The 40,848-nt window shown below is 71.3% G+C and carries 36 protein-coding genes (1 of these 36 cut by a window edge); 21 read left to right on the top strand and 15 right to left on the bottom strand.

Translation table 11 applies throughout. The features are described from left to right. From G569_RS51470 to G569_RS0125450, 4 genes are all read right to left on the bottom strand, one after another. The coding region (locus tag G569_RS51470; RefSeq protein WP_037499075.1) for an ABC transporter substrate-binding protein at positions 1 to 598 on the bottom strand (598 nt) is incomplete at its 3' end. Then, the gene (locus tag G569_RS51465) at positions 591 to 2,690 is read right to left on the bottom strand and encodes a beta-galactosidase (RefSeq protein ID WP_211233073.1); all 2,100 of its coding nucleotides are present in this window, start codon (positions 2,688 to 2,690) and stop codon (positions 591 to 593) included. The genes G569_RS51470 and G569_RS51465, both read right to left, overlap by 8 nt. Positions 2,691 to 2,776: 86 nt before the next feature. Further along, on the bottom strand, positions 2,777 to 3,727 hold the full coding sequence (locus G569_RS0125455; RefSeq protein WP_028065527.1) for a diguanylate cyclase: 951 nt from the start codon (positions 3,725 to 3,727) through the stop codon (positions 2,777 to 2,779). Continuing rightward, on the bottom strand, positions 3,724 to 4,692 hold the full coding sequence (locus tag G569_RS0125450) for a hypothetical protein (RefSeq protein ID WP_028065526.1): 969 nt from the start codon (positions 4,690 to 4,692) through the stop codon (positions 3,724 to 3,726). The genes G569_RS0125455 and G569_RS0125450 overlap by 4 nt, the downstream gene beginning before the upstream one ends. Positions 4,693 to 4,921: 229 nt before the next feature. Here G569_RS0125450 and G569_RS58910 point away from each other — a divergent pair, with 229 nt between their 5' ends. Then, entirely contained in the window at positions 4,922 to 5,701 is a 780-nt protein-coding gene (locus tag G569_RS58910; RefSeq protein ID WP_169542238.1) for a winged helix-turn-helix transcriptional regulator, read from the top strand. A gap of 5 nt (positions 5,702 to 5,706) precedes the next feature. Further along, on the top strand, positions 5,707 to 6,165 hold the full coding sequence (locus tag G569_RS0125440; RefSeq protein WP_037499014.1) for an SAM-dependent methyltransferase: 459 nt from the start codon (positions 5,707 to 5,709) through the stop codon (positions 6,163 to 6,165). Here the strand turns inward: G569_RS0125440 and G569_RS51455 are convergent. The 3 genes from G569_RS51455 to G569_RS0125425 are packed head-to-tail and all read right to left on the bottom strand — an operon-like array spanning position 6,146 to position 9,507. Further along, positions 6,146 to 8,263 (bottom strand): Rv1355c family protein, encoded by a 2,118-nt coding sequence (locus G569_RS51455; protein WP_053226963.1) that lies wholly within the window; start codon positions 8,261 to 8,263, stop codon positions 6,146 to 6,148. The two genes, G569_RS0125440 and G569_RS51455, sit on opposite strands and share 20 nt — an antisense overlap. Beyond that, complete coding sequence (locus G569_RS0125430; RefSeq protein ID WP_028065524.1) at positions 8,263 to 9,192, bottom strand: GNAT family N-acetyltransferase; 930 nt, start codon at positions 9,190 to 9,192, stop codon at positions 8,263 to 8,265. Before G569_RS0125430 ends, G569_RS51455 begins: the two co-directional genes overlap by 1 nt. Before the next feature lie 36 nt (positions 9,193 to 9,228). After that, the gene (locus tag G569_RS0125425) at positions 9,229 to 9,507 is read right to left on the bottom strand and encodes a hypothetical protein (protein ID WP_028065523.1); all 279 of its coding nucleotides are present in this window, start codon (positions 9,505 to 9,507) and stop codon (positions 9,229 to 9,231) included. 57 nt (positions 9,508 to 9,564) lie between these two features. On the opposite strand from G569_RS0125425, the gene G569_RS51450 reads away from it, so the two are divergent. Further along, a complete protein-coding gene (locus tag G569_RS51450; protein WP_053226962.1) occupies positions 9,565 to 10,947 on the top strand; it encodes an HD-GYP domain-containing protein in 1,383 nt (460 codons plus the stop codon). Between the two features lie 17 nt (positions 10,948 to 10,964). Next, positions 10,965 to 11,984 carry a hypothetical protein gene (locus G569_RS0125415; RefSeq protein WP_028065522.1) on the top strand — a complete coding sequence of 340 codons (1,020 nt, stop codon included), beginning with the start codon at positions 10,965 to 10,967 and terminating at the stop codon, positions 11,982 to 11,984. Here G569_RS0125415 and G569_RS0125410 read toward each other — a convergent pair. After that, entirely contained in the window at positions 11,981 to 12,778 is a 798-nt protein-coding gene (locus G569_RS0125410) for a DUF427 domain-containing protein (protein WP_028065521.1), read from the bottom strand. The genes G569_RS0125415 and G569_RS0125410 overlap by 4 nt on opposite strands. A 36-nt stretch (positions 12,779 to 12,814) precedes the next feature. On the opposite strand from G569_RS0125410, the gene G569_RS0125405 reads away from it, so the two are divergent. After that, positions 12,815 to 13,678 (top strand): hypothetical protein, encoded by an 864-nt coding sequence (locus tag G569_RS0125405; RefSeq protein ID WP_028065520.1) that lies wholly within the window; start codon positions 12,815 to 12,817, stop codon positions 13,676 to 13,678. A 1-nt stretch (position 13,679) separates the two neighbouring features. Here the strand turns inward: G569_RS0125405 and G569_RS62970 are convergent, their stop codons facing one another. Continuing rightward, positions 13,680 to 13,853, bottom strand: a complete 174-nt coding sequence (locus tag G569_RS62970) for a hypothetical protein (protein ID WP_157592305.1) — start codon at positions 13,851 to 13,853, stop codon at positions 13,680 to 13,682. A gap of 93 nt (positions 13,854 to 13,946) precedes the next feature. Between G569_RS62970 and G569_RS0125395 the strand changes: the two genes are divergently transcribed. The 3 genes from G569_RS0125395 to G569_RS0125385 all read left to right on the top strand — a co-directional run bounded on the left by G569_RS0125395 (position 13,947) and on the right by G569_RS0125385 (position 19,460). Then, positions 13,947 to 15,176 carry a hypothetical protein gene (locus G569_RS0125395; RefSeq protein ID WP_028065519.1) on the top strand — a complete coding sequence of 410 codons (1,230 nt, stop codon included), beginning with the start codon at positions 13,947 to 13,949 and terminating at the stop codon, positions 15,174 to 15,176. 135 nt (positions 15,177 to 15,311) lie between these two features. Beyond that, positions 15,312 to 17,474, top strand: a complete 2,163-nt coding sequence (locus G569_RS0125390) for a winged helix-turn-helix domain-containing protein (protein ID WP_157592304.1) — start codon at positions 15,312 to 15,314, stop codon at positions 17,472 to 17,474. A gap of 840 nt (positions 17,475 to 18,314) precedes the next feature. Then, the gene (locus G569_RS0125385) at positions 18,315 to 19,460 is read left to right on the top strand and encodes a PKD domain-containing protein (RefSeq protein ID WP_028065517.1); all 1,146 of its coding nucleotides are present in this window, start codon (positions 18,315 to 18,317) and stop codon (positions 19,458 to 19,460) included. Here the strand turns inward: G569_RS0125385 and G569_RS0125380 are convergent. Further along, complete coding sequence (locus G569_RS0125380) at positions 19,450 to 20,523, bottom strand: AI-2E family transporter (protein WP_169542237.1); 1,074 nt, start codon at positions 20,521 to 20,523, stop codon at positions 19,450 to 19,452. The two genes, G569_RS0125385 and G569_RS0125380, sit on opposite strands and share 11 nt — an antisense overlap. A gap of 147 nt (positions 20,524 to 20,670) precedes the next feature. Here G569_RS0125380 and G569_RS0125375 point away from each other — a divergent pair, with 147 nt between their 5' ends. From G569_RS0125375 to G569_RS0125350, 6 genes are read left to right on the top strand one after another with little or no spacing between them, the layout of a single operon-like run. Next, positions 20,671 to 21,414, top strand: a complete 744-nt coding sequence (locus G569_RS0125375) for a phosphodiester glycosidase family protein (protein WP_028065515.1) — start codon at positions 20,671 to 20,673, stop codon at positions 21,412 to 21,414. Positions 21,415 to 21,417: 3 nt separating this feature from the next. Next, positions 21,418 to 23,466 carry a phosphoinositide-specific phospholipase C-related protein gene (locus G569_RS0125370; RefSeq protein WP_028065514.1) on the top strand — a complete coding sequence of 683 codons (2,049 nt, stop codon included), beginning with the start codon at positions 21,418 to 21,420 and terminating at the stop codon, positions 23,464 to 23,466. A 40-nt stretch (positions 23,467 to 23,506) separates the two neighbouring features. Next, positions 23,507 to 24,124, top strand: a complete 618-nt coding sequence (locus tag G569_RS51445) for a TMEM175 family protein (RefSeq protein WP_053226960.1) — start codon at positions 23,507 to 23,509, stop codon at positions 24,122 to 24,124. A 57-nt stretch (positions 24,125 to 24,181) separates the two neighbouring features. Next, positions 24,182 to 24,394 carry a DUF8691 family protein gene (locus G569_RS0125360; protein WP_037499009.1) on the top strand — a complete coding sequence of 71 codons (213 nt, stop codon included), beginning with the start codon at positions 24,182 to 24,184 and terminating at the stop codon, positions 24,392 to 24,394. Further along, complete coding sequence (locus G569_RS0125355) at positions 24,391 to 24,588, top strand: DUF8691 family protein (protein ID WP_028065512.1); 198 nt, start codon at positions 24,391 to 24,393, stop codon at positions 24,586 to 24,588. Before G569_RS0125360 ends, G569_RS0125355 begins: the two co-directional genes overlap by 4 nt. Positions 24,589 to 24,607: 19 nt before the next feature. Beyond that, positions 24,608 to 27,265 carry a winged helix-turn-helix domain-containing protein gene (locus G569_RS0125350; RefSeq protein WP_157592302.1) on the top strand — a complete coding sequence of 886 codons (2,658 nt, stop codon included), beginning with the start codon at positions 24,608 to 24,610 and terminating at the stop codon, positions 27,263 to 27,265. Here the strand turns inward: G569_RS0125350 and G569_RS51440 are convergent. Next, positions 27,248 to 28,387: a lysylphosphatidylglycerol synthase transmembrane domain-containing protein gene (locus G569_RS51440; RefSeq protein ID WP_053226966.1), complete on the bottom strand. Its 1,140-nt coding sequence runs from the start codon at positions 28,385 to 28,387 to the stop codon at positions 27,248 to 27,250. The genes G569_RS0125350 and G569_RS51440 overlap by 18 nt on opposite strands. Before the next feature lie 13 nt (positions 28,388 to 28,400). Continuing rightward, positions 28,401 to 33,875 carry a ThuA domain-containing protein gene (locus G569_RS64720; protein ID WP_053226959.1) on the bottom strand — a complete coding sequence of 1,825 codons (5,475 nt, stop codon included), beginning with the start codon at positions 33,873 to 33,875 and terminating at the stop codon, positions 28,401 to 28,403. A gap of 385 nt (positions 33,876 to 34,260) precedes the next feature. On the opposite strand from G569_RS64720, the gene G569_RS0125335 reads away from it, so the two are divergent. The 5 genes from G569_RS0125335 (at position 34,261) to G569_RS0125310 (ending at position 37,497) form a co-directional block, all read left to right on the top strand. After that, on the top strand, positions 34,261 to 34,464 hold the full coding sequence (locus tag G569_RS0125335) for a hypothetical protein (RefSeq protein ID WP_028065510.1): 204 nt from the start codon (positions 34,261 to 34,263) through the stop codon (positions 34,462 to 34,464). Between the two features lie 11 nt (positions 34,465 to 34,475). Then, a complete protein-coding gene (locus tag G569_RS0125330; RefSeq protein ID WP_028065509.1) occupies positions 34,476 to 35,207 on the top strand; it encodes a helix-turn-helix domain-containing protein in 732 nt (243 codons plus the stop codon). A gap of 143 nt (positions 35,208 to 35,350) precedes the next feature. After that, on the top strand, positions 35,351 to 36,067 hold the full coding sequence (locus tag G569_RS51430) for a GAF domain-containing protein (RefSeq protein ID WP_053226958.1): 717 nt from the start codon (positions 35,351 to 35,353) through the stop codon (positions 36,065 to 36,067). Continuing rightward, positions 36,064 to 36,813: a SigB/SigF/SigG family RNA polymerase sigma factor gene (locus G569_RS0125320; RefSeq protein ID WP_028065508.1), complete on the top strand. Its 750-nt coding sequence runs from the start codon at positions 36,064 to 36,066 to the stop codon at positions 36,811 to 36,813. The genes G569_RS51430 and G569_RS0125320 overlap by 4 nt, the downstream gene beginning before the upstream one ends. 417 nt (positions 36,814 to 37,230) lie before the next feature. Continuing rightward, positions 37,231 to 37,497: a DeoR family transcriptional regulator gene (locus G569_RS0125310; RefSeq protein ID WP_037499002.1), complete on the top strand. Its 267-nt coding sequence runs from the start codon at positions 37,231 to 37,233 to the stop codon at positions 37,495 to 37,497. On the opposite strand, the gene G569_RS0125305 is transcribed toward G569_RS0125310, so the two are convergent. Next, complete coding sequence (locus G569_RS0125305; RefSeq protein WP_028065505.1) at positions 37,478 to 38,404, bottom strand: quinone oxidoreductase family protein; 927 nt, start codon at positions 38,402 to 38,404, stop codon at positions 37,478 to 37,480. The genes G569_RS0125310 and G569_RS0125305 overlap by 20 nt on opposite strands. Before the next feature lie 83 nt (positions 38,405 to 38,487). Here G569_RS0125305 and G569_RS0125300 point away from each other — a divergent pair, with 83 nt between their 5' ends. Further along, positions 38,488 to 38,922 (top strand): MarR family winged helix-turn-helix transcriptional regulator, encoded by a 435-nt coding sequence (locus G569_RS0125300; RefSeq protein ID WP_028065504.1) that lies wholly within the window; start codon positions 38,488 to 38,490, stop codon positions 38,920 to 38,922. On the opposite strand, the gene G569_RS51425 is transcribed toward G569_RS0125300, so the two are convergent. Together G569_RS51425 and G569_RS0125290 are read right to left on the bottom strand one after the other, a co-directional pair. Further along, the gene (locus tag G569_RS51425; RefSeq protein WP_084285539.1) at positions 38,893 to 39,465 is read right to left on the bottom strand and encodes a DUF4396 domain-containing protein; all 573 of its coding nucleotides are present in this window, start codon (positions 39,463 to 39,465) and stop codon (positions 38,893 to 38,895) included. The genes G569_RS0125300 and G569_RS51425 overlap by 30 nt on opposite strands. Before the next feature lie 143 nt (positions 39,466 to 39,608). Then, positions 39,609 to 40,439: a hypothetical protein gene (locus tag G569_RS0125290; protein ID WP_028065503.1), complete on the bottom strand. Its 831-nt coding sequence runs from the start codon at positions 40,437 to 40,439 to the stop codon at positions 39,609 to 39,611. 274 nt (positions 40,440 to 40,713) lie between these two features. On the opposite strand from G569_RS0125290, the gene G569_RS62965 reads away from it, so the two are divergent. Next, positions 40,714 to 40,848 carry the 5' end (the start) of a hypothetical protein gene (locus G569_RS62965; RefSeq protein WP_157592301.1) on the top strand. 342 nt of this gene lie beyond the right edge of the window, so only the first 135 of its 477 coding nucleotides appear in the window; it begins with the start codon at positions 40,714 to 40,716; its stop codon lies beyond the right edge, outside the window.

The raw sequence follows: 40,848 nt of genomic DNA, 5'->3' as shown, positions 1-40,848 counted from the left end.
ACTCGTCCCACGTGTTGATCGGCGTCTTGATGCCGGCCTGCTTGAGCAGGTCCTTGCGATAGATGAAGCCGAGCGGGCCCGTGTCCCACGGGACGCCGTAGATGCCGTTGTCGACGTTGATCTGCTTCTGCACCCACTCCGGGTAGCCGGAGAGGAAGTTGTCCGGCAGGTACGGCGTCATGTCGAGCAGGCTCTTGGTGAGCGTGAAGCTCGGGATGTACTGGAACTCCATGTGGACGACGTCCGGGAGGCCCTTGCCCGACTTCAGCACGGTGCGCAGCTTGCGGTAATGCGGTGGGCCCTGGCCCACGTTCTGGAGCTTGACCTTGATGTTCGGGTGCGCGGCCTCGAACATCGCGACGGCCTTGTCGGTGCCGGGCGTCCACGCCCACACCGTGATCGTGGCCGGCTTCTTGAGCTCGGCCGCCATATCGACCTTCTTCGCGGCAGTGCCTCCACCACCACCGCTCGTCCCACCGCTGCCTCCGCCGTTGTCGTCACTGCTGCCGCACGCCGCCACGATGGCGGCGATGCCGAGGCACATGGCGACCAGCAGAGCGCGCCAGCGGGCGCTGTCATGCCGATCCGGGTTACGCAAGAGGTCTCCCCTCCTCGTCGTCCTTCTCCGGGGGCCTCTCCAAGAGCACCCGGACGTCCCATGGTCCCAGATGCAGCGTCTCGCCGAAAGCGAGGTGCGCACCTGAGAGCACGTCTGTCGCCGTCACCGGCATTGCCAGTGCCGTCTGCTCCCACGACCAATTCGACACGAACCGCACAAGTTCCCCCTCCGAACCGCGGCTGCTCGTGACCGTAACCGTTTTCGGCCGGTCCGCCCAGACGTCCGGATTCGGACGAAGCCAGCGCGCGAGCGCGACCGCCAGTTCGCGGTCCGGCAGGGTGCCGACGTAGGTCACGCGGCCCTTTCCGTGCTCGTTGGTCGTGATCGCCGGCCAACGTCCGAGATGCGGATGCTCGTAGTGCGCGAGCGCCTCGGCGGTGGTGGGTCGCAGTGCATCCGCCCAGGCGGTCGCGGCGCCACTGAAGTCGCCGCTCACGCGCACCGGGGCGGTGAGGTTCGTGTACTCGTCGTAGGTCGCGCCGACCGCGTCGGTCAGCCGCGCCGGCTGCGCGACCGTACGCGGGCGCGCCTCCTCGTCGGCGTAGGCGCCGCGGAACGTCAGCACGAGGTGCCCGCCGCCCGCCGCGTAGGCGAGCAGCCGGTCCAGCAGCGCGTCGTCGGCCACGTAGAGCGCGGGCGCGATCAGCACCGGCTGCTCGGTGGTGTCGAAGTCCTGCGCATAGATGATCTCGGCCTCCACACCCGCCGCGAAAACGCCTTCGTAGACGCGCGTGAAGATGCGCTCGTAGCTGCCACGGTCGGCCGCGCCGGTCTCGGTGGCCAGCGGCGGGTGGAACTCCAGCGCCCACTTGCTCTCGCGGCTGTACAGGAGCGCGACGTCGGCGTGCGGGGTCAGCCCGACGACCGCGTCGCCGGCGCGGGCGAAGTCGCTCGCGATCCGCTTGACCTCCTCGTAGCAGCGGCCCGGCTCGCCGTCGTGGTTGAGCACGCCGAGCCAGTACTGCTCGTGGCCGTAGTGGATCGAGTGCCAGTGCCAGTACTCGACCATCCGCGCGCCGCGGGCGACGAGCGCCCACGCGGCCTGGCGCCACTGCCCGTCGAACGCCGGGAAGTTCTGGTGCGAGCCGCCGATCGAGAGCGCGTTGGTCTCGGTGACGAGGAACGGCGCCCGCAGCGCGGCGTACGTGAGGTCGCCCTGGAAGTGGATCGCCCAGGCCCCGGAGTGGCGCGTCCAGCCGAGCTTGGGCGCGTCGGCCGGCGCCTCGGGCATCGTCAGCGCGTCCTGCAGCGGGTAGTACGGGTTGACCGCCGCGACGTCGAGGCTCGGCTTGTTGAGCTCACGCGGGTCGAACGCGGGGCGGCTGAGCGCCATGCACGTGGTCACGAACTGGTCGGGGCGGGCGAGCTCGCGGACGATCTCGGCCTGCGCGGCAATGAAGTCCGTCGTGATCTGCGACTGGTAGCGGCGCCAGGCGAGGTCGTAGGACGGCACGGTGTTGCCGTCGGGCGTCCACAGCTCGTCCCAGCGCGCGATCCGGTGCGACCAGTAGACGAGGCCCCACTCGCGGTTGAGCGTCGCGGGGTCGCCGTACTTCGCCCGCAGCGCGTCGATGAAGCCCTGGAACGCCGCCCGGTTGTGGAAGAGCTCCATGCCGGGCTCGTTGTCGACCTGGTAGCCGATCACGGCGGGATGCTGCGCGTAGCGCCCGACGACCTCGCGGGCGACACGGTCGGCGTGCCAGCGGAACGCGGCGTGTGAATAGTCACCGTCCTGGCGGTGCCCGTACGGGATACGGGCGCCGGTCGCGCGCTCGGCCGTGACCTCCGGGTACTTGCGCACCAGCCACGGAGGCATCGCGTACGTCGGGGTCCCGAGGATGACCCTGATCGCACGCGCGTGCGCGCCGTCGAGCACCGGGGCGAGCCACTCGAGCTCGAACCGCCCGTCCTCCGGCTCCCACGTCGACCAGACGGACTCGCCGACGCGGATCACCGTCAGCCCGGCTTCGGCCATCAGGTCGAGGTCGCGCTCCAGCCGGTCGTACGGCTGGTACTCCGCGTAATACGCGACGCCGTACAACACCTGCTCCGGCAGGCGGGAAAGGCGCACGTCTCCCTCGTGTTCCCGGTTTGCCACCCAACTCCTCCGTCTCGCGCGGCGAACGGGTTTGTACCAAGGATTCGGTCGGACGTGTACTAATTCATCACGTCTAACGCCCGCTCAATGGGGGCTTTACGCGCCATCGCGCATTCATGAGACGTGAAATCGTTTGCCATCGCCGCCCGGAACGCACCCACGACGATCGGGTCGAACTGGCTGCCGGCGCAGCGCTCGAGCTCGCTCAGCGCCTCCTGCGGTGAGCGGCCGCGGCGGTAGGCGCGATCGGTGACCATCGCGTCGTAGGCGTCGCAGACGGCGACGATGCGGGCGCCGAGGGGGATCGCCTCGCCCGCGAGACGGTCCGGGTAGCCGGCGCCGTCCCACCGTTCGTGGCTCGATCGAACGATCTTGCCGACGCCGCGCAGCTCCGGCGCCGCGGCGATGATCCGCTCGCCGATGATCGTGTGCTGGCGCATGTATTCCCACTCGTCCTCGGTGAGCGCGCGCGGGGCGTGCAGGATCGCGTCGGGGATCGCCACCTTGCCGATGTCGTGCAGAGCCGCCGCGCGACGGACCTCCACCTCTTCCTCGCGCGAGAGCCCGAGTCCCCGCCCGACGCTCGCGACCATGTCGGCGACGTCATTGACGTGTTCGGAGAGGTCGCCGTCGTGCTCGGCGGCGACGCGCAGCAGCACCTGGTGGACGGCTTCGTCCGCCGATCGGCGGCCGGAGCGCTTGTCGACGTACATGCGCTGGTCGGCGAGGCGCAGCGCGTCGGCGGGATCGCCGCCGGTCAGGTGGGCGGTGCCATACGAGCTGCGGATCTCGAACTGCTCGCCGCGCTCGCTCAACGCGTCGATGACATGCGGGGCGAGCGGCATGGCGCTGAGCACGCAGAACTCGTCCCCGCCGATCCGGTACGCCGTGCCGGTGCCGGCGAGCGCCGCGGCGAGGTTGGTGCCGAGCCGGTGCAGGAGCGCGTCGCCCGCGGGGTGGCCGAAGCTGTCGTTGTAGGCCTTGAAGCCGTCGAGGTCGAAGAGCGTCAACCCGACGGGTCGTTCGGGGGTCGCGCCCGCGGCGAGCGGTCGAGGTCGGCGAGCAGCGCGCGCCGGTTCCCGAGCCCGGTCAGCGCGTCGGTCGCGGCCTCGATCTCACTGGCGCCGAGCGTGCGCAGGTTCTCCCGGAAGGTCAGCGCGAAGCGCAGTACCGCGGCCACGATTGCGGCGGTCGCCAGCCACACGGCGACCTCGTTCGCGCGTGCATAGTGGTCGTAGACGAGCAGGCCGAGGGCGACGAGGGTGAACGTCGCGGGAAGGAAGAGCATGCCGCCGCGCAGGCGGCGTGTGTCGAGGCGCTCGGCGGGGCGGCAGGCGGCGAACGCGACGAGGACGTACGCGGCGGGCCAACTCGTGTCGAGCACGGTGAACTCGCGATAGGTGCCGACCGCCACCTGGTAGAGATAGGTCGTGTCAGCGACCGCCCACAGTGTCAGCGCGATCGCGAGCACGCGCCAGGTCGAGCCGGCGGCGCGGCCGGTGACGACCAGCACCGCGACGACGAACGCGAGCATCGTCAGGTCGCCGAGCGGATAGGCGAGGTTCGTCGCCACCGCGGCGAAGGTGCCTTCGGTGCTCGCGACGACACCGAGGACGAGTGCCGCGCCGATCGCTGCGCTGGCGAACGCGCACACGAGGCCGTCGAGCCAGAGCGCGGAGCCGAGCCGCGGCGCGCGGGCGCGCAGCAGGAGCACGAGGCCGATGTACGCGGCGGGGTAGATGCTCAGGTAGCCCGCGTCGGCGGGGGACGGGTACGGCGGGATGCGGTCGCCCATCAGCGCGATCGAGTAGTAGAGATCACCCGCGGCGAAACCGAACAGACCGAGCGTGAGCATGCCCCACGCAGCGCGCTCGGTCCCGCTGCTGCGCAGCGCGCGCAGGCCGCAGATCGCGATCGCCAGGTACTCGGCGCCGTTGTACGCCTTGTCCCAGACGCGCGGCAGGACGGGTGTCACGACACCGAGGTTGCGGAGCAGGCAAGCGGCCAGACAAACGCATGCCGCTGTGAGCAGCCAACGCTCGACGGACCACTTCCGTGCAACCATGCATCACCGCAATCGGCAGGCGCGGGCACAACTTGATTTCGTGGCATCGAAACCCGCGGTGCAGGTTCATGGCCGCCGGGGTAGAAAACCCGCCTCGAAGCTTTCGTGGCGAATCCTTAAGAGGGAGAGGTACGCGGTCGTGACAGTGCTCGAAGATCTACGGGTGGTGGAGGAGCGCATCGCCACACGGCTGGCGGAGTTGGAGCCGCTGGTCCAGGAGTACAACGAGCTCCAGGAGATCGCTGCGCGGCTCAACATCGACCGCGCGCGTGCCGAGGCGGCTGCAGCCAAGGCCAAGGCGAAGCCGAAGGCCAAGGCCAAGGCCAAGCCGAAGGCAGCGCCCAAGCCGAAGGCGAAGGCGAAGGCCAAGCCGAAGGCAGCGCCCAAGGCCAAGGCGGCAGCGCCGAAGGCCAAGGCGCCCGTCAAGAAGGCGGCGGCGAAGCCGAAGGCGCCTGCGGCGAAGGTCGCCGCGCCGAAGGCGGCTGCGACGAAGCCCGTTGCCGCGAAGCCCGCGCCTGCACCCACACCCGAGCCGACGCCCGCCGCCAAACCGGCCGCGGCGCCGAAGGCTGCGGCCAAGCCCAAGGCAGCCGCCAAGAAGGCGGCGGCGAAGCCGAAGGCGGCGGCGAAGAAGGCGGCCGCGAAGCCCAAGGCCACCGCCAAGAAGCGCGCCGCGGCGAAGGGCGCGGCCGTCCGGCGTCAGCCGGGTGGCACGCAGAAGGCCGGAGCCGAACGCCGCGAGCGCATGCTCGCCCTGATCCGCGAGCGTCCGGGCATCACCGTGCCCGAGCTGAGCGATGCGCTCGGCGTCGACGCTCCGTCGCTGTACCGCGTCGTCCGCAAGCTGCAGTCCGACGGCACGGTCTCCAAGGACGGCAAGAACCTCCGCATCATCTCCGAGGCCTCCGCCGCCAACTGAGCCGGGTGCTCTCGGTCCTCGCGATCGGCCACGTCGTCGGCGGGCGCACAACGCCCGTCGACGACGACTGGGACGCCGTCACCGCGACGATCCGCCTTGATGCCACACGCTTCACGCCCGCCGCACTGCGCGGGCTGGAGGCGTTCTCGCACCTCGAGGTCCTTTACCACTTCCACCGCGTCGCCGGGGACGCCGTCCACACCGGCGCCCGCCGCCCGCGCGGCAACCCGGATTGGCCCGAGGTCGGCATCTTCGCCCAGCGCGGCAAGGACCGGCCGAACCGCCTCGGTGTGTCCGTGTGCCGGATCGAGGCCGTCGACGGCCTCGAGGTCCACGTGCGCGGGCTCGATGCCATCGACGGCACCCCGGTGCTCGACCTCAAGCCGGTGCTGCGCGAGTTCCTCCCGCGCGGCGAGCTGCGCCAGCCCGCATGGGCGAGCGAGCTCATGACCGGCTATTGGTGAACGTCAGCACCTCCTCGAGCGGGCGGCGCTGGGAACGCACGGTCGGCGGTCCGGCCTGCGACACGCGCAGGACGAGCAGGATCGGGTGGGCGGCATCGAGCACGAACCCCGCCGCGGCCCGCGTCAGCGCCGCGTGCTCCCACGGTTCGAGCGAGTCGGGCCGCTCGCACAGGCGCTGGAACAGGAACGGCGAGCCCCACGGGTGGATCGCGAGGCCGTCGCGGGTCGCCTGCAGCCACAGCCGCATCAGGCCGCGGCCCGCGTCGACGAGGGCGTCCGGGTCGGTGCTCGTGGGACGCAGGACGAGCGCGCCACCGGCCGCGGAGAACGCGTCGCGGGCGCTCTCGACCAGGCCCCACCCGCGGTCGTGGTCAGCGAGGAACGCCATGCCGGAGCCGGTGCGCAGGACATCGATCGCGGCGCGGTCGGTGGCGTCGAGCTCGAGCGAGGCGACGTCGATGCCATCGCGCTTGTCCTCGCCGGCGAAGCGCAGCTCGCCGAGCATGTCCTCGCGCAGGCGGGTGGAGAGGAACCGCACGCGGTCCAGCGCGCCGAGCGCGCCTCCGAGCCGTGGCAGCGCCTCGGCGTCGAAGACGTCGGCGAGCAGCGGCGCCCCGGCGGCGGCGAGCCGGGCGAGCGTGCCGGGCGCGAGTGGCGGCGACGCGTCGGTGCGGCGGTTGCACGAGCGCTGCCACAACAGCTCGACCGCGGCGCTGTCGCACTGCCCGACGTCACCCTCCAGGGTCAACTCCCACACACATCCGTTGGGGGGAGCCACGACCGGGTCGAGGCCGAGGGCGCGGGCGCCGATCACCGCCGCCTCCAGCGCGGCGCCGAGTGCGAGCAGCGACGCGCGGCCGTCGAAGTCCAGCAGCGATGAGCGCGACGGGTCGGCGTACGCGCGCAGCACGCGGCCGGAGGCCTCGAAGCGCCACGGCTGGATGTTGCCGCCCGACGGAGCGGACGTGGCACACGCCGCGACGAAGCGCAGCAGCTCGTGCTCGTCGCGAGGCCACCGCGGCAGCGAGCGCTCCGCGACGGTGGCGTCGGCCGGTGGCAGCGCGGGCAGCTCGACCTCGCGTCCGTCCGCCAACGCGGCGTCCAGGTCCGCGTAGAAGCGACCCGACACGGTCGTGGCGCCGAGCGCGATCCGCCGCACCGCGGAGGCGACCATCGCGCCGCCCAGTGCGACGTCCGACGCCAGCTGCGGCCAGGTCGACACGGACTGCTTGACCTCGACGAGCGAGGCGGCGGCGCGGTCGGTGAGGCTCGCCGGGTCGAGGATGCGGACGACGTAGGGGACCTTCTGCTTGGTCGTCAGACCGCGTAGCTCGGCGGACGTGGCATCGCCGAGCAGACCGTGGAACGCTGGACGGTCCGGCTCGCGGTCGAAGCGCTCGACGTCGAGAATCCCGCGATGGCTGGTCGCCATCACCACGGGGATGCCCGCCGCGCGCGCCCGCTCGCGCAGCGCGACCTTGATCTCGAGCCCGTCGCACTCGTCGACGACCACATCGGCCCCGCCGACGAACGCGTCGATGTTGTCCTCGTCGACGCCGTCGGGGAACGCGATGACGTGGATGTACGGGTCGAGCTCGGCGACCTCGCGCGCGGCCAGCACGACCTTGTTGACGCCCACGTCGGCGAGCCCGCCGCTCACGCGGTTGAGGTTGGAGAGGTCGAGCACGTCGAAGTCGGCGAGCCGCAGCTCGCCACCGATCCCCTCGTGCGCGAGCGTCGTCACGACGGCGCGACCCACGGAGAGCCCGGCGACGGCGATCGTCAGCGCGCCGAGCTGCGCCTGCTCGTCCTCGGTGATCGCGTACCGGTTGCGGTCGAGCCGCAACTCGCGGTGCAACGTCTCCGGGAGCACGTGCACGACGGTATGGCGCCACGGATAGAAGACCCACGCGCCGAACGCGGCCGGGTCGCTGCTCCCCAGCAGCGCCTCGACCGCGTCCGGCGCGGGCTCCTCGCCGGCCACGCGACCACGCGCCAACTGCTCGAGTTGGGCCTCGAGCTCGTCGACGACGATCGCGTCGCGCACCTCCCCGGGTGCGACGAACCGCGGCCGGTAGGTCGTGACATCGCGCCGCATCACGCCGCCGCCGCGAAGTCGACGGCGGAGGCCATGGCGGCGAGCGTCGGCGTGTCGTCTGCCAGCCGCTCGGCGTCGAGCACCAGCAGGTGCGAGCGAAAGCGCCAGCCCGGCTTGGGTTCGACGATCCGCTCCTCGAGCCGCGTGAAGCCCATCTCGGTGTACATCGCCACGAGTTCGTCCTCGCAGGCGCCGAGCACGTACCGGTGGCCGGACTGCACCGCGACCCGCACGGCGTGCGCCATCAGCGGCACGAACAGCCCCGCGCGCTGGAAGTCCGGATCCATCGCGCCCGCCCCCGCCTCGACGAAGCCCGCGTCCCACAGCCACTGCGGCACCTCGTGCCCGCCCCAGCTCACGTACTGGCTGCGCTCAGGCGACCCGTCGACGAAGATCACCCGCACGTAGCCGACGATCCGCCCGCCGAAGCGACACGTCAGGTGCCGCGAGTGGGCGTCGAACGGGGAGCGCAGGTCGGCGATCGACGCCGCCTCGAGATGTCCCCGCGCCCGGTGCGCGCGCAGGCGCAGCGCGAGGATCTCCTCCAGGTCCGCCGGCGTCGTCGCGTAGTCGTAGCTGACGGCCTGCTCGACGCTCGAGACCGCGAGCCCCGCGGCCCGCAGCAGCGCGGGCGTGAGCGTGGCGTCCGTCGCGAGCAGGTAGTCCGCCAGCACGCGGTGCACCACGCATGGCGGGTCGACGAACGCGACCGCGATGTGCGGCCGCCGCACCGCCGTCACCCGCACCCGCACCCGCTCGACGGCGCCGAACACGAGGTGCAGCGCGAGCTCGAGCTCCATCCCGTCGAGCAGCGCGACGTGCGGGCGCACCGCGCGCAATGTCATCCCCTCCGCGCCCGCGCGGGCGATCCGGAAGTGCAGGCGCTCGCGATAGAACCACGGGCACGTCGCGGTCGCGAACGCGGGCAAGGCCTCCGGGCAGGGGAACTGCGTGCCCGGAGCTCTTCAAGTGTCGGGGACGAGCGCGAGGCCGAGCAACGGCAGCCCGCGCACCCGGCCGACGTGGCGGACGACCGCCGCCCGCTGGGCCTCGGACGCGGTGTGGCGGACGATGACCCCGTCGCCCACCGCGGGCAGGTCCGGGGCCGGCTCGACCAGCGCGAGCCCGAGGCCGTCCGCGCTCATGTCGACGGCCTCGGCCGCGAGTCGACCGTCCAGCTCGAAGCGGAGTCCTTCGCCGAGGTAGACGCGGCGGCGTGGCAGGGAACGGGAGTCATCGAACATGCGCCAAGGAGCGGAGCCCGGGCGCCGGTGATACGGGGCCTGGGATACTTCACGGGGATGAACGGGCAGGTCCGGCTCTCGGCGGTGATCGGAGCGATGTCGTACGCGCTTGACGTGACCGAGGGCGAGCCGCCGGGGCACGCGATCCGCTCGTGCAAGATCGGTATGCGGATCGCGCAGGCGATCGGGCTCGATGCCGCGGCCCGGTCCGACCTCTTCTACGCGCTGCTGCTCAAGGACGCCGGCTGCTCCGCCAATTCGGCGCGGATGGCGGCGCTGTTCGGCGCCGACGATCACAGCGCGAAACGCACGTCAAAGCGGGTTGACTGGTCGGGCAAGCTGCCCGCGTTCATGTGGTCGCTGCGGACGGTCGCTCCCGGCGGCACGATGCGGCAGCGGATGGACCGGCTGCTGGCGATCAAGAGCGAGGGCGAGGTCACCCGCGCCCTGATGCAGGCGCGCTGCGACCGCGGCGCCGAGATCGCGCTGCTGCTCGGCCTGACGCCGGTGACCGCGGAGGCGATCAGGGCGCTCGACGAGCACTGGGACGGCGGCGGCGCCCCGCACCGGCTGCGCGGTGACGAGATCCCGCTGCTCGGGCGGATCCTCTGCCTCGCGCAGACGGTCGAGATCTTCCACGCGGCGGGTGGCGTCCAGGCGGCATGGCGCGTGGCGCGCAAGCGACGTGGCGGGTGGTTCGACCCCGCGCTGGTCGACGCCCTCGGCACGCTCACGCTCGACATCGCGTTCTGGGACTCGCTCGACTCGGATGACATCGACGCGTGGGAGCCCGAGCAGCGCTCGATCGCCGCCGACGAGGGACGGCTCGACCGGATCGCCGAGGCGTTCGCGGCGGTCGTGGACGCCAAGTCGCCGTGGACCTACCGGCATTCCGACCGCGTGTGCCTGATCGTGATCGGCCTCGCCGGCGCGCTCGGCGCCGAGGAGCCGCAGCTGCGCGACCTGCGTCGCGCGGCGCTGCTGCACGACCTCGGCAAGCTCGCGATCTCCAACCGCATCCTCGACAAGCCCGCGGCGCTGACGAGCACGGAGTTCGCGGCGATCAAGGAGCACCCGCTGATCACCGAGCGGATCCTCGGCCGCCTGCCGGGCCACGCCCACATCGCGAGGCTCGCGGGCGCCCACCACGAGCGGCTCGACGGCGGCGGCTACCCGCGCGGGCTGTCGGGGGAGGAGCTGACGGTGCCGATGCGGCTGCTGGCGATCGCCGACGTCTACGAGGCGCTGACGTCCGAGCGCCCCTACCGCCGCGCGATGAGCTCCGGCGAGGCGCTCGCGATCATTCGCGCCGACGTCCCCGAGCGCCTCGATCCGGAGGCGTTCGCGACGCTCGACCACGTCCTCGCCGACCAGCCCGACGCGCGGGAACGCCAGGCGGCGGGTCGCGTCCAGGCGACGCTCAACCCCGACACGTCCTGACCGGTTAGTGTCGTCCGATGAGCGAGCAAGAGGGCGACGGCGGGCCGGGCGAATTCGAGGATCTGATCGACGCCGTCGCCAAGGAGTCGATCGCCTGGTCGCACCCGCCCGCCGGTGACCCGAAGATCTCCCAGGCGTTCCTGCTCGGCTGGCGCGTCGGGCTCGCGACCGGGAAGCTGGAGGACATCGACTACCTCGGGCTCGATGTAGTGGCGCTCGGCAAGGTGCTCAAGGCGCAGATCACGGGCGCCGCGACGGAGCTGATCAGCGAGGACGCCATCGCCGTCCCGGAGCTCGACGACCTTCCGGCCCCCGACTCGTACCACCAGGATCTCTTGGCCGCCATCGCCGCGACGGACCCGGTTCTCGCCCGCGCGTTCCATCTCGGTATCTCGCTCCAGCGATTCTGTGACGGCGACAAGGTGACCGCCGACGACACCGCCGAGCTCAAGAAGCTGCTCGTCGCGCTCGCCAGCAAGTTCCCGCCGAACGCCGCGCACAGCGTGCTCAACTCCTTGACGCTGTGGGAGGGACGCACCCCGGTGGGCGACCAGCTCCAGCGCCAGGCGCACGTCTGGCGCCCGATACTGGCCGGCGAGGTGGCGGCGAAGGACCTGCTGCACCTGAGCGACTACGTCGGCACCGCCGAACAGGTCGTCGGCCGCCTGCGCGACGTCACCCGCCAGGCCCTCAAGGGCAGTCTGCGGCTGCTCGTCGCCCTCGTCCTCGTGCTGATCGTGGCCGGCGTCGTGCTGCTGCTCAACACGGACACCTCCGGTGGCGTGACGGCGGGCGCCGGCGCCCTGCTCGCCGCGTTCGGCCTGAGCTGGAAGGGCATCGGCCAGTACCTCGGGCGCGCCGCCGCAAAGGGCGAGCAGGCGCTCTGGGACGCTCAGATCAACTGGACCATCGCCTACCGCATGACGATCAGGGACGCTGCGATCGTCAAGCCGTCCAATGCGACGCGGCGCAAGGGCCACCAGGACCAGTGGCAGTCCTGGCACGAGAAGTGGCCTGACTTCGAACTGGACGCCTAGAGACCGAACTCGTCCTTCATCGCCTCGGCGACCTCGCCGCCGGGGCGAGGGCGGAGCTCCCCGTCGAGATAGACGTCGACGCGCTCGTCCCAGAACGCCACCAACCCGGTGATCTCGCGTGCGTCGGGGAGCGGGTCCTCGTAGCACCAGACGAGGTTCTCCCCGCCCGCGAACGAGAAGTACGACGCCTCGCCCTTGTACGGGCAGTAGGTGCGCAGGTCACTCGGCGCGAGCTCGACCTTGACGTCCTCGCGGGGGAGGTAGAAGCGGGTCGAGATCTGCGTCTCGTAGAGCAGCCGCGCGCGGGTGGTCTCGGCCAGCACGACGCCGTCGAGCTCGATCCGCACCGGCCGCGACGTCTCGCGGACGTCGACGCGTGAGTACGGGTCGCGCGGGTGGCCGCGGATCGGCTCGTCCTCCTCGTACCAGGCGTCGAACGCGCGGAAGTCGAGCGCGACGTGACCGGCGAGGTCGGAGAGGCGGAAGCCGGCGTGCTCGCGACCGCCGATCGTCAGCGGCTCGCCGCTCGCCGTGTGGGTCGTGAAGGGGATGCCGGGGTGCAGGATGCCGTCGGCTGTGGCGTCGGCGGCCGGCGCGGGGGTGACCGCGGCGAGGATGTCGGCCTCCGGCACGGCGTACGTCGGCACCACCCGCCGCGGCTCCCACACGAGCAGCGCACGCGTGCTGTCGACCGCGGTGTCAGCGCCGAGCAGCGCTCGCACGCGCTTCTCCGTCGGTTCGTAGCGCAGCTGGTCCAGCGCCCCGCCCAGCAGGTCCCGCATCCGCGTGCTCATAGGCCGACTGTACGCCGATCCGGGTATCTCGATTCCATGCTCGCCAACACCCTCATCGCCGTCGCCGCCGCCGGATGGTCGATCGGCGCGCCGCCGGCCGGTGACCGCCTGCTCGTCGCCCGCCAGTACGACGGGTGGCAGAAGACGCTCTATGGCCACAACACGCATGACTTCGACGACGCGCCGATCGAGCTCACCGCTTACGACGCCGGGCGTTCGATGTACGACGCGCCGCCGGCCGCGCAGACGACGGTGCACGGGCAGCCCGCCGAGTTCTCCGATCTGACCGACGATGGCGAGACGTACGGGCGGCAGTTGCGCTGGATCGAATCGTCGGGTGTGACGCTCGTGCTGGGCATCGACGGCGGCAAGGACGCCCAACTGGAGACGCTGGCGGAATCGGTGAAGCCAGAGCCGCCCGAGCGCTGGGAGGCGCTGCAGATCGCGACGAGTGCGCCACCGTCCCTCGGGCACCTGCCGGCCGGCATGAAGCGCGCCGTCGTGCGGCGCGGACACGGGTACACGCTCACCGCGCTGCTGCCGCCGGGGTTCCCGGTCGCGCCCGAGGACCGGCGCGCGGCCTGCTATGTCCTGCGATTCCACGGCCACCGCAGCTACGGGTCCTCGTGCAACGATCCGACAAGCTGGAAGCGCGTCGGCGGGACGATCTTCGCGTTCGGCGAGGTGCCGGCCAACGTGCGTCGGATCCGGGTGCGCGGGAGCGGCGTCGACGTCCGCGCCGGAACCGGCCGCGCTCGCGGCTACCCGCTGGCGGCGTTCTACGCGGTCGCCTTGCCCGACCGCGCCTGCTCGGTGGTGGTCACAGGCGGCGGCCGCGTGCTCGGGGAGACCGGCCCGGCCGTCGATGGCTCGAAGGCCGATCGTCGCCGCTGTCGCTGACCTACCGGATCGACGAGCCGTCGTCGTCCCCGAGGATGCGCTTGGCGAAGAAGCGCGCGATCACGACGAAGATCGCGAGGACGACGCAGACGAAGCCCAGGCCGGAGAGGGCGTAGAGGAACTCGCGGATCAGGCCGAGGGTCAGCATGCACGCCCAAGCGTAGGTGCCGGGCATGAGTGCGACCCTCGGGAAAACCCACGGAGGGGGAGGTGGGCGTGCACCTTGGGTGGGTGCGCCGCGAGCGGCGCGGGTACGACGGTGCCTGGCATGCTCGTACTCGCTCCGCCCCCGCAGTTCGCACCGCCGCAGACCGTCGCCCACGTCGCCCAGGACGACGGATCGCCACCCGCGGTGGCCGTCGACGAGACCGGCCGGACGCTGGTCGCGTGGACCGACGATCGCGGGCGGGTCCGGGTGCGGGCGGGCGCGGCCGGTCCGTCGCAGGTCGTGTCGACGAAGCGCTACGCGTCCGGGCCGGCGGTCGCGCTCGCGCCGGATGGCTCCGCCGCGGTGCAGTGGACGCGCTACGGCGAGCACGGACGGCGGACGGTCGAGGTCGCGGTCGCCAAGCCGGGCGGGCGGTTCGGGCGGCCGCAGCGGCTCGTGTCCGTCGTGGCCAATGTGATCGCGGAGACGGTGTTCGCCTCGGGCGGGCGGTTCGCGGTGGTCTGGTGGCAGGGCGTGCCCGGGCACGATCACGCGGTCCGCTACGCGGTGTCCACGAACGGGCGGTTCGGCGCCTTCCAGACGCTCGCGCGCGTCAATGGCAACTGGTCGGTGAGTGCGGCGGCCGCGCCGAGCGGCGACGTCGTCGCGAGCTGGGCCGACACCAAAGGCCAGGCGGCGACCGCCGTGCTCGCGCCGGGGGCGGAGCGCTTCGGCGCGGTGCAGGTCGTGTCGGCCGACACCGCCAGGACGGGCTCGTTCGCCGACCCGCGGGCGTTCGGCGGGCCGGGTGGCGTCGGCGTCGGGTACATCGTCAGCGGCGAGCTGCCGTGGCAGCTGCGGGTGGCGACGCCCGGAGCGGACGGGAGCCTCGTCCCGCGCACGGTCACGACCGTCGATCAGAACAAGGCGGGCACGATCCAGGTCGACGGCCCGCTGCTCGCGCGCCCCGCGAGCGCTCCCGCGGTCGCCGCGTGGAGCGTGACCCGGCTCGCCAACGGCGAGAGCGAGGACGCCGTCGCGGGCCGCGTCGACGCCGCCGTCGAGCAGCCCGACGGCACGTTCTCCGCCCCGGTCCACCTGACGCCGGCGGGGGAGTTCCCGACGTGGTCGGTCGTCACCGCCGCGACGCGCACGGCGGCGGTCGTGCTCTGGCCCACCGGGGAGTACAACCGCCTGCGGCTCCGCTATGCCGTCGGCGCGCCGTTCTCACCCGCCCGGACACTCGCGACCGGCGCCGTCCGCGGCGTCAATGTCGCCTCGGCCGGCGATCACGTCGTCGCCGGCTGGCTCGCTCACGGCGCGATCCGCATCTCGTCGATGACCACGTGACGTGGCGCGTGCGCGTCATTACGATCACGCGCACATGAGGAGGACGAGCTGAGCCTTTCGGTCGCCCCGGGTGAGACGCCCGGGGTCGTCCTCGTCGCCACCAAGCTCCACCCACCGGAGGTGCGCCCTGGCTTCGTGGCGCGTGACGAGCTCGTCACGCGGCTCGCCGAGAGCGCGCCCTCCAAGCTGGCGCTCGTGTGCGCTCCCGCGGGGTGGGGGAAGACGGTGCTCCTGGCGCAGTGGCGGGTCTTCGCGCAGGAGCACCGCCCGTTCGCATGGGTCTCGCTCGACGCGTCCGACGACGAGCCGGTGCGCTTCTGGAGCTACGTGGTCGCGGCGCTGCGGACGATCGCGCCGGGCTTCGGGGGCGCGGTGCTGGCGACGCTGCCCAACACCGGCTCCGCGCTGGTCGAGGCCGTCCTTCCCCAGCTGATCAACGAGCTGGCGCAGCTGCCGGTGCCCGTGGTGCTCGTCCTCGACGACTTCCACGTGGTGCGGGACGAGCGGGTGCTCGAGTCGGTCGCGTTCCTGCTCCGGCACCTGCCGCGGACGGCGCAACTCGCGATCACCAGCCGCGCCGACCCGCCGCTGCCGCTCGCCCGCCTACGCGCGGCGGGAGAGCTGGTCGAGGTCCGGGCGGGTGAGCTGCAGTTCGACGGCGCCGACGCCGACGCGCTGCTCAACGGCTCGCTCGCGCTCGGGCTCGGCCCGGGCGACGTCGAGCTGCTGCGCCGGCGTACCGAGGGCTGGCCCGCCGGGCTCCAGCTCGCCGGGCTCTCGTTGCGCGAGCGCAGTGACCGCAGCGCCTTCATCCGCACGCTCGCCGGCGACGACCGGCAGATCGGCGACTACCTCGCCGAGGTGATCGAGGGCGCGCCGCGGCCGATGCGCGAGTTCCTGCTGCGCACCTCGATCCTCGAGCGGATGTGCGCGTCGCTGTGCGAGGCGGTCACGGCGTCGGGCGATGCCGCATTCCTGCTGAGCGAGGCCTTCCGCTCGAACCTGTTCGTGGTCGCGCTCGACGATCGCGGCCAGTGGTACCGCTACCACCACCTGCTCCGCGACCTCCTGCGCAGTGAGCTGGGGCGGACGGAGCCGGACCTCGTGAGCGAGCTGCACGCCCGCGCGTCGGCCTGGCATCAGCGGGAGGGGGACCTCGACGCGGCGATCGTCCATGGCATCGCCTCGGGCCAGATCGACGCGGCGTCCGACCTGATCGCGCGCCACTGGCAGAAGGCGTGGCACGTCGACCCGCGTACCGTGTCCCGCTGGCTGGACGAGCTGCCCGCCGGCACGATCGAGGCCGATCCGCGCCTGTGCCTGATCCGCGGCTGGACGTCGATGTTCCTGGGCCGCCTGGACGAGGTCGAGCCGATGATCCGCCTGTCCGAGGCGGGTGACCGTGGGGCCTTCGAAGACGACCTGGGCTCCCTCGCCACCAAGGGCGCGCTGCTGCGTGCGTGTGTCGCGTACTTGAGTGGCGAGGTCGGCCGCGCGCACGAGATGGCGGTGCTCGCCGAGAGCGACGGCGCGCCCACGGCGGGCGCGTTGTCCGGGATGCTGATCGGGATGACCCGCTACATGCGGGGCGAGAGCGCCGAAGCCATCGTCCCGCTCGAGCGGGCGCGCGGTCTGATCGCCGGCGGGCCGTTGCGACAGCTGCAGGTGACCACGCTCGGCGTCCTCGCGTGCGCGAAGGCCGAGGCGGGCGACGTCACCGCCGCCGACCAGTTCGCCCTCGAGGCCGAGGCGGTGATCGACGAGCGCGGCTTCACCGAGTCACCCACCGCCTCGCTCGCCCGCGCCGCCCGGGGCATGATCCGCGAGCAGCGCGGCGACCTCGAGGGCGCCGAAGCCGCCTACACCCGCGCCGCCGTGCTCGCCCGCCGCGACGGCTGGCGCATCGACCTCGCCCACGCGCTGTTGCTGCACGCGAACCTGCGCCGGCGCGTCAAGGATGTCGCCGGCGCCCGCTCCCTCGCCCGCGAAGCCCGCCGCGCCCTCGCCACCTGCCCGGACCCGGGCATCCTCGACGAGCGGGTCCAAGGCCTCGAGCGCGCCCTCCAGGTCTCCGCCCCCGTCCGCGGCCCCGCGCTCGCCTTCGACGCCGACCTCTCCGACCGCGAGATCGCCGTCCTGCGCCTGCTGGCGACCGACCTCTCCCAACGTGAGATCGGCTCCGAGCTCTACGTCTCCTTCAACACCGTCAAGAGCCACACCCGCACCCTCTTCCGCAAGCTCAGCGTGACGAGCCGCGCCGAAGCGGTCGCGCGCGGACGCGAACTGGGCCTGATCTAGCGCGACGCTCTTGAGGGGGCGCTGCAACTAGGCGGCCTAACAGGCGGCCAGGCCGACGCACCCCCACCAACCACGCCTCAACGTCATCGTCGACGAGGCGAGGACCGGTTGTGAACTTGCTCAAGGCTTTCTAGCGCGTAAGCAGGCGGAGGGAAAGGCGCGCTGCGAGGCGCTCCGAGCCCGGCGCGCTACCGCCCAGGCGCTGGTTCAGAAGCGGGTGCTGGAGCCGTGCTGTGAGCTCGAGCCGACAGAAGAGTACGTGCTGCCCGCCTTGAAGCGACACGAAGCGAGCTCACGTCGCCTTGCCCCGCCTGGGCGCGGTATCGGTTGGTGGAACCGATCCCGCTGACCGTGCTCGGCCTACGATGTCGACGTGTCCGGGCAGATCTGTCTTCCCGCGCGAGCGGCGGTTCTCCGGTGCCAAGTCACCGTCCGCGGCGAGCGGCTTGTGCAAGGGGCTGAATCGTTCCGCTGGCAGCCGGACGCAGAGGTTTACCGCGCGATCATCGCGGAGGGGGCGTCGTGGGCTCGATGGGACGGACACGCCGACCTGAGTGAGCTCCGAACGAGCGCCGGCCCGTCGGCGATCGGATCAAACGACGACATCGTGGACCGGTCCGAGCGTGGCGTGAGTCCGAGGGGTAGTTCGAGTTTGCTCGCAGGGCGTGAGCAAACTCGAAACACCCCCTCCCGAAGCTCCCCGCGCGGACGCCACAACGGCGGCTTCTCATCCAACTCCACCCGGGTGAATGTGGGGGGTGGGTGATGCGGGGTCACCCAGGGTCCGGAGAGGGTTCCGATCGCAGCAACTCTCCTCCCCGAATCCCCCAAGGAGCCCCCATGATCCATCGTCGCTCGCACGGCGCGCTCGTCGCGCTGGGCCTCTCGGCGCTCGCTGTAGCCGGCGCGCCCGCTGTCGCTTCGGCCGCCTCGGTCGGCGAGGCGTACAACCACTCGCTGAGCTCCGGCTCGGAGAACCTGGGCGGGTACCACATCGGTGGGTACGACACGCTCGGGCTCGCTTCGTTCGACGTCGACGTGGCGGCCAAGGCCACGTGGACGAGCCCGCTCCAGACGATCGTCGGCTGGGACACCGCGAAGGTCCGTCAGGGCGCCGATCTCCCGGTCGCGCGCTCCGTCTCCCCGCTCGCGCTCGGCACGCTGAAGGTGCGCTGGACGCTGACCGGCAACGTCAAGGTGAAGGGCTTCGCGTCGGTCGACATCGGCACGAAGGCGATCGGCGACGACGTCACCTGCCAGCTGCAGACGCTGGGCGGCGGCTACAGCTGCGTCGCGTTCTCGGACGGCCTCCCGCTCATCAAGACCCCGGGCATCCCGGCCAGCCCGTACGTGAAGGTCGCGCTGAAGGCCACGTTCAACGTCACGCCCGAGGGTGTCATCACCAACCGCTCGTTCAGCGTCGACGGCGCCAACGCCGGCAGCGCGTCGAACCTGCCGCTCGGCGTGCTCGCCAACTCCGAGACGATCAAGGTCCCGTGCGGGCCGGTCGGCTCGAGCGTCGGGTACCGCCTGTCGTCGCTGCGCTGGACCCCGGCCGTCGCCGTCACCCAGCAGCCGACGGTGCAGATCGGCCTGATGGACCCGGTCCTCGGCGTGGCCGAGTCGCCCGCCCTGTTCGACAAGCCGTTCGGTCCCGCCATCCACAGCAACCCGACGTTCGAGCTGACCGCGACCGGCCACACGACCGACCTCGGCGACCTGCTGGCGAACAACGTCGCGCCCACGATCGCCCCGCTCGGCGGCTTCTCCGGCAAGGCCGGCGTCCCGGTCGCGTTCTCGGCCGACGTCGACGGCCGCTGCGACATCGAGTCCTACGTCTGGAAGTTCTCCAACGGCACCACGTCCTACGGCGCCGCCCCGACCCGCACCTTCGCGGCGGCCGGCGCCTACGACGGCGAGCTGACCGTCACCGACGCGTCCGGCCTGAAGACCACCCGCGCCTTCACCGTCACGATCACGAAGTAAGGCGCTCGGTAGGAGTGCGCAGCGCGGCCATCCGCTCCGCCCTGGGGCGGGTGGCCTCGCGCACCGCCACCTTGATCACGGCCGCGAACGGGACGGCGAGGATCGCGCCGACGACCCCGAGCAGCGATCCCGCGATCAGCACGGCGACGATCGTCGTGAACGGCGTCAGCTCGACGGCCTTGCGATAGACGATCGGGTACACGATGTAGTTCTCGACCTGCTGGTAGACGAGCTGGACGACGACCATGATCACCGCCTCGGTCGTGCCCACGGTCAGGGCGACGGCGGTCAGGATCACGGCGGCGATCGTCGCGCCGACCTGCGGGATCAGGTCCAGCAGCCCGGTGATCACGGCCAGCACCAGCGGGAACGGCAGGTCGAGGAGGATGCAGGTCGTGTAGGCGACCACGCCCGCGACGATCGAGATCGCGACGTTGCCGATCAGCGACGACGAGATCGCCTTGATCGAGTCCTCGACCACCGGCCGCCAGCGGGTGTCGGTCTCGGGCCGCGTGAAGCCGAAGAGCCAGTCGGTGATCATCGGGCGTTCCATCAGCAGGAACAGCGAGAGGAACGTCAGCGTCACCAGCGAGAGCACCGACCCGAAGATGCCTCCGGCAGCGCCGAGCAGCGCGCTCGCGGCATCGGGGAGGCCGGCGGCGAGGTCGCCGAGCAGCTTGCGGATGTGCTCGTCGGCGTTCGCGGTCGAGGTGATGTCTTGGAACCACGGCTTGGCGGTCAGCTCGTCCCAGAGCTCCGGCAGCGTGTTGACGAACTCGACGATCTCGTCCCACACCGGTCCGGCGGTCGCGAGCACCAACGTGAACACCGACACGAAGAGCGCGGCGAAGACCAGGAGCGACGCGCGCCCTCGGTTCCAGCCGCGCTTGACCATCGCCGCGACGACGGGGTCCAGGCCCATCGCCAGCACCGATGCGAGCAGCACGGAGATCAAGGTGCCGAGCGAGAGCAGCGCGAGCGCCACGACCGCGGCGAAGGCGAGCAGCATGAGCAGCGTGCGCACCGAGACGGTGACCTCGACGACGCTGCGTGTCTCGGCCACGGGCGGCGCCTCGTCCGTCCCTGGGGCGGGGCTGGTCTCCGCGGTCGCCATGATGTCCGCGCAACACTGCCCGAGGCTGAGCCAGAACGCGTCATCCGGACCGGGTTAAATGGCCGTATCGCCCGGCCATCGTCGACCGAACGCCCCGTGGGTCGCTACGCGCTGTCGCGCCGGCGGCTCGAGGACGGGGAGAAGACGACGCTCTACGCGGTCCGCTACCCGCTCGGACGGACCCGCGTGCGGGTCCTGTACTTCCCCCGCCCGCAGCGGCTCGACGTCTGGTGCCGGCGCAGCGGGATCGGCGAGGCGATCGTCGGCGGCTTCTTCGTGCGCGACCCCTACCGCGCGCTGGGCGAGCTGTGGGTGGGCGGGAAGCTCGCCCGCCACGAGCCGGTTGCCGACCCCTACGCGGGCGTGCGCGCGTGCGTCATCTCCGACAACGGCACCGTGCGCTTCGCCGAGCGGCAGTACGAGCCGGAGTTCCCGCCCGGAGACCTCCTCCAGGCCGGGCCGATGCTGCTCATCGACGGCGCGATCGTCTTCGACCGCGGGACCGACCACGAGGGCTTCTCGCACGGTGCCGGGCAGTTCGACTCCGACATCACCGACGGCCGCCACCCGCGTGCGGCGATCGGGGTCGGCCCGCGCGACGTGATCGCGGTCGCCTGTGACGGACGGCGTTCCGGCGTCGACGCCGGGCTCACGATGACCGAGCTCGCCGAGGCGATGCTGGAGCTCGGTGCGCTGCACGCGATCAACCTCGACGGCGGAGGCTCCACGACGCTCGTCCACCGCGGCCATCTGTTGAACCGCCCCTACTCGTCGCAGGACCAGCCCGCGCCGCAGTCGCGCCGGATCGTCAGCGCGCTCTCCTTCGAGCCGGCGGGCTGAACGGTGCGGCGCGCCGCGTCCTGGGTGCTCGCGGGGCTCGCGGCCGCCGCGCTGACGATCGCGGTCGTCGCGCTCTTCGCCCAGCGCAACGTCTTCGACGCCGACGGCTTCGCCGACCGCACGGACCAGACGCTCCAGTCCCCCGCGGTCAGCGCCGATCTCGCCCGCCGTCTCAGCGACGCGGCGGTCGAGGCCTACCCGGACCTCGTCGCGGTGCGCCCGCTCGTGACGAGCGCGGCCGAGGGCGTCGTCACGAGCCCGGCGTTCCGCTCGCTCGTCCGGGCCGCCGCACGCGACGTGCACCGCTCGGTCTTCGACCGCGACGCGAGCACGGTCACGCTGACCGTCGTCGACGCCGGCGTGCTGCTCAACGAGGCGATTGGCCACCTGCGGCCGGACCTGGCGACGCGCGTCCCGTACAACGTGCGCATCGCGCTCACGGGCGCGGCGGAGCGGGCGACGGTCGACGCGCTCGACGTCGCCGAGCGGATCCGCGTGCTCGCGCTCGTCTCCCTGCTCGCGGCGGTGCTGCTCGGCGCGGCCGCGATCCTCGTGGCGCCGCGGCGGCGGGAGGCAGTCATCCACGTCGGCGCCGCGATCGCCGCGGTCGCCGGGGTGGCCGCCTTGGCCGCGACGCTAGGACCGCGGGCGCTCGGTGACGACGCCCTGCGCGCGGTCGCCGAGACCTGGCTCGACCCGCTCGCCGCCTGGCTGTGGGGCCTGTTCGGGTGTGGCCTCGTGATCGCGCTCGCCGCCGGCTCGGTCCTGCAGCCGGTCGTGGTCCTCCCGTCGCTCAGGCGCGCCGCCGACGCGGTCGTGCGCACGCCCGAGCGGCCATGGCTGCGGGTGGTCCGCGCCGTCGCCGCGATCGCGCTCGGCATCGCCGCCGTCGTCGAGCCGCTCGCCTTGCTCGAGATCCTCGTCGCGTTCGGCGGGCTGCTGCTCGTGGTGTACGGGCTGAGCGAGCTGCTTCGGCTCGTCGGCGGCGCGCCCGAGCCACGCATCCGCGTGCGTCGCCGGGTCCCGCGGATCGCCGCGCTGGCGACGCTGTTGATCGGCGGCCTCGCGGTCACGGCGTTCGCGGTCGGCGGGTCGCCGAAGCCCGTTCGCGTCGGCCGCTGCAACGGCGAGGCGGCGCTGTGCGACAAGCGCCTGAACGACGTCGTCTTCGTCGGCACCCACAACTCGATGTCCGCAGACAATGAACCGGGCTGGCTGTTCGCCGCCCAGGACGCGGGCATCGAGCGGCAGCTCGACGACGGGGTACGCGCCCTGCTGGTCGACACCCACTACGGCTTCGCGACGCCGCGCGGCGTCGCCACCGACCTCGACCGCGACTCCAAGAGCCGCGAGAAGGTCGTCTCCGAGCTCGGGGACCGCTTCGTCGACACCGCGCAGCAGCTGCGCACGCGGATCGGCTACACGGGCGACGAGCCGCGCGACATCTTCCTCTGCCACGCGTTCTGCGAGGTCGGCGCCACCCGCGCGCTCGATGCCTTCAAGGGCGTGCACGAGTGGCTGCTCGCCCACCCGGAGGAGGTCCTGATCCTCTCGATCGAGGACGACACCGACGCCGCCGACACCGAGAAGCTGATCGTCGACAGCGGCCTGATCCGCGAGGTCTACACCGGCCCCGCCAAGCCGCCCTGGCCGACGCTGCGCGAGATGATCGACCGCGATCAGCGCGTGCTCGTGCTGATCGAGAACGAACCCGCGGCCGCGCCGTGGATGCACAAGCAGGACGAGGTCGCGCAAGAGACGCCGTACCGCTTCAACAACGTCGCCGAGCTGGCGGCGCCGACCACCTGCGAGCCCAACCGCGGCGGCACCAAGGGCTCGCTGTTGCTCGTCAACCACTGGGTCGACACCTCCCCGGCGCCGCGCAAGACGATCGCGCGCGAGGTCAACGCCGCCGGCTTCCTCGGCCCGCGCCTGGACCGCTGCAAGCGCGAACGCAAGCTCGAGCCGACGATCGTCGCGGTCGACTTCTACCGCCAGGGCGACGTGTTCGCGACGGTCAAGCGCCTCAACGCGGTCACCCCGGCGGGATGACGCCCGCTCATCCTGGTGCGCGCCAGCGTGTGCGCGCCCGATGGAGCCCCGCTGGAAGACCGGAAGACTCGAGGCGTTCAGCGACGGCGTGCTCGCGATCGCGATCACGCTGCTCGTCCTGGACATCAAGATCGACCCTGCCGACCTGGACCACCTGTGGAAGGCGCTCGCCGATGAGTGGCCGTCGTATCTCGCGTACGTGACGAGCTTCTTCACGATCGGCGGCGTGTGGATCGCCCACCACGCGCTGTTCGAGCGCCTGCGCAGCGTCGACTCGGTGCTGCTGCGGTTGAACCTGCTGCTCCTGCTCGCGGTCTCGTTCCTCCCGTTCCCGACCGGTCTGATGGCCGACGCGCTGCGCGAGTCCGCCACCGCCGAGCGCGCGGCGATCGTCGTCTACGGCGCCACCGCCCTGGTGATCGAGCTGCTGATGGCGGCCGCGTCGCGCTACGCCGCCACCCGCCCCGAGCTGCTGCGCGAGGACGTGGCGCCGCATCGGCTGGAGCACAAGCGCGGCGGCGCCCGCGCCGCGCTCTACGGCATCGCCGTCGTGCTCGGCGTGCTGATCTTCCCGCGGATCGCGGCCTTCGGCTACTTCGCGGTCGCGGCGCTCTCGGTGCTCTCGCCGCGCGGCGAGCTCAAGCTCACCCTGCGCTAGCCGGTCACCCTCGCAGGGGGAGGCGGCGTCACACCACGCCGGTCCAAGCTTGCGGTGATGACCCGGAATGTCGAGATCCGCGTCCGCGGCGTGGTGCCCGAGCACGCGGCGGAGCAGCTCGGGCTGACCGCCGTGCCCGCCGACACCGTGCTGCGCGGCGTGGTGGCCGACCGGCCGGCGCTGCTGGGGGTGCTCGACCGGCTGCGCTGCGACGGGCTGGAGCTCATCGACGTGCGCAGGCTTCCCGACCCACCGGATCGATGTCGATGATTTACGAGATCCGTGTCAAAGGCCGCGTGGGCGAGCATCTCGCCGACGCGCTCGGGCTGGCGACGGTCGCCGAGCCGGTCGACACCGTGCTGCGCGGGCCGGTGGACGATCAGGAGGGGCTGCACACCATCCTGGGACGCATCCAGGACCTGGGCCTCGAGCTGGTCGAGATACGCCAGCTTCCATCCGTCTAATCAGTAGTCTCACGCTGACATGCCGGGCGGAGAGCCCGAGTGGGCCCCATCGCTGATCACGCAGTTCGCGCCTCCCCCGCCGCCGTACGGACTGGTGGAGCGCCCTCGTCTGGTCGAGCGCCTGACGCGTGGACTTGCTGAGCCGGTGACACTGATCTGCGGGCCCGCGGGCAGCGGCAAGACCGCGCTGCTGACGTCGGTCCTCGGCCACGACCAGCGGGCGGCGTGGGTCTCACTGGAGTCCGGCGACGACGACCCGGCGCGCCTGTGGGCCGCGGTACTGGCATCGCTGCGGCTGGCGGGGATGGCACCGAGCGGCTCGGCGCTGGCGGCGCTCGCGCCGCCGGTGCGCGACAGCCGCAATCGCTTCATGCCGGTGTTCGTCAACGCGCTCGCGGAGCTCGACGGGCCGGTCAGCCTCGTGCTCGACGACATCCACGTCCTGCGCACGCGCGAGTGCCTGAACGACCTGAGCTTCCTGGTCATGCACGCGCCCTCGCAATTGCGCCTCGTGCTCAGCGCCCGCGCGGACCCGCCGCTGCCGCTGCACGTGCTGCGCGTCCGTGGGCGGCTGACCGAGATCCGCGCCGCCGAGCTCGCGTTCACCGAGTGCGAGGCCGCGGCGCTGCTCGCCGCCCATGACCTCGCGCTGCGGCCGGCGCTCGTCCACGCCCTGTGCACGCGCACGGAGGGGTGGGCCGCCGGGCTCCGGCTCGCCGCGTTGAGCCTGCAGGATCGCGACGACCCCGAGCGCTTCGTGCGCGAGTTCGCCGGCGACGACCGCGTGGTCGGCGACTACCTCCTCGCCGAGGTGCTCGACCGCCAGTCGCCGCGGATGCGCGCGTTCCTGCTGCGGACCTCGTTGGTCGACCGCATCAGCGCCGACCTCGCGGACGCGCTGATCGGTGAGTGTTCATCCAGTGACACCTTGGCCGATCTCGAGCGCACCAACGGGTTCGTGATCGGCGTCGACTCGAGGCGCGAGTACTACCGGTACCACCGCCTGTTCGCCGAGCTGTTGCGGACGCGCGCGCAGCGTGAGCTCGCGCCCGAGCTGGAGGAGCTGCACGGCCGCGCGGCGCGCTGGTACGCGGCCAAGGGGATGGGCTCCGAGGCGCTCCGCCACGCCGTCGGGGCGCGCGACTGGGACCTGGCGGTCGAGCTCGTCGCCGACCATTGGTTCGACCTGTTCGTGCACGGTCAGGGCGACGCGATCCGCGGGCTGACCGACACGCTGCCGCCGGAGCGGTTGACGTCCGACGCGGAGCTTGCGGCGGCGCTGGCCTGCACGGCGTTCGCGGTCGGCCACATGCGCGCGGGCCAGGTGTCCCTCGAGCACGCGCGCGCCGCGGCGGACTCGCTCCCGCAGACCCGCCGGCGCCGCTACCTCGAGACGCTCGCGCTCGCGCGGCTCTACCGCTCCTACCTCGACGGGGACTTCGCGACCGCGCTCGAGGCCGCGGACGAGCTGCTCGCCGAGGCCGCCGCCCACGACGGCCCGCCGGACCTCGCCCGCCAGGCGCTCGTCCACGCGCAGCTCGGCCGGACCGCGCTCTGGACCCATTCGCTCGCGCGTGCCCGCGCCGAGCTGAGGGAGAGCCTGAGCCAGGCGCGCGCCGCCGGCCTGGACTACGTGACGGTGTCGGCGCAGAGCGCGCTCGGGCTCTGCGACGTGATGGAGCACGGCCCGAACGGGGCGAGCGAGGCGCGCGAGGCGATCGCCCTCGCCGAGCGGCGCGGGTGGGTGACCACGTTCGAGACCTCGCTGGCGCACTCGGCGCTCGCGATCGCCGCCTTCTATGACCTGCGCCCCGACGACGCGGCCAAGCACCTCGGCAACGCCCGCGACGCGCTGCGCCATGGCCACTCCCGTCACACCGAGTTCATGCTGGACCACATCGAGGCGCGGATGGCGGGCGCGGCCGGGCAGCACGACGTCGGCCTGCGGGTGCTCGACGGCTACGCCGTCACGCACCGCAAGGGGACGCCGTCGGCGTTCGAGCCGTCATCGCTCGCCAGCATGCGCGCGCGCATGTACGCGGGAATGGGCGACCTCGAGGCGGCGCAGGAGACGCTCGCGCAGGTCGCCGACTCGGAGTGGCTGGACCTGCACGTGACCGCCGCCCGGGTCGAGCTCGCGACCGGCGACCCGCAGGCCGCGCTGACGCGCCTCGCCCGCACCGGCCTCAAGGGCGTGCATGTCGTGGCGACGCTCGAGCGGGTGGTGCTCGAGGCGATCGCCCGCGAGAGCGTCGGGGAGCCGGGGCGCGCGAGCGAGGCGCTCGAGCGCGCGCTGGACATCGCCGAGCGCACCGGGCATCGCTGGACGTTCCTGGAGGGCGGCCGCCGCGTCGAGGCGCTGCTGCGCCGCCAGATCCGCTCCGGGACCGCGCACCGCGCGATCGCGGGCGAGCTGCTGCTCGCGTTCGAGGACCGCGACGGCGAGCGGCGCCCGGTCGCGCCGCTGCTGGAGCCGTTGAGCGAGCGCGAGTGCGCGATCCTGCGCTACCTCCCGACGACGCTCTCCAACCGCGAGATCGCCGCCGAGCTGTTCGTGACCACCAACACGGTCAAGACCCACCTGCGCAGCATCTACCGCAAGCTCGACGTGGGCCGCCGGCGCGAGGCCGTCGACCGCGCCCGCGAGCTGCGCTTGTTGTCAGCCGGCCGGCGCTGACCGCGCGCGGCTCGCGCGCGAGTGCAGCCCGAAGGCGAGCAGCCCGAGCGGGAGCGGCAGCCAGTAGGAGAAGAGCCGGTAGGCGAACGTCGCCAGCACGGCATCGCCCGCCTTCACGCCCGCCAAGGCGAGCATCGCCGTCAGGCCCGCCTCCACGAACCCCAGCCCGCCCGGCGTGATCGGGATCTGCGCCAGCAGCTGCGCGCCGCAGAACGCCAGCAGGACCAGGCCCGGCCGCGGATGCGAGCCGATCGCCGCCAGCGCCGCCATCAACGTCAGGTAGTCGAACGTCCAACGGCCGACCGTGGCCGCCAGCGCTCGCTTCCAGCGCGGGCCGAGCGTGGCCAGGATCCGGTCGCGCTCGCGCAGGAGGCGGTCCGGCAGTTGCCGCAGCGGCTCGGCCTTGCGGCGCATCCGGTTGCGGACGCGCTGGATCTGACGGCCGATCCACGCCAGCGGGCCGTCGGTCGAGAGCAGCAACGCGCCGACGCCGCTCGCCACGAAGAAGATCACCAGGCCGGCGATCGCGATCTCGAGCAGGTTGCGGTCGACCGCGCCGCGCAGGAGCGCGGGGATCGCCAGCACGGGCAGCGCGAGGACGACCGCGAACACGAGCAGGTTCACGACGGTCAGCGCCGACACGGTCGCGGTGGGCGGCAGGCCGGACTGGACGAGCATCTTGTACTGCAGCGCCGAGCCCATCGCGCCGCCGCCCGGCGCGACCTTGGCGAGCGCGTTGCCCGCGAGCTGCGACGTGATCACGGGGCCCCAGTGACGGGCCTGCAGCGCGACGTACTGCAGCGCCCACAGTGACGCCAGCGAGCACGCCTGCAGCGCGGCCATGCCGAGCAGCTGCGCGGCGGAAAAGCGCGTGATGTCGCGCCAGGAACCGAGCACGTCGACGACCGAGGGGAACACCAGGTACAGCGAGATCCCGGTGATCGCGACCCAGAACACGGTGCGGCCGATGCGACGGCGCGGCTGCGCCTGCTCGATCTCGACCGCGACGTCGGTGCGCTGCTCGATCGCGTGCTCGAGCCGGTCGCCGAGCGTCTCGTGTGGGCGTTCGGTGGACGTGCGCCAGACGGTAACGCGTGGGGGAGCCCGAAAGCTCCCCCACATCGTCACCCCTGCTCTACGGCGTCGTGGCCGAGAGCGTGAACGTCAGCGTCTTGGCGTAGTTGCCGCGCAAGAGGCCTTCGGTGGCGGCGATCGGCTGCTTGAAGCCGATCGTCACCGGATGCAGGCCGACCGGGGTCGACAGGGCGAGCAGCGGCAGGGCCGCGCCCGTGGTGGAGAGCGGGGCGAACGCGCTCGTGGTCTGAGTCGCGTCCGTCGCGTTGACCTGGAGCGGCTGCGTCAACGCGGCGGTGCCGTTGACGAGCCGGCCGGTCGCCGTGGCGCTCGTGTCGCGGACCGTGAGGGCCGCGGCCGACGCGCTGGAGACGACCGAGGCGCTGACGGAGGCCTCGTAGTCCTTCGCCACGCCCGGCTGGAAGGTGCCGAGCGAGGGCACCGCGCCGATGTTGAGCGCGAGGACCGTCGGGACGTTGCCGCCGACAGGGACGTCGACATTGGTGCTGTCAGGCGGCGTCGAAGTCACGCCGCAGTCCTTGTCCGGCTTCACGCCCGCGGCGACCTCGATGCCCGTCTCCAGGTGGTTCTGGAACAGGGGATCGCTGTACGTCGCCTGCGTGTGGCCCATGCCCGTGTACCACGAGCGGCCGCCGTCGTAGCGCTGGCACCACGAGATCGGGTGATCGTCATCCGTCCCGTCGGAGCCGTCGTTCTCCGCGTACGTCGACTCGTCCATCTTGAGCAGGACGTGCACGCCCGGGGTGTTGCGCGGGCTGTAGTCGTCACCGCTCGAGTTGTCGTACTTCTTGTAGTTGTACCACTCGTCGGTGCGCGTCCAGCGAGCCGGAATCCCTGCATTCGCGGCGTTTTCGGTGTCCTCCACGACCACGGTCGCGGTCGGCGTGCCGTCCGGGTGGTTGCGGAAGTAGCCGCCGACGAGCTGGCCGTACCAGTGCCAGTCGTACTCCGTGTCCGCGGCGCTGTGGATGCCCACATAGCCGTGGCCGGCGCGGATGAAGCGCTCGAACGCGGCCTGCTGGTCGTCGTTGAGCGGATCGCCCGTGGTCGAGTTGAAGATCACGACGTCGTAGTGGCTGAGCACGGCGTCGGTGAACAGCGAAGCGTCCTCGGTCTCGTCGACCTGGAAGTTCTTCTGCTGGCCGAGCGTCGTGAGCAGCGCGTTCGCCGTCGGGATCGCGTCGTGCCGGAACGCGGTGGTCTTGGAGAACACCAGCGCCCGGAAGCGCGCGTTCGCGTCATCGCCGGCCAGGACCTGCACCGGGATGGTCTTGGTGGCGGTACCGCCCTTGCCGTCGGACACCGTGAGCTTGACGTTGCGCGTGCCCGCGGTGTTGAACGTCGTGGACGGGGTGGCGCCCGTGGCGTCGGCCGTGCCGTCGCCGTCGTAGTCCCACGAGTAGGTGAGCGTGTCGTTGTCGGCGTCCGTCGCGGCCGCGTTGAACGCGACCTGCAGCGGGGCGAAGCCGGCGGTGGGCGTCGCCGTGGCCGAGGTGATGACCGGCGAGGCGTTGCCGCCACCGCCGCCGCCGCAGCCCGTTGAGCCGTTGACCTTGAAGTAGTCGAAGCTCACGGTCTTGCCCGTCGTGTCCTGCACGCCCAGCGTGTAGAGCCCGAACTTGGCCGCGCTCTGGGTGTGGGCCACGGGATCGCCGATCGACGTCCAGGTCGACCCGTCGAACGAGTACTCGCCCGAGTAGCTCGTGCCGGCCTTGGTCAGACGCAGCCAGATGTTCGCGGTGCCCGACGGCACGTTGACCTGCGGCTGCGGGTTCGCGGTGGCCCCGGCGACCTCCGAGCGCAGCTCGATGCGATTGATCACGGTCTGGTTGGTGTCCGAGATCGCGTCGAGCTTGACGAAGTTGTCGTCGTCGGTGTAGGCGATGATGCCGCCCTGGGCGTAGCCGCCGCTGAGCGTGCCGGAGAGCTTGGTCTCGAGCACGTAGTCGCTGCTGGTGTGATCCGCCGACTGCAGGAGGAAGTTCCGCGTGCCGGACGGGTCGCTGTTGGTGTAGATGTCGCCGCCGACCGTGGTGATGGTCAGCGCGCCGTTGTTCACGGCGTACTTCGTGGCGTCCTCGCGGACGATCGAGTTCCAGACCGTCTTGTTGAGGCTGGTCCCGTTGAAGTCATCGCCGGGGCCTGCGGCCGAACCGCCGCCGGAGCCTGAGTCGAGCTGGAAGTAGTCGAACTTCGCGGTCACGTGCGTGGCCGCGGCGTTGTCCAGCGCGAAGACGCCGATCTTCGCGTTCGACGGCAGGTTGGCGGCCTGGCCGACCTGGGTCCAGGTCGTCCCGTCCGTCGACGAGTAGCCCTTGATCTGGGTCCCGTCCGACTCGATCTTCATGTAGAAGTCGGCCGGGTAGGTGGAGGGCAGGTTCGACGACGCGTCGGCCGACGTATTGCGGGCCGTGCCCGCCACCTCGTTGATGAACTCGAACTTCTCGGTGGCCGCGCTGCCGGACGCGTTCGTCGCCAGGCGGTCGAACTTCGTGTAGTTGTCGTCGTCGCCGTAGACGATCAGGCCCGCCTGGTGGTACTGGACGTTGCCGACCTCGTTGAGCTTGATCGTCGCCGTCCACGGCCCGCTCGGAGCGGTCCGCAGGACGAGGTTCTTGGCGGTGTTGCTGTTGGTGTAGACGTCGCCGTTCTCGGTCGTGATGTTCAACGTTCCGCCGCCGACGTTGAGCGCCTGGCTCTGACGGACGACGCTCCAGCCCGGGTCGAGCGCGGAGCCGTTGAAGTCGTCACGGTACGCCGTGTTGCAGGACGAGGCAGGGGTGACCGAGACCGTGAAGCTCTTGGTCGTGACGCCGCCCTGCTTGTCGCTCACGGTGAGCGTGGCGAGGTAGTTGCCCGAGTTGGCGTACGTGTACGTCGGGCTCGGATCCGTCGACTTGTCCGCGTCGGTGCCGGGCACGCCGAAGTCCCAGGCGTAGCTCAGGTCCGTCGCCGGCCCGTCGGGGTCGGTGGCCGTGGCGGTGAACTTGACCGTCAGCGGCGCGGTGCCCGTCAGCTTGTCGGCGCTCGCCGTGACGTCCGGCGCAGCGGTGACCGCGGCGCCCTTGCCGACGAACTCGATCCAGTTGACGTTGAACAGGTTCTGCGTGCTGCCGCGGTTGCGGAACACGAGGAACAGCTCATGCGTGCCCGACGGCGGGTTGGTCAGCGGCAGCGAGACCGTCTTGAAGGTCTGCCAGCCGCCCGTCGGCGTGATCGTGTCCGTCGTGCCCACGAGCGTGCCGGTCGGCGAGTCGAGGTGGACCTCGATCGTGCCGCCCGCGCCCGCCGAGGCCACGCGGAAGCGGAGCTCGTTGAGGTTGGTCAGGTTGACCGGCTTGTAGGAGACGTAGTCGCCGTCCTCGATGAACCCGATGTCCTTGCCGCCGCCCTGGTCGTCCGAGGTGTCCTCGGTCGTGACGCCGGCGTCGCCGCTGGTGGCGCTGTTGGGGACGCGGCCCGTGGAGGCGAAGAACTCCGCCTGCTTGGTCTTGGGCTGCAGGATCACCTGGCCGCGGCCGGTCAGCGGGACGATGCCGCCCGGGCCGCCCTTGTCGGTGTAGGTGACCGTGATCACCGTGAACGTGTTGGCCTCGGGGCCGTGGCCCGATGTCAGGCCGGTGTGCAGCGTGCCCTCGCAGCCCGTCGTCGAGGCGAGGTCGTGCGCGTGCTGGTCATGGCCGAGCGAGACCGTGACCTTGACGTCGTCGCAGGAGATCCCGTTGCCGGTCGTGCCGTCCTCGGGATCGCTGACCGAGACCTTGTACGGCACCGTGTCCGTGAAGGACGCGGCCTGGCCGTCGATCGGAGTCTGGAACGTGATCACGGGCGCGCGGTTGCCGACCGTGATCGGGATGTTCTCGACGCCGGTCAGCCCGTTCTGGTCCTTGACCGTGAGCTTGGCCGTGAAGGCGCCGTTGGTGGTGTAGGTGTAGGACGGGTTCGGGTCCGTCGAGTCGACGTTGCCGTCGCCGTTGAAGTCCCACGCGTAGGTGATGGGGCCGCCCTCGGGGTCATGCGAGGCGTCGCCCTTGAACTGGACCGTGAGCGGCGCGAGCCCGGCCGTCGGCGTGCCGGTGGCGTCCGCGATCGGGGCCTTGTCGCCCGCGGTGTAGTCGATCCGGTAGATGCCCGAGTCGGCGTTGTCGCCGTTGAAGCCCGAGCCCCACTCGATCACGTAGAGCGCGCCGTCGGGGCCGAACTTGATGTCCATCGGGCGCTTGTAGCCCGTGCCGGCGGCGAAGGCGCTGAACTTGGAGATCTTGCCGTCGCTGGTGAGGTCGGCGGTCTTGATCCAGTTGTTGTTCCACTCGCCCACGAACCACTTGTTGTCGTAGTACGCCGGGAACTTGCGATCCGACACGAGGCTCGGGTCGTAGTGGTAGCGCGGCCCGCCCATCGGAGCGCCGCCCGTGCCGAGATCCGGCGTGAAGCGCGAGTCCTGCTCGGTGTAGCCCATCCACGCGCTGGCGCCGATGGCCGGCGGCAGGTTCGTCAGGCCCGTGTTGTTGGGCGACTCGTTGACCGGCGCGGAACAGTCGAACTTCGCGCCCGAGGTCTTGGTCGCGAAGTTGTAGTCGTTGTACGGCGTGTTGTCGCGGATGCAGTACGGCCAGCCATAGTTGCCGGCCTTGGAGAGCACGTTGAACTCGACCGAGCCCTGCGGCCCGCGGTTCGGGTTGGTGGTGCTCGCGTCAGGGCCGTAGTCGCCCATCAGCACCCAGCCCGTGGTCTTGTCGACCGTGAAGCGGAACGGGTTGCGGAAGCCCATGCCGAAGATCTCCGGGCGCGTCTTCGCCGTTCCGACGGGGAAGAGGTTGTTGGCCGGGATCGTGTACGTGGTGTTCACGCCGGGCGCGCCGAGCGGCACCGCCATCGGCATGATGTGCAGGATCTTGCCGTTGAGGTCGTTCGTGTTGGCGGCCGTGCGCTGCGAGTCCCAGTGCTCGCGACCGGGCTGCTCGTCGAGCGGCGCGAAGCCATCGGAGTCGAACGGGTTGGTGTTGTCGCCCGTCGAGGCGTAGAGGCTGCCGTCCGGGCCGAACCCGAGCGCCCCCGACGAGTGGCAGCACTGATCCGTCTGGTGCTGGAACGTGAGGATCTTCTGCTCCGACGACAGATCGAGCGTGTCGCCGTTGACCTTGAAGCGCGAGATCACCTGCGTGAGCGTGTTGTCCGGCAGCTGGGAGTAGAAGAGGTACACCCACTTGCTGAACGCGAAGTCCGGTGCCAGCGCGATGCCCAGCAGCCCGTTCTCCTGGCTGAGGGTCACCGGGATCTTGCCGGCGGTGACGGTCTGGCGCGTGTCCGGTTTCCAGATCTGGACGCGTCCGTCACGTTCGATGTAGAAGACGCGCCCGTCCGGGGCGACGTCGAGCTGCATCGGGTTCTGCGTGTTGTCGTCCAGCGTGACCTTCTGGAAGTCGGAGGCCGTTGGCGCTTGCGCGCCCGCTGCTCCAGTCCAGATCAGGCACGCCAGGATCGCCGCCGCCAGGGCAGCACAGGTCCGACCCATTAACTCCTCCTCCACGGTACTCCGTTAGGTGTGGCAACCAACGAATAGAGTTTTGAAGGGTTCCTGTCAAGGATTGAAGGGTCTATTGAAGTGTTTTGATAGGACAGCGTGTCATTTGCCCGACAGTCGGGTACGGTCACCCCTCACTCATGAGAAAACGTCCAGAATCTTTCATCTTGCATGAAAGCTCTTGACTTGCGCTCGTCGGCACGGTCCCTTTTGTCTAGGGAGACAACGAATCGGCGGAGAGGGCTTGATACCGCACGAGCCTCGAGGCGGCGCGACCCGGCGGCACCACGACCGATCTCGACGTCGCGTTCGACGCCTTCCGGATCGTGAGCGTGGGTGAGGCGGTGCCGGTCCGGCCGGTGACGCGGCGCTGCCGGTGAGCGACCCCGGCCGGCTCATGAGCGGCTCGTTCGCGTTGCCTTCGCCGCTGCAGGTGTCGTTCTCGAAGTCGGCGTGGTCGGGACCGACCGCGAACGAGGCCGCGGACGCCCTGCGCACCGGAAACTACGCGAAGACGCTGATCTTCACGCTTTCCACCACGAATCCGTATGGCGTTAGGGGATCGGCCTCCCCGGGGTAGGGCGAGGCCGAATGTTCGAGATCCATCCACCGCAAGCGCTGCTCGAGGTCGACCCGGACCTCGGGCAGTTGCTGTCGGAGGAACGGCGGCGCCGCGCGGGTGCTGAGCTCGAGGTCGCCGTCGCCACGATCGCCCCCGGCGACTGGACCCCCGACGCCCTCCTCTCACCCCGCCGCGCGTCCAACGTCGGCCTTCTCGTCCTCGACGGCGCGGTCGTTCGCGGCACCATCCTGCTCGACTGTCCCAGCGCCGAGCTCCTCGGCCCCGGGGACATCATCCGCACCTGGCGCGCCGACCCCGCCCCGCAGCCACTGCGCCCGGCGATCGAGTGGCGCGCGTTGGAGCGCACGACGGTCGCCGTGCTGGACGGCGCGACCGCCCTCACCCTCCGCGTCTTCCCGGAGATCATGGCCGTCGTGCTGGACCGGATCGACGCCCGCGCGGAACGCCTCGCGGTCACCCAGGCGATCTCCCAGATCACCGGCGTGGAGACGCGCATCGAGGCCCTGCTCTGGCACCTCTCCCACCGCTGGGGCCGCGTCACCCGCGACGGCGTGATCGTCGCCCTCGCCCTCTCCCACCGCCTGCTCGGCGCGTTGGTCGGCGCCCGCCGCCCCACCGTCTCCACCGCCGTCGCGCGTCTCGCGGAGGACGGCCGCGTGGAGCGCCGCTCCGACGGCCTGTGGCTCCTCACGGGGAGCGGCCCCCGCGCCGATGGCGCCGAGGCATCGTTGGCCGCGTAGCGCGGCGACAAGCTGCGACAACTCGGCGGCACTTCGGGACTGACAGGCCGTGATGGCGGATCAGCCATCGCCCACGTTGATGAGCCCGTTAATCGAGCGCCCGTGTGATCTGAGGCGATGTCGGGTACGGCTTCGCTGTGGCCATGCGCGCGACAACCGTTCGATTCGGCGACGACCTCTGGGACCTGCTCGAGGCCGAGGCCTCGTCGCAGGGCATCAGCGCCGCGCAGTTCGTGCGCGACGCGACGATCATGCGCCTCGGCGTCATCAGCGGCCGCCGCGGTGACTTCGAGGGCTCGCTGACGCTGCAGGAGCTCGCCGCGGGCGCCATCACCGGGCGTCCCGCCGGCAGTGAGGACGACGCGCTGCGCGATCCCGCGCGGCTCGAGGCGCTGCACGCCAGCGGGCTGCTCGACTCGCCCGCGGACGACGCGTTCGACCGGATCACTCGGCTCGCTTCGCGGGTGCTCAACGCGCCCGTCGCGCTGATCTCGCTCGTCGACGCCGACCGGCAGTTCTTCAAGAGCAGCGTCGGCCTCGACGAGCCCTGGCACAGCGAGCGCGAGACGCCGCTGTCGCACTCGATCTGCCGGCACGCCCTGCAGGCCGAGGAGCCGCTGGTGATCGAAGACGCGCGCGTGCACCCGCTCGTCCGCGACAACCTGGCCGTGCGCGACCTCGAAGCGGTCGCCTACGCGGGAATCCCGCTCGTGACCGGCGACGGCCACGCACTCGGCACGCTCTGCGTGCTCGACCATCATCCGCGCCACTGGACGCGCGATCAGATCGAGACCCTAGAGGCGCTCGGCGCCTCCGTCATGAGCGAGATGGAACTCGCTCTCGGAAGGCAGGCCCCATGACCAGCATCGCGACCCTCGAGCAACCAGCGACGGATCGTCGCCACGATCACGACCGGCTCCCGCGCGAGCAGCTGATCGAGCGCTATCTGCCGCTCGCACGGCACCTCGCCCGCCGGTACAAGGGCGGCAGCATCGAGCTCGACGACCTCAACCAGGTCGCCGCGTTCGCGCTCGTGAAGGCGGTCGACCGCTTCGACCCCGACCGCGGGATCGCGTTCTCGAGCTTCGCCGTGCCGACGATCGTCGGCGAGCTCAAGCGCCACTTCCGCGACCACGGCTGGGCCGTGCGGGTCCCGCGTGACGTGCAGGAGCTCAAGCTCAAGCTCGACCGCATGATCACGGCCCTCACCGGCGAGCTGGGTCGTACGCCCACCGCCAACGAGCTGGCCGAGCGCACCGACGCGTCGATCGAGCAGGTGCTCGACGCGCTCGGCGCCGCCTCCGCGCACTACCCGGACTCGCTCGACCGCCCGGTCGGCGAGGACGGCGACGGCCTCGGACAGCTCGTCGGCGGGGAGGAACCGGGCTACACCGAGGTCGAGAACACCGAGCTCGTCGACGGCCTGCTCTCGACGCTGCCCGAGCGCGACCGCGAGATCCTCCGGATGCGCTTCGAGGAAGAGCTCACGCAGGCCGAGATCGGCCGCCGTCTCGGGGTCTCGCAGATGCACATCTCGCGTCTGATCCGCAAGTCGATCGCCCGCCTGCAGCAGGCGTCCGAAGGCGATCCCCTTACGCGCATGTAGGGGAATCCCCGACGCGAGCGGCGCCCTCCGCCGCGTAGACATCCCGTGGTGATCTGATCGCTTGCTGGGCTTGGATTCCACTGTGGGCGGCTGCATGCCGCTGGAGCGACCGCGGCCGCGGCGGCAGCACTGCTGCTGGCCCGGAGCGGCTCGCGGCGGTGCCGACCGCGGCGCAGGGCACCGCGGACGACGTCTGCTGCGCGCAGGGCACCACGACCCTGTCGACCGCGGCCGCCACCACGACCACGGTCGCCCCCGCGGCGGTCGGGGACACGGTCCTGCGCGTCGCCTCGGTCACGAACTTCGCCCCCGGCGCGCCGCTGACGATCGGCGGCCAGACCGTCTCGATCGCGTCGGTCGGCACCGCCGCGCGCGATCAGCTTGCCCTTCGGGCCGATGACCACGTCGACTTCAAGCGTGTCGCCGACCGAGATGCAGAGCGGCGCGGTCACGGTCAGTCAGCTCCAGGTGCAGTTCGGGGTCTCGCCGATGACGGCGCGGCGGGACACGCAGCGCATGGGCGTCGCCATCGAGGCCAAGGTGCGCTTGGCCGACGCGGCGTTCGCTCCGCTGCGTGGGGGCGAGACCGTCTTCCTGGACTCGTCCTCGACGGCGTTCTTCCTGGCCCGCCGGATCGCCGACGGGTCGTTGAGCCTGCGGGTGATCACCAACAGCGGGGGGTGAAGACCACGCGCCGGGTGTCGGCCGCGGTCCAGGCGGTCTCGACCTGTTCGAGCGGGAGCGGCTGCGGGTCGACCGTGAAGGTGCCGTTGGAGATCTCGGCGGCGAGGTGTGGGAGCGCCTGGAGGATCGCCTTCGTGCTCACCGAGCCCTGCCCGGAGCCCATCACGCGCAGATTGGCGGCCCGCAGCGCCGCGGACGGCAGCGCGACGTCCGGGCCGGCGACGGACCCGATCTGGATCCAGTCGAGCGGGCGGCTGCGGTCCTCGCGGTGGGTGAGGAGGGCACGGATCGTGCGCAGGGCCGGCTCGCCCCAGAGGTAGTCGAGGACGACGTCGACCTCGGCGGCCTGCTCGACGTGCTCGAGCGTGACGGCCTCGTCGGCGGGCAGGGTCCTGAGGCGCTGCTCGTCCCGCCCGGCGGCGGTGACGTGCGAGGCGCCGAGGTGGCGGGCGACCTCGATCGCCATCCGGCCCGCGTTCCCCGTCGCGCCGAGGACGAGCACGCGGCTGCCGGGTTCCATCGCGATGCGTTGCGTGAGCGCCAGCCAGGACGACATCGCGGGGTTCATCGCCGCGGCGACCGTGACCGGGTCGGTCCCTGGGTCGAGCGCGACGGCGCGCCGCCGGTCCACGACGGTCTGCTCGGCCATCGAGCCCTGCGTGGTGTCGGGGAGGACGAAATAGAGGAGCTCGCCCGTGGGCGTCCGGCCGACGCCGTCGATCCCGGGGATCAGCGGGAGCTCGTCGGTGCTCGTGTAGTGCGAGCCGTCGGCGCTCGAACGGACCCGCGGGTGCAGGCCCGCGGCGAGGACCTCGACGACGACCTCGTCGGCGGACGTCGCGCGTGGCGTGTCGACGGTCTCGTAGCGAGGCGGGTGGGCGAAGGAACGAACGACAGCGGCGTGCATGGGGCGGGCCTTCCTTGAAAGTAGTTCGTGGCACGAACCAAATTAGTACGTGGCACGAACTACGTCAAGTAGAATGTCCGGCGATGGCGGAACCCACCCCGACCGATGCGATCGTCCAGCTCTCGTTCGCGGTCATCGGCGTCCTGACCGAGCTCGCCGCCGAGAACGACCTGTCTTTGACGCAGCTCCGACTGTTGGGCATCCTCCGCGACCGCGAGCCGACGATGCTCGACCTCGCCCGTCACCTCAAGCTCGAGAAGTCGAGCGTCACCGGCCTGATCGACCGCGCCGTCAAGCGCGGTCTCGTGGAGCGGGTGGCGGCCACGCATGACGGCCGCGCGATCCACGTCCGCCTCACGGAGCCCGGTCACGCGCTGGCCGCGCTCGGGACGGCCCGCGTGGAGGCGTCGATGGTCGCGCTGCTCGCTCCGCTCGCGCCGCGCGACCGGGCGCGTCTCGCCGCGCTGGCCGAGGCCGTCGTCAGCGGCTCAGGCGACGGCTTCCGCGATCAGCACTGAGGTGCCGAACACGAAGGCGGCGGCGAGGATCGCGCCGACCAGGCGGGGGTCAGGGCCGCCGTGGATCCCGGTGCGGTGCACGGCGGCGTGGCCCTTGCCGCGGGCGATCAGCCAGCGATTGACCGGCACCGCCGCGACGAACGCGAGCGACAGCGCGAACGACAGCGAGCCCCAGAACAGCAGATCGCCGAGACCCGCATCCATCGCGCCGGGGATCACGACCACCACGACGTTGTCGATGATCTCCATCACCGCGATCGAGAACGTGTCCGACGCGAGCGCGATCGGGATCACCGCGCCGAGGGCGAGGCCGGCGCGCAGCAGCGGCAGGCTCGTGAGGCTGTAGCCGAAGACGAACGCGAGCGCGATCGCGAGGATCACCGTCGCCAGGTTCGACAGGCCCAGCGCGGTGCCGATCGCCAGTCCGGCGATCTCACCGAGCGCACAGCCGGTGAGGCAGTGCAGGGTGGCCGAGACGGCGGTCGCCGTGAGCGCGCTGCCGGAGGTGGGGAGCTCGTGGTGATGGCGATGTTCGGCGTCCACGCCTTCGGACTATACCCCATAGGGGTATTAGAAGCGATGCGAAGGCGGATCCGCGGAACACGACGCGGAGTGCGATCGCGGCGATTGGGCAACCAGCCAGGCGGCGAGGATCGGCCCGGTTGTCGATCGCGCTCGCGGCGCGATCAGCAGTAAACGTCGATCTTGGCCTTTGCGTTCGCGATGCCGCGCTTGGTCGTCTCGAGTTGCTTGGTCAGCGCTCGCTTGCGCTGGCGCGTGCGAGCAGCCCGCCGCTGCGCGGTGAGCTTCTTCGCTTGCTGCTTCTTCTTGCGAAGCGCGTCCCGCGCCGTGCCACAGGGATCAGTCGGCGTGACGGTGGGCGTCTGTGTCGCCGTCCCCTCAGGTTCCGGGCTCGGGATCGCCGGCGTCGCGGCGTCGATGCTGAACGCAGTCGTGTCGTCGGTGACGGCTTTCTCGAGATCGGTGCAGGTGACGACGGGATAGGTGTCGCAGTGGAACGGCACCTTGTTGACACGCCACAGCGAGATCAAGTGCACGCAGCCGTAGTCCCTGTTCGCGAGTGCTGGTGCTGACGCCTGAACCGTGATGGCCCGGTGGTCCGCCGACAGGGTTCTGGTTGTTGGAACGGACCCTTCATATCCGCTGAGGGTCACGGAGGCTGGGCTATAGCTCCTGCTCGACGGAGGCAGGAGCAGGAGGGCCGTCCCCGTGGCATAGTCGCAGGAGGCCGCAGAGAAGGACGCCTGCAACGTGTCGGGCGTCGAGGCGGGCACCGGATCGAGGAAGTAGAAGGTCATCGTGAGCGACCCTGCGGTGTCATAGGACGCCGTGACGCGCTGGATGTCCTGATCCCGGTAGGACGTGCCGTCCACGTTCTGGTGCAGGGGGCTGTCAACCGGATCGGCGACCGATCCCGACCGGACTTCCGCAGATGCTGAGCCCGCCGGCACCATCACAACGACCGCGAGCGCGACGGCCAGCCTCTTCAAACCCATGGCCCGACTATCGGCCAGATCCCGGTCGATCTTGATCGTGTCGAGTCCAGCAGGACCTTCAGGGCGACGGGCGCCGGGACACTCTGGCTCACCCGGCGCTCGACCTCGACGACATCCGATCCTCGCTCCTGCGTGAGCGCTCGCCCTGGCTGGGCGCGGCGAACGTCGCGCCAAGGCCGTGCGGTGCGAACGGCGCGAGCATCGGGCCCGCGCCACGCTCCGGGCTTGGCCCGCACATTGAACTATCCGCGATAAGTGCGAGAAACTCGCGCACGTGGACGAGGCTCCATCCAACATCGACTCTGATCGTGATGAGCTGCTGCTACCGGGGACAGCAAAGGCGGCAGGCGTGCGCAATCTCGCGGCATTCAAACGCGAGCAGTTGCGCGTCATCGATGCCGCGGGGCAA

This window comes from Solirubrobacter soli DSM 22325 (assembly GCF_000423665.1).
GTDB classification, from domain to species: domain Bacteria; phylum Actinomycetota; class Thermoleophilia; order Solirubrobacterales; family Solirubrobacteraceae; genus Solirubrobacter; species Solirubrobacter soli.
The sequence above is the reverse complement of the archived record's forward strand: the minus strand, read 5'-3'. Positions and strand labels throughout refer to the sequence as shown.

Coding starts and splice junctions, on each gene's coding strand:
- G569_RS0125320 (WP_028065508.1), top strand. CDS start 36,064: ATGACCAGCATCGCGACCCTCGAGCAACCAGCGACGGATCGTCGCCAC.
- G569_RS0125415 (WP_028065522.1), top strand. CDS start 10,965: ATGAGCGAGCAAGAGGGCGACGGCGGGCCGGGCGAATTCGAGGATCTG.
- G569_RS0125405 (WP_028065520.1), top strand. CDS start 12,815: ATGCTCGCCAACACCCTCATCGCCGTCGCCGCCGCCGGATGGTCGATC.
- G569_RS0125355 (WP_028065512.1), top strand. CDS start 24,391: ATGATTTACGAGATCCGTGTCAAAGGCCGCGTGGGCGAGCATCTCGCC.
- G569_RS0125395 (WP_028065519.1), top strand. CDS start 13,947: ATGCTCGTACTCGCTCCGCCCCCGCAGTTCGCACCGCCGCAGACCGTC.
- G569_RS62970 (WP_157592305.1), bottom strand. CDS start 13,853: ATGCCCGGCACCTACGCTTGGGCGTGCATGCTGACCCTCGGCCTGATC.
- G569_RS0125385 (WP_028065517.1), top strand. CDS start 18,315: ATGATCCATCGTCGCTCGCACGGCGCGCTCGTCGCGCTGGGCCTCTCG.
- G569_RS51430 (WP_053226958.1), top strand. CDS start 35,351: ATGCGCGCGACAACCGTTCGATTCGGCGACGACCTCTGGGACCTGCTC.
- G569_RS51445 (WP_053226960.1), top strand. CDS start 23,507: ATGGAGCCCCGCTGGAAGACCGGAAGACTCGAGGCGTTCAGCGACGGC.
- G569_RS51450 (WP_053226962.1), top strand. CDS start 9,565: ATGAACGGGCAGGTCCGGCTCTCGGCGGTGATCGGAGCGATGTCGTAC.
- G569_RS0125305 (WP_028065505.1), bottom strand. CDS start 38,404: ATGCACGCCGCTGTCGTTCGTTCCTTCGCCCACCCGCCTCGCTACGAG.
- G569_RS0125425 (WP_028065523.1), bottom strand. CDS start 9,507: ATGTTCGATGACTCCCGTTCCCTGCCACGCCGCCGCGTCTACCTCGGC.
- G569_RS0125300 (WP_028065504.1), top strand. CDS start 38,488: ATGGCGGAACCCACCCCGACCGATGCGATCGTCCAGCTCTCGTTCGCG.
- G569_RS0125290 (WP_028065503.1), bottom strand. CDS start 40,439: ATGGGTTTGAAGAGGCTGGCCGTCGCGCTCGCGGTCGTTGTGATGGTG.
- G569_RS0125330 (WP_028065509.1), top strand. CDS start 34,476: ATGTTCGAGATCCATCCACCGCAAGCGCTGCTCGAGGTCGACCCGGAC.
- G569_RS0125410 (WP_028065521.1), bottom strand. CDS start 12,778: ATGAGCACGCGGATGCGGGACCTGCTGGGCGGGGCGCTGGACCAGCTG.
- G569_RS64720 (WP_053226959.1), bottom strand. CDS start 33,875: ATGGGTCGGACCTGTGCTGCCCTGGCGGCGGCGATCCTGGCGTGCCTG.
- G569_RS51440 (WP_053226966.1), bottom strand. CDS start 28,387: ATGTGGGGGAGCTTTCGGGCTCCCCCACGCGTTACCGTCTGGCGCACG.
- G569_RS0125350 (WP_157592302.1), top strand. CDS start 24,608: ATGCCGGGCGGAGAGCCCGAGTGGGCCCCATCGCTGATCACGCAGTTC.
- G569_RS0125360 (WP_037499009.1), top strand. CDS start 24,182: ATGACCCGGAATGTCGAGATCCGCGTCCGCGGCGTGGTGCCCGAGCAC.
- G569_RS51455 (WP_053226963.1), bottom strand. CDS start 8,263: ATGCGGCGCGATGTCACGACCTACCGGCCGCGGTTCGTCGCACCCGGG.